General features: G+C 60.1%; 45 protein-coding genes, 7 pseudogenes and 1 other annotated feature. Of the genes and pseudogenes, 31 read left to right on the top strand and 21 right to left on the bottom strand.

Features of this window, described 5'->3' with window-relative positions:
• Positions 1–7 precede the first annotated feature (7 nt).
• From ectB to AC0L3C_RS26590, 4 genes are all read right to left on the bottom strand, one after another.
• Complete coding sequence (ectB, locus tag AC0L3C_RS26605; RefSeq protein WP_231189061.1) at positions 8–1270, bottom strand: diaminobutyrate--2-oxoglutarate transaminase; 1263 nt, start codon at positions 1268–1270, stop codon at positions 8–10.
• Positions 1271–1636: 366 nt separating this feature from the next.
• Positions 1637–1777: a hypothetical protein gene (locus tag AC0L3C_RS26600; RefSeq protein WP_231189053.1), complete on the bottom strand. Its 141-nt coding sequence runs from the start codon at positions 1775–1777 to the stop codon at positions 1637–1639.
• Positions 1778–2301: 524 nt separating this feature from the next.
• On the bottom strand, positions 2302–2691 hold the full coding sequence (locus tag AC0L3C_RS26595) for a response regulator transcription factor (RefSeq protein ID WP_473409377.1): 390 nt from the start codon (positions 2689–2691) through the stop codon (positions 2302–2304).
• Between the two features lie 84 nt (positions 2692–2775).
• Positions 2776–3405 carry a response regulator transcription factor gene (locus tag AC0L3C_RS26590; protein ID WP_088941395.1) on the bottom strand — a complete coding sequence of 210 codons (630 nt, stop codon included), beginning with the start codon at positions 3403–3405 and terminating at the stop codon, positions 2776–2778.
• Between the two features lie 1351 nt (positions 3406–4756).
• Between AC0L3C_RS26590 and AC0L3C_RS26585 the strand changes: the two genes are divergently transcribed.
• The 4 genes from AC0L3C_RS26585 to AC0L3C_RS26570 all read left to right on the top strand — a co-directional run bounded on the left by AC0L3C_RS26585 (position 4757) and on the right by AC0L3C_RS26570 (position 11870).
• On the top strand, positions 4757–4927 hold the full coding sequence (locus AC0L3C_RS26585; protein ID WP_473409376.1) for a hypothetical protein: 171 nt from the start codon (positions 4757–4759) through the stop codon (positions 4925–4927).
• A gap of 119 nt (positions 4928–5046) precedes the next feature.
• Positions 5047–5364 carry a HipA N-terminal domain-containing protein gene (locus tag AC0L3C_RS26580; protein WP_473409375.1) on the top strand — a complete coding sequence of 106 codons (318 nt, stop codon included), beginning with the start codon at positions 5047–5049 and terminating at the stop codon, positions 5362–5364.
• A gap of 120 nt (positions 5365–5484) precedes the next feature.
• Positions 5485–5793 (top strand): HipA domain-containing protein, encoded by a 309-nt coding sequence (locus AC0L3C_RS26575; protein WP_473409374.1) that lies wholly within the window; start codon positions 5485–5487, stop codon positions 5791–5793.
• 512 nt (positions 5794–6305) lie between these two features.
• The gene (locus AC0L3C_RS26570; RefSeq protein ID WP_473409373.1) at positions 6306–11870 is read left to right on the top strand and encodes a trifunctional serine/threonine-protein kinase/ATP-binding protein/sensor histidine kinase; all 5565 of its coding nucleotides are present in this window, start codon (positions 6306–6308) and stop codon (positions 11868–11870) included.
• 419 nt (positions 11871–12289) lie between these two features.
• Here AC0L3C_RS26570 and AC0L3C_RS26565 read toward each other — a convergent pair whose 3' ends face one another.
• The gene (locus AC0L3C_RS26565) at positions 12290–12916 is read right to left on the bottom strand and encodes an FMN-binding negative transcriptional regulator (RefSeq protein WP_007600152.1); all 627 of its coding nucleotides are present in this window, start codon (positions 12914–12916) and stop codon (positions 12290–12292) included.
• Between the two features lie 1107 nt (positions 12917–14023).
• Here AC0L3C_RS26565 and AC0L3C_RS26560 point away from each other — a divergent pair.
• Together AC0L3C_RS26560 and AC0L3C_RS26555 are read left to right on the top strand one after the other, a co-directional pair.
• Positions 14024–14617, top strand: coding sequence for a hypothetical protein (locus AC0L3C_RS26560; protein ID WP_473409372.1), 594 nt, complete (start codon positions 14024–14026; stop codon positions 14615–14617).
• 477 nt (positions 14618–15094) lie between these two features.
• Positions 15095–16024, top strand: a complete 930-nt coding sequence (locus AC0L3C_RS26555; protein ID WP_473409371.1) for a TauD/TfdA dioxygenase family protein — start codon at positions 15095–15097, stop codon at positions 16022–16024.
• 733 nt (positions 16025–16757) lie between these two features.
• Here AC0L3C_RS26555 and AC0L3C_RS26550 read toward each other — a convergent pair.
• From AC0L3C_RS26550 to AC0L3C_RS26535, 4 genes are all read right to left on the bottom strand, one after another.
• Positions 16758–18059: a carbohydrate porin gene (locus AC0L3C_RS26550; protein WP_473409370.1), complete on the bottom strand. Its 1302-nt coding sequence runs from the start codon at positions 18057–18059 to the stop codon at positions 16758–16760.
• A gap of 1341 nt (positions 18060–19400) precedes the next feature.
• Positions 19401–19631 carry a hypothetical protein gene (locus AC0L3C_RS26545; protein ID WP_473409369.1) on the bottom strand — a complete coding sequence of 77 codons (231 nt, stop codon included), beginning with the start codon at positions 19629–19631 and terminating at the stop codon, positions 19401–19403.
• Between the two features lie 91 nt (positions 19632–19722).
• Positions 19723–21087 (bottom strand): oxygen-independent coproporphyrinogen III oxidase, encoded by a 1365-nt coding sequence (gene hemN / locus AC0L3C_RS26540; RefSeq protein WP_473409368.1) that lies wholly within the window; start codon positions 21085–21087, stop codon positions 19723–19725.
• A 1508-nt stretch (positions 21088–22595) separates the two neighbouring features.
• On the bottom strand, positions 22596–22844 hold the full coding sequence (locus AC0L3C_RS26535; protein WP_231190940.1) for a GcrA family cell cycle regulator: 249 nt from the start codon (positions 22842–22844) through the stop codon (positions 22596–22598).
• 408 nt (positions 22845–23252) lie between these two features.
• Between AC0L3C_RS26535 and AC0L3C_RS26530 the strand changes: the two genes are divergently transcribed.
• The 4 genes and pseudogenes from AC0L3C_RS26530 (at position 23253) to AC0L3C_RS26515 (ending at position 26385) form a co-directional block, all read left to right on the top strand.
• The gene (locus AC0L3C_RS26530) at positions 23253–24491 is read left to right on the top strand and encodes a cytochrome P450 (RefSeq protein ID WP_473409367.1); all 1239 of its coding nucleotides are present in this window, start codon (positions 23253–23255) and stop codon (positions 24489–24491) included.
• Positions 24492–25216: 725 nt separating this feature from the next.
• Positions 25217–25635 (top strand): annotated as a pseudogene (locus tag AC0L3C_RS26525) (IS3 family transposase); the annotation flags it as partial.
• Positions 25514–25626 (top strand) — a sequence feature (AL1L pseudoknot). Its footprint overlaps the pseudogene before it by 113 nt.
• Positions 25636–25638: 3 nt before the next feature.
• Positions 25639–25851, top strand: a pseudogene (locus AC0L3C_RS26520) (helix-turn-helix domain-containing protein); the annotation flags it as partial.
• A 318-nt stretch (positions 25852–26169) separates the two neighbouring features.
• Positions 26170–26385 (top strand): hypothetical protein, encoded by a 216-nt coding sequence (locus tag AC0L3C_RS26515; RefSeq protein ID WP_473409366.1) that lies wholly within the window; start codon positions 26170–26172, stop codon positions 26383–26385.
• Positions 26386–26909: 524 nt separating this feature from the next.
• Here the strand turns inward: AC0L3C_RS26515 and AC0L3C_RS26510 are convergent.
• Together AC0L3C_RS26510 and AC0L3C_RS26505 are read right to left on the bottom strand one after the other, a co-directional pair.
• Positions 26910–28100: pseudogene (locus AC0L3C_RS26510) on the bottom strand (diaminopropionate ammonia-lyase).
• Positions 28101–28789: 689 nt separating this feature from the next.
• Positions 28790–29266: a LysE family translocator gene (locus tag AC0L3C_RS26505; protein ID WP_473409364.1), complete on the bottom strand. Its 477-nt coding sequence runs from the start codon at positions 29264–29266 to the stop codon at positions 28790–28792.
• A 485-nt stretch (positions 29267–29751) separates the two neighbouring features.
• Between AC0L3C_RS26505 and AC0L3C_RS26500 the strand changes: the two genes are divergently transcribed.
• Positions 29752–29970, top strand: coding sequence for a rubredoxin (locus AC0L3C_RS26500; protein WP_085357752.1), 219 nt, complete (start codon positions 29752–29754; stop codon positions 29968–29970).
• A gap of 62 nt (positions 29971–30032) precedes the next feature.
• On the top strand, positions 30033–30677 hold the full coding sequence (locus AC0L3C_RS26495; protein ID WP_473409363.1) for an FMN-binding negative transcriptional regulator: 645 nt from the start codon (positions 30033–30035) through the stop codon (positions 30675–30677).
• Positions 30678–30958: 281 nt separating this feature from the next.
• Here AC0L3C_RS26495 and pdxR read toward each other — a convergent pair whose 3' ends face one another.
• Both pdxR and AC0L3C_RS26485 read right to left on the bottom strand, forming a co-directional pair.
• Positions 30959–32491, bottom strand: coding sequence for a MocR-like pyridoxine biosynthesis transcription factor PdxR (gene pdxR, locus AC0L3C_RS26490; RefSeq protein ID WP_473409362.1), 1533 nt, complete (start codon positions 32489–32491; stop codon positions 30959–30961).
• Positions 32492–33299: 808 nt separating this feature from the next.
• The gene (locus AC0L3C_RS26485) at positions 33300–34196 is read right to left on the bottom strand and encodes a LysR substrate-binding domain-containing protein (protein WP_007600164.1); all 897 of its coding nucleotides are present in this window, start codon (positions 34194–34196) and stop codon (positions 33300–33302) included.
• Positions 34197–34306: 110 nt separating this feature from the next.
• On the opposite strand from AC0L3C_RS26485, the gene AC0L3C_RS26480 reads away from it, so the two are divergent.
• From AC0L3C_RS26480 to AC0L3C_RS26465, 4 genes and pseudogenes are all read left to right on the top strand, one after another.
• Positions 34307–35056: an SDR family NAD(P)-dependent oxidoreductase gene (locus AC0L3C_RS26480; protein WP_473409361.1), complete on the top strand. Its 750-nt coding sequence runs from the start codon at positions 34307–34309 to the stop codon at positions 35054–35056.
• Positions 35057–35080: 24 nt separating this feature from the next.
• Positions 35081–35932, top strand: coding sequence for a transketolase (locus AC0L3C_RS26475; RefSeq protein WP_473409360.1), 852 nt, complete (start codon positions 35081–35083; stop codon positions 35930–35932).
• Positions 35929–36975, top strand: coding sequence for a transketolase family protein (locus AC0L3C_RS26470; RefSeq protein ID WP_456766011.1), 1047 nt, complete (start codon positions 35929–35931; stop codon positions 36973–36975). The genes AC0L3C_RS26475 and AC0L3C_RS26470 overlap by 4 nt, the downstream gene beginning before the upstream one ends.
• Before the next feature lie 151 nt (positions 36976–37126).
• Positions 37127–37519, top strand: a pseudogene (locus AC0L3C_RS26465) (TRAP transporter substrate-binding protein); the annotation flags it as partial.
• A gap of 226 nt (positions 37520–37745) precedes the next feature.
• Here AC0L3C_RS26465 and AC0L3C_RS26460 read toward each other — a convergent pair.
• The 3 genes from AC0L3C_RS26460 to AC0L3C_RS26450 form a co-directional block, all read right to left on the bottom strand.
• Entirely contained in the window at positions 37746–38174 is a 429-nt protein-coding gene (locus AC0L3C_RS26460; RefSeq protein WP_007600175.1) for a hypothetical protein, read from the bottom strand.
• A 16-nt stretch (positions 38175–38190) separates the two neighbouring features.
• Positions 38191–38391: a hypothetical protein gene (locus tag AC0L3C_RS26455; RefSeq protein ID WP_317245100.1), complete on the bottom strand. Its 201-nt coding sequence runs from the start codon at positions 38389–38391 to the stop codon at positions 38191–38193.
• A gap of 140 nt (positions 38392–38531) precedes the next feature.
• Positions 38532–38711, bottom strand: coding sequence for a hypothetical protein (locus AC0L3C_RS26450; protein ID WP_456769713.1), 180 nt, complete (start codon positions 38709–38711; stop codon positions 38532–38534).
• Positions 38712–39193: 482 nt separating this feature from the next.
• Here AC0L3C_RS26450 and AC0L3C_RS26445 point away from each other — a divergent pair, with 482 nt between their 5' ends.
• Together AC0L3C_RS26445 and AC0L3C_RS26440 are read left to right on the top strand one after the other, a co-directional pair.
• Positions 39194–39430, top strand: coding sequence for a GntR family transcriptional regulator (locus AC0L3C_RS26445; RefSeq protein ID WP_473409404.1), 237 nt, complete (start codon positions 39194–39196; stop codon positions 39428–39430).
• A gap of 8 nt (positions 39431–39438) precedes the next feature.
• On the top strand, positions 39439–39795 hold the full coding sequence (locus AC0L3C_RS26440) for an aminotransferase class I/II-fold pyridoxal phosphate-dependent enzyme (protein ID WP_473409359.1): 357 nt from the start codon (positions 39439–39441) through the stop codon (positions 39793–39795).
• A gap of 814 nt (positions 39796–40609) precedes the next feature.
• On the opposite strand, the gene AC0L3C_RS26435 is transcribed toward AC0L3C_RS26440, so the two are convergent.
• Entirely contained in the window at positions 40610–41338 is a 729-nt protein-coding gene (locus AC0L3C_RS26435) for a TetR/AcrR family transcriptional regulator (protein ID WP_007600176.1), read from the bottom strand.
• 147 nt (positions 41339–41485) lie between these two features.
• Here AC0L3C_RS26435 and AC0L3C_RS26430 point away from each other — a divergent pair, with 147 nt between their 5' ends.
• Positions 41486–42685, top strand: a complete 1200-nt coding sequence (locus tag AC0L3C_RS26430; protein WP_007600177.1) for a cytochrome P450 — start codon at positions 41486–41488, stop codon at positions 42683–42685.
• A 249-nt stretch (positions 42686–42934) separates the two neighbouring features.
• Here AC0L3C_RS26430 and AC0L3C_RS26425 read toward each other — a convergent pair whose 3' ends face one another.
• Positions 42935–43075, bottom strand: a complete 141-nt coding sequence (locus AC0L3C_RS26425) for a hypothetical protein (protein ID WP_231189001.1) — start codon at positions 43073–43075, stop codon at positions 42935–42937.
• A gap of 288 nt (positions 43076–43363) precedes the next feature.
• On the opposite strand from AC0L3C_RS26425, the gene AC0L3C_RS26420 reads away from it, so the two are divergent.
• The 9 genes and pseudogenes from AC0L3C_RS26420 to AC0L3C_RS26380 all read left to right on the top strand — a co-directional run.
• Entirely contained in the window at positions 43364–44566 is a 1203-nt protein-coding gene (locus tag AC0L3C_RS26420; protein WP_317245096.1) for a cytochrome P450, read from the top strand.
• 94 nt (positions 44567–44660) lie between these two features.
• Positions 44661–45950, top strand: coding sequence for a cytochrome P450 (locus tag AC0L3C_RS26415; protein WP_456766007.1), 1290 nt, complete (start codon positions 44661–44663; stop codon positions 45948–45950).
• Between the two features lies 1 nt (position 45951).
• A complete protein-coding gene (locus AC0L3C_RS26410) occupies positions 45952–46260 on the top strand; it encodes a ferredoxin (RefSeq protein WP_231188988.1) in 309 nt (102 codons plus the stop codon).
• Positions 46247–47092 carry an SDR family oxidoreductase gene (locus AC0L3C_RS26405; RefSeq protein ID WP_438744284.1) on the top strand — a complete coding sequence of 282 codons (846 nt, stop codon included), beginning with the start codon at positions 46247–46249 and terminating at the stop codon, positions 47090–47092. Before AC0L3C_RS26410 ends, AC0L3C_RS26405 begins: the two co-directional genes overlap by 14 nt.
• Positions 47092–48435, top strand: a complete 1344-nt coding sequence (locus AC0L3C_RS26400) for a cytochrome P450 (protein WP_473409358.1) — start codon at positions 47092–47094, stop codon at positions 48433–48435. The genes AC0L3C_RS26405 and AC0L3C_RS26400 overlap by 1 nt, the downstream gene beginning before the upstream one ends.
• Before the next feature lie 99 nt (positions 48436–48534).
• Positions 48535–49533 (top strand): polyprenyl synthetase family protein, encoded by a 999-nt coding sequence (locus AC0L3C_RS26395; RefSeq protein WP_473409402.1) that lies wholly within the window; start codon positions 48535–48537, stop codon positions 49531–49533.
• A 299-nt stretch (positions 49534–49832) separates the two neighbouring features.
• Positions 49833–51383, top strand: coding sequence for a hypothetical protein (locus AC0L3C_RS26390; protein WP_473409357.1), 1551 nt, complete (start codon positions 49833–49835; stop codon positions 51381–51383).
• Positions 51380–52282, top strand: a complete 903-nt coding sequence (locus AC0L3C_RS26385) for a terpene synthase family protein (protein ID WP_456766004.1) — start codon at positions 51380–51382, stop codon at positions 52280–52282. The genes AC0L3C_RS26390 and AC0L3C_RS26385 overlap by 4 nt, the downstream gene beginning before the upstream one ends.
• Positions 52269–52535: pseudogene (locus AC0L3C_RS26380) on the top strand (type 2 isopentenyl-diphosphate Delta-isomerase); the annotation flags it as partial. The gene AC0L3C_RS26385 and the pseudogene AC0L3C_RS26380, both read left to right, overlap by 14 nt.
• Positions 52536–52539: 4 nt before the next feature.
• Here AC0L3C_RS26380 and AC0L3C_RS26375 read toward each other — a convergent pair.
• Positions 52540–52777: pseudogene (locus AC0L3C_RS26375) on the bottom strand (MFS transporter); the annotation flags it as partial.
• A gap of 135 nt (positions 52778–52912) precedes the next feature.
• Here AC0L3C_RS26375 and AC0L3C_RS26370 point away from each other — a divergent pair.
• A pseudogene (locus tag AC0L3C_RS26370) lies at positions 52913–53673 on the top strand (IS5 family transposase).
• 54 nt (positions 53674–53727) lie between these two features.
• On the top strand, positions 53728–55230 hold the full coding sequence (locus AC0L3C_RS26365; protein ID WP_473409356.1) for an SGNH/GDSL hydrolase family protein: 1503 nt from the start codon (positions 53728–53730) through the stop codon (positions 55228–55230).
• A gap of 190 nt (positions 55231–55420) precedes the next feature.
• Here the strand turns inward: AC0L3C_RS26365 and AC0L3C_RS26360 are convergent, their stop codons facing one another.
• Positions 55421–55642: an aldehyde dehydrogenase family protein gene (locus AC0L3C_RS26360; protein WP_473409355.1), complete on the bottom strand. Its 222-nt coding sequence runs from the start codon at positions 55640–55642 to the stop codon at positions 55421–55423.
• Positions 55643–56079: 437 nt separating this feature from the next.
• On the opposite strand from AC0L3C_RS26360, the gene AC0L3C_RS26355 reads away from it, so the two are divergent.
• Positions 56080–56667: a GNAT family N-acetyltransferase gene (locus AC0L3C_RS26355; RefSeq protein WP_473409353.1), complete on the top strand. Its 588-nt coding sequence runs from the start codon at positions 56080–56082 to the stop codon at positions 56665–56667.
• Positions 56668–57095: 428 nt separating this feature from the next.
• On the opposite strand, the gene AC0L3C_RS26350 is transcribed toward AC0L3C_RS26355, so the two are convergent.
• Positions 57096–57671: SbmA/BacA-like family transporter (locus AC0L3C_RS26350; RefSeq protein ID WP_473409352.1), on the bottom strand; the 576-nt coding region annotated here is incomplete at its 5' end.

The following is a 57671-nucleotide window of genomic DNA, read 5'->3' as shown; positions in this document are numbered from 1 at the left end:
CGGCAGGTTAGCTTGGTCGGGTCAACTTCAAGGTTTCAGTCAATGACTCCTCGAATATATCGAGTCCTTGTTCCAACGTTTCTTCGGCGATCGTAAGTGCAGGCAGGAACTTGACAACCTGATCCGTCGGTCCGCATCGCTCGATAATCAATCCCTTCACAAATGCTCTCCGTGACGTCGCCTCTGCGATCTCGCTCGTTTTGCAATCGAAGCCGCATACCATGCCGCGTCCACGAACGGCAAACTCGTTTCCGTGCTGATGCGCGATAGCATCGAGTCGACGCCGCATAAATGCACCCAAGCGTTGGATCTGTTGCGAGAACGTCTGGTTGCGCCAATACAGATCCAATGCCGCCTTGCCGGAAACGAGTGCAAGGTTGTTTCCGCGAAATGTTCCCGTATGCTCGCCTGGTTCCCATGCGTCGATCGCTTCCTTGATCAAGAGCATCGACAATGGCAAGCCGTAACCACTCAGCGATTTCGACATCACGACAATGTCTGGCGACAACGCAGCGAACTCGAAGCTGAAGAACTCACCTGTGCGACCACAGCCCATTTGGATATCGTCAACTATGAAAATAGCTCCGACCTCTTTTGCCAAAGCCTGCATTGACTGCAGCCATTCCTTGCCGGCGACGTTAATGCCTCCCTCTCCTTGCACGGTTTCGACGAGAATGGCGGCTGGAAGATCAGTACCACTGCTCTCGTCCATTAACACCTTTCGAACGTAATCCGCCGGACTGTACGAGGAGCCAAGATACCCATCATAAGGCATGAAAGTTGTGCCGGATAAGGGAATCCCGCTGGCTTTACGGTAAAAGCGGTTACCGCTCGCGGCTGTGGCTCCCAAGCTTTGGCCGTGATATCCGTTCGTGAAAGAAATGACGTTGTGACGCCCTGTGATTTTACGCGAGAGCTTTAGAGCTGCTTCAACGGCGTTAGCTCCTGTAGGCCCGGTGAATTGAAAGCGGTAGGAAAGATTCCGTTCCCGAAGAATAACAGAGCTAAAGGTCTCCATGAATTCGACTTTTGCTGGAGTGGCCATGTCCAAGCCGTGGACGACCCCGTCCGACTCCAGATAGTCGCTGATTGCTGCTTTGATCTGCTGATTGTTGTGGCCATAGTTTAGCGTTCCAGCGCCAGACAGAAAGTCTATGACCTTTCGGCCGCCCTCTGTGAACATAATTGAACCGCGCGCCCCATTGAAGACAGCAGGAAAGGAACGTGAGTACGCACGCACATTGGACTCTAGCGTTTCAATTGTCTTCATTCGGCTCCCCTGTGTACTCCAACCATGCGGTCGTCGCGTCGACCAGACAATCTGCCCGATGAAACAACGCGGGCCAACATCGTGCAGGACTGGCAGGCCATGACCGCGGGTTCCGCGCCTCTCGGCATCGTTTGGGTTGCGCGTAGCGCATCTAAAAATCAGCTCCAACGGGTTACCTGAGAACCAGGCGGAACAAAGCTACCATCTCTAGTAGCTTCGTCCCCATCCAGCGACGGCCCCCGTGTTAAGTCATCTTTCGCGAACAGGTTTACCTAGCCGCGCGGGAAGACGTTGCGCATGCGTGCGGTACCTTGCGTCAGGATACCGCGAGCCGGAAGCGACATGCTCAGGCCACGGTCTCAGGGACTAGAAGGACACGCCCGCCGCCCGACCGGTTTTGGCCTTGCGCTTGGTCGACACAATCGCCGGGCAGTCGTCGGCGTGGATGGATTCGGCAGCAAAGGCATGGCTTGAGATCGAATCTGCCAGCGGCACTTGTGTTGCCATTCCAACGGATGCGTAAGCTTCCGGTGCTTCAGTCCGAAGAGTTGCTGGGATCGAACCGAATTTAGCGGATCTGGCGGTGCAAACCGTTCGATCCGCCAACATTCGATCTGCCAACATACGTCTTTGCGGCTTCTCGGAATTCCGCAGCGAACGTCTTGACAAACTCCGTGATGTTGGCCGCGATCGCCGCCTCCTTTTCCCCCAAACTCGGCGGCCGGATCCGTGGCACTTTCGCGCCGAACTCAGCAATGAGTTGTCGCACTCAAGATCGCGCGCTCCTGCGTTAACGCGACGAGCGCTTCGGCCTCGTCGGATTACGCGATCATACGGGAGGCATGTTGTCAGGGGCCCGGACTAGCAAGTGCTTCAACCAGACGTCGAAAGTGCGACAACAGCGACAGGAGTGCGGCTACATCAAAAGGTGATGGTCGCCACTGGCGCGGGGTAAGCACGAGCAATCGCGCGTTGATCGACATCGTGAGCGCCGCGCGGGCGCGGCTTGGTCCAGATTGCTTGCCCCGCTTTCAGGCGTTTGTTCCGGGACAGTGCTCGCGGAGTACTTCATCGACGCAGGCCATCAACTCCAGAGCGGGAAACGGTTTAGCGAAAAAGCCGGTCACGCCGGCGCTCAAAGCGCGGGCTCGCGTGCGATCATCCGCGAAGGCAGTAATCAAAATGAATGGCGCAGCGTGGCCTTGGGCCCGCATCTGTTCTAAAAGTTCAAAGCCGCTCATCGTGGGCATCTGCACGTCTGCAATTACACAGGACGTGCTGTTCAATTGAGACGACTCCAGGAATTCCTCGGCCGAAGCAAACGTATGAACGATGCGGCCCTGTGATTTCAAGAGGTTGTTCAGCGCGACACGAATTGAAGGATCATCGTCGACAACGGAAATAGTGTTAGACAAGACCACCCGTCCTGGTTGGGCGAAGGCACTGGCCGAAGCATGGCGGCCAGCTGAAGGGTGCGCGTGTACGAAGAAATTGTAAAATCATACTTAGGTTTGTACTCTGAAACGGTCGGTCCCAATTCCCAGCCTCTCCGCCATTCTAATCAAATCGGCTAGTGATCGAGCACCCATCTTCTTCATCACGTGCCCCCGGTAGATTTTGACTGTAATCTCGGCAAGCCCGAGTTCCGCGGCTACCTGTTTGTTCAAGAGGCCCGTGGCGACCAGTCTCAAGACATCCTGCTCTCGTGGACTTAGAGCCTCGAACAAGGACTGCAGCTTCGTGACAACCTTGTCTATAGCTCGTCTCTTGCGATCCTGTTCGATCGCTGCGACCACTCCATCGAGCAGTTCCTGATCGCGAAACGGCTTGCCGAGAAAATCGATTGCTCCATTCTTCATCGCTTTGACGGTCATCGGAATATCGCCATGAGCGGTGATGAAAATAATGGGGATGTGAACCTTCAGTTTGGCTAATTCAATCTGGAGCTCCAGCCCGCTCAAGCCTGGCAGTCTGATATCAAGCACAAGGCAGCTGGGAACATCAGGAAGCTCGCTCTGGAGCAGTTCCTGGGCCGATCCGAAAGCAACAACGTCTAGACCGATCGAACGAAACAGGTTGACGAGCGATTCGCGCATTGAGAGGTCGTCGTCGACGACCAACACGCTCGGTCTCACCTCCGGCCCTTCGACAGTTGCGGCTTGCTTCCGCGGTTCAGAGCGCTTGGTCACGATAAAAGCCTCACTTTTGCAATCGTGGTAGAAGTTCCGTGGAGCCACGACCAAAGGTTGCTCGTGGCGGCCTTCTCAGGAGCTTTCGCGCAGTGCAAATCTCTGAGATCTTCCAGGTATGCGAACGGCCAGCCGTTTGCGTGCGTAAGACATTATCACGAAAGTCTAGCAAAAAGGGCCCGAGTGGTCGAGAACTGGCTTCCGTCTGTCCGCCGTCCCGTTGGAACGGCCCGGCGGCATTGATCAAATCAATCAGCAGCCAAGTTGAGGCGCTCGCTCTAGCTGGCGGCGGGTGCCGCTTGGCATCCCCGTTCAGGCGCATGAGGCGTCGGCAGACTCTCGTTAAGCGGCCGGATCAAAATGCTCGCCGCCTCGGTAGCTGCACGCGGGGGCGCGAGCTGAGCGAATTGGGGCGAATGTGCCTGTGCATGCGCCGATCGCGCCGGCGTTGTTGAGATCGGCATGCGGCGTAGACTATCGCACCCGCAGTAAAGAAAATGGACATCAGAACGAGTAGCAGCGGCATCAGCACATAAATTCTTTTTTGCGTCGTCAGAGCGCCTGTGAGTTGCGTCTTTTTCCGAGCTTGGGAAAGCACCTTGCATCGGCTTCGTACAACCTGACGCATGGTGCGATTCAAGTCCTTTCGGTCGTGCTTTGTAGGAAATGTAATCATCTCGAGCTGCGGGGGCGCCCACGTTCGTGCGTCCTGCCGATTGCTTCGCTGCTCGTATCCGAAGATGATGTGTGTAATTCAGATGGAGAGGGCGCATTCGCGGGATTGGCGGGCACCATAGGTGCGTATCGAGCACGCTGATTCGAAGCTTAGCTCCTCAATGCCGCAGTATAGGGCTGAAACTGGCTCGAGCGGTCCGCTTGGAGCAGCCGCCAACCGCCCACTAGCTCATCAATCTTCCGGCGCAACTCATTAAGGCGGCCCGGCGCACTCCTTTGAGAAGAAGTGTGCCGGGTTCGCCCCACATCGCCAGTACATCCGTGGTGATGGTGTCCCAGATGATGTGACCCGCGTGGCAAAACTGAGACTCGTTTAGCAGCCAAAGTAGATGGTGACTCCCTGCTACTTCACACAGGACGGGAAAGGCTTGAATCGTACGTAGGGTCACGTTGTATATGTCTTGTAGATCGATCGAGAGTTAGATCTGTCGCAGCGCGACTGGGGCGAGAAGGCGTTCCGCTGTTCTCCAGTGGCTGGGATCTCCAGTCGGAGGGTTTCGGAAGCTTCATGCGGTGTTTGGAGTCGTCCGTTGGCCTGCGTCCTGGCCCCGGGTGGTCGAGCGTGAACGAGATCGTCTTAACGGCCCACTGTCATGCTGAGATTGCGGGGTTGTTCGCCAACCCAAGGCTGGTGGCCGGCCTTGGTCAGGGCAAGGAACACGTTGTTCAGGATCGCAGCCGTCTCCGTTCGAAAGGGCTATCGAAGAAGGGCTGGCTGGAACCGAGCTTGTAAGGAGCGTCGCTGGGTTTTAGGCAGCGCACCCATCTTCGTCGAGGAGATGACGGATCAAAGTATGTGCCGATCCGAGATTGCCCACAAAGCGAACCTTGTGCTCTCCTCATCCGAAGCCGGTGAACGCGCATTGCAGGACACCATTCGTCGGCGCAATCGACTTTCAGTACGATCCGTCCTGGCTTGCCTGGGAGCATGCGCTGCCCGTGTCGCTATCTCTGCTCTGCGTGAGGGACCGCTATATCGGTGCCGCTGTCGTCGCCGTTTCCGACAATCTCCTGCCCGACAGCATGCCCATCCGCCATCGTATGGCGGAGCGAGTCCACGCTCAGGGCATCGACGCTTACGACCTACTCACTGGTGTCGGACGGGACTGCGTCGGCCCATTGCAATTCCTGCCGGACGGCATCGAACCCGGGCGCTGCCGGGGCTGTTGACGGCAGACCCGTTGACGACGAGAATCGCCCGGCTTCTCGGCGACCTTTGCATCGGCTCTCCTTGAGCTTGGTGAGGACGAGGACTTTCGGATCTCGATCGCCGGCGCCCAAGAAAAGACCGTGCTCTTGTTCTGGAAAGGGCGTTGGTACAAGCCGCTGGCGACTACAGCCACGACGCACATTCTCAAACCGCGGATTGACCGACTGCCGAACGGCCTCAATCTTTCCTACAGCGTCGAGAATGGGTTCTTCTGCCTCAAGCTGACAGCAGCTCTCGGACTTCCGAGCGCCGCCATTGCGATCGAGGAGCTTGAAGGCAACCGTGTGCTCGTGGTCGAGAGGTTCGATCGCCGCTGGACCGGCGACAACCGTCTCCTACGTTTGCCTCAAGAGGATTGCTGCCAGGCTTTGTCCGTGCCGCCGCCTTGAAATATGAATCCGAGGGCGAGCCCAGTATTCCAGCTATCTTTAACCTGCCAAAGGGAAGCGATCAACCGGAAGCAGATCAAACGAAGTTTTTGTAGCAACCAGCGGCAGAACGCACTTTCGGGCGCTCCAGCCGGGCGAGTTGTTCCTCTTCAAACTAGCCGTGCCAAACAACTTCATTGTTAGTGGCGGCATTTTCGGCCACGCGTCAATCGAGCCGCTGTCCCTGGCGTGGGAAGCCTTCGGCTTGAGCCGCTCTATCACGAAGGACTCCTTCCGCGCCGGCGCGCTAGGTAGTCCGGAGCCGCCGCCCGGGCTGGACGTGCGCGCAGGGCTGCGCTCGATCGACACGATCGGGCTCTAACATATAGCGTGCGTCCGTTATATTGTGCTTGCTGCGGGCTACTCTTTGGCGGCCTTGATCCGGACCTGCGGCGAATTTTGCGAAGTTCCTTCACAAGGGCGCCCCTTATGTGTCAGATTTTGGCTCGCGTCTTCTTAGTCTGGTCAGGCAAATGCCGCGCGACCCTCCCAGTCGAACTGTGTTCGGCTCAAATCTCGACAACGACATCCAGCCCCTGTGGAGGGACGGAGGTCGTGTGTTCTGCCGTGCGTGGCGGCAAATCAACGGCAGCAAGGCTGTCGTGCTTCTCGTGAGGCCCACCGCGGAACACCCCGCCACGATCGAGTGCCTCGCCCACGAGTATGAGCTGAGAGAGGAGCTAGATGAGGCATGGGCGGTGCGGCCTCTGGAACTCATCCGGGAGGCTGGTCGTACCATGCTGGTGCTGGAGGATCCATGCGGGGAGCCGCTGCTAAACTTAGTTGGAATCGGCATGGAGCCTCAGCGCTTCCTGCGCCTTGCTATCGGTGTCACGAGGTCCGTGGGCAAGCTTCACCGCCGCGGCTTAATCCACAAGGACCTGAAACCCGGTCACATTCTGGTCAATTGTCCTGACGAACAAGTCCGACTCACCGGGTTCGGGCTGGCGTCCCGGCTTTCCCGCGAGCGGGTGCCGCCTGAGCCTGCCGAGTTCATCGCCGGCTCGCTGCCCTACATGGCGCCCGAACAGACCGGACGAATGAATCGCTCAGTCGACTCTCGCAGTGATCTCTATTCACTTGGCGTGATATTCTACCAGATGCTGACCGGCGCGCTGCCGTTCACGGGCTCAGACCCGTTGGAGTGGATTCATTGTCATATTGCAAGAAAAGCAACACCGCCCCTCGAGAAATCGCAAAATGTCCCGGCGCCAATCTCTCACATTGTGATGAAACTCCTCGCGAAAACCGCCGAGGAACGCTACCAGACTGCCGCTGGCCTTGAACACGATCTGCAACACTGTCTGGCAGCATGGGCCAACCATGGTCGCATCGAGCCTTTTGAGCTTGGCGCAGACGACACACCTGATCGGTTGATCCTCCCCGAGAAGCTCTATGGGAGAGCCCGCGAGATCGAGACTTTGCTTGGCTCTTTCGATGGCGCGGTGAAGAGCGGCGCGCCGAGGTTGGTGCTGGTTGGCGGTTATTCCGGCATCGGTAAGTCTTCGCTTGTCCAAGAGCTACACAAAGTACTCGTGCCCTCGCGCGGGCTGTTGGCATCAGGCAAATTCGACCAAGTGAAGCGCGATGTGCCCTTTGCGACACTAGTGCAGACCCTTCAGAGCCTTGTGCGTCCTCTTCTCAGCAAAAGTGAGGGCGAACTCGCGACCTGGCGGCAAGCGTTCCGGGAGGCGCTCGCTGGGAATGGACGGCTGATCGTCGAATTGATCCCCGATCTGAGCCTGGTTATCGGGGAGCAGCCCGCGGTTGCTGAGCTTCCAGCCCGTCAAGCGCAAATCCGTTTCCAGCTCGTGCTTCGTCGCTTTATTGGCGTGTTCGCCCGGCGGACCCATCCATTGGTGCTCTTCCTCGACGATTTGCAGTGGTGTGACGCCGCAACACTCGACGTGATCGAGGATCTGCTGGCCCAGCCGGATCTGCACCTGCTGCTTATTGGAGCTTACCGCAGCAATGAAGTTGATGCAGATCATCCGCTCAAACGCAAGCTCGAGCCCATGCGGAGAGCCGGCCTAAATCTACAGGAGATCACGCTATCGCCGCTCAGCGCAGACGACGTCGCGCAGTTGGTCGCGGATACCCTTCGCTGCGGACCAAAACGCGCTGCCCCGCTTGCGACCCTGGTGCATCAGAAGACGATGGGCAATCCGTTCTTCGCCATTCAATTCTTGTCTGAACTGGCCGGAGAGCAGCTGTTGACGTTCGATCACGAGTCGGCGCGCTGGCGTTGGGATCTGCAGCGCATTAACGCAAAAGCATACACCGAGAACGTCGTCGATCTGATGCTCGGCAAGCTCATCCGGCTGCCCAAGGAAACGCAGTGCGCGCTGCAACAGCTGGCCTGTTTCGGCAACATCGCCGGGACGGCGGACCTTGCGATTGTGCTGGAAATTGCAGAGCAGCAGGTGCACGCGACCCTGTGGCCGGCAATTCGGCGGGAACTGATTGTGCGGCATGGGACAGCTTACCGCTTCGTCCACGATCGCGTTCAAGAGGCGGCCTACTTGCTGATGCCGGAATCCTCGCGCGCTCCTTCCCATCTGCGGATCGGTCGGATGCTTGCGGCACATGTTCCTGTGGACAAACGTGAAGAGGCCATCTTCGACATCGTCAGTCAGCTCAATCGAGGTGTCGCACTAATCACTTCCCATCCGGAGCTAGAGCAGCTTGCGCAGCTGAATTTGGTCGCAGGGCAGCGTGCCAGGGGGGCGGCGGCCTACGCCTCGGCACTCTCATATTTCACCGTCGGTACTGCGCTGCTCGCAGAGCACTCTTGGCAAACGCGCCATGAACTCGCGTTCGCACTCGAGACCAGCCGGGCCGAATGCGAATTCTTGGTAGGCCAGCTGGAGATTGCAGAGCGTCTCTTGTCCGCACTGTCGAAGCGCGCTTTGAACGGGCCCCAACGAGCAACGGTCGCATGTTTGCGGGTCGATCTTTACTTGACGCTAGGTCAGCACGGCCGGGCAGTGCTCATAGGTCTCGAATATCTTCGCGACGTCGGCATCGATTGGTCGCAGCGTCCGACGGACCAGGAAATGCTGGCCGAATATCAGCGGATGTGGTCACAGCTGCCCGACGCAATCGAAGATCTTGCTGATTTGCCTCGAATGACAGACCAGGCCACGCTTGCCACACTTGCCGTGTTGACGCGGATTGTTCCGCCGGCAGGCTTCACAGACGCCAATTTATCCGCTTTGGTGATCTGCCGAGCGGTCACCATCAGCCTCGAATACGGCAACACTGATGCTTCCTGCGCCCATTACGCATGGCTAGGCCGAATCTCGGCCGGACGCTTCGGTGACTACCAAGCGGCTGATAAATTTGGTCGTCTTGCTTGCGACCTGGTTGATCGCGGTGAGTTCTCTCGTTTTCGGGCTCACGTCTATTTGGCCGTCGGAGGCAACGTGATCCCGTGGACGAAGCCGCTTAGAGACGGCCGAGTTTTGATCCGGCGAGCCCTCGAAGCCGCGGTCAGTAGCGGTGATGTCATCTATGAGGCGTACAGTTCGGTCCATCTAACCTCAAGTATGATGATGGCCGGAGATCACCTGAAAGAGGTACAGAACCAGTTAGAGAAAAGCGCTGCTACGATCCGGAACAGAAAGGTACAATTTGCTGCTGAGGCGGTAGCCGCTCAGCTCGCAATCATCAGAACCATGCGCGGCCTCACGCGCTCACTCGGTTGCTTCGATGACCAACAATTTGACGAGCTAGACGTTGAACGATCGTTGGCAGGAAGTCCGGAGTCACCTAGCGAAACCGTCTACTGGATCCGCAAACTTCAGGCGCGCTTCCTATCCGGCGATTATGCTGCAGCTGTTGAGGCTCGCTCGAAGGCCGAGCCCAAACTATGGACCATACCAACAGAGCCCTTGACCGCGGAGTTTCACTTTTACGGTGCGCTGTCTCACTCGTGTTATTGCGACAGGCTGGGCGAAGGCGAACAACAGCCACACCGACATATCATTGATGCCCATTACAGGCAACTGCAGACATGGGCGACGAATTGCCCCGACAACTTCGAGAATCGGGCTGCCTTGGTCGGAGCTGAAATTGCGAGGCTGGAATGCCGGGATGCAGACGCAATGCGACTGTACGAACACTCAATCCAAACCGCAGGACGTAACGGTTTCCCCCACCACGAGGGGATCGCTTGTGAACTTGCCGCGCGCTTTTATGCTGCACGCGGTTTTGGCAGGATCTCCCGGGTTTACCTGCAGGACGCGCGGCGCGGCTACCTTCGTTGGGGAGCGGATGGTAAGGTGCGTCAACTCGAGGAGCTGCATCCACATCTCATGCATCAGCAGGCCCCTCTTGCCGTGAATGGCATGACGATCGGAGCTCCGGTTGAGCATCTTGATCTGGCGACGGTGACAAAAGTCTCGCAAGCCATTTCCGGCGAGATGGTGCTCGAGAAATTAATCGACACGCTTATGCGGACGGCCATTGAGCAGGCCGGCGCCGAACGCGGTTTGCTGATTCTGCTGCATGGAGGCCAGCCACGGATCGAGGCGGAGGCCACAACGGTAGCAAATACGCTCCTTGTAAAGGTGGATGAACACCCCGTAACCCCGATGGCTCTTCCCGAATCCGTGCTGCATTTTGTGCTACGTGTCCGCGAAAACGTCGTTCTAGAAGATGCTGTCGCCCAGCCTTCATTTGCCGAAGATCCGTATATCCGCGAGCGCAAGGCGCGTTCTATTCTTTGCCTGCCACTGATCACGCAGGGCAAGCTGATCGGCGCACTTTATCTGGAGAATAATCTCGCACCGCGCATATTCTCGGCTGCCCGAACGTCAATGCAGAAAATGCTTGCCTCTCAAGCTGCAACAGCGCTCGAAAACAGCCGGTTGTACAGCGAAGTTCAGCAACGGGAGGCGAAAATCCGGCGCTTGCTCGACGCTAACATCATCGGAATCTTTATCATTCACGAAGGGGGCGAGATCATCGAAGCAAATCAAGCCTTTCTCACGATGGTTGGATACGACCAAGAAGATCTCCTCGCAGGCCGAGTGAACGGTCTTGATCTGACGCCTCCAGAATGGCACGAGCGCACAATGGATGCTAGCGCAGAAGCAAAAAGGACCGGAGCTGTTCAGCAGTTCGAGAAAGAGTATGTTCGGAAGGATGGCAGTCGGGTGCCGGTGCTGATTGGCCTCGCCGTGTTCGATGCGCGAGAGCACCAAGCTGTTGGCTTCGTCTTAGACCTGACAGAACGAAAGAGAGCGGAAGCGGAGGCCCGTGAAAGCGAACGGCGCTATCGCGAGACTCTGATGGGCCTTGCACACGCCAATCGGATCACGACAATGGGACAGCTGGCCGCCTCGATCGCCCATGAGGTGAACCAGCCGATTGCCGCGATCAGCAGTAATGCGGGGGCGGGGCTAAATTGGCTCGGTGCTCAACCGCCAAATCTGGAAGAGGTTCGGCAGACCTTCGGTTTGATTGTCCGTGACAGTATGCGCGCAGGAAACGTGATCCGGCGGATCCGCGCTCTAATGAATAAAGCTCCTATGCAAACGGAGCTTCTTGCAATTGACGAATTGATCGTAGAGGTGCTGGCCCTAGTCCGCGCGGAACTTGCACAAAATGATGTGTGGGTGCAAACCCGACGGCCTGAGGCTTTGCCGCTCGTTCGGGCAGATCGCGTTCAGGTACGGCAGGTGATTCTCAATCTGATCACGAATGCCATCGAGGCTATGAGCGAGATCAACGAAGGCGAGCGCGAATTACTGATCACGACGCGCACAGATGGCTCGAATAATGTATTGGTCAGCTTTCGGGATACAGGTCCAGGACTCGATCCAAACAGCGCAGACCGTATGTTCGAGGCGTTCTACACCACCAAGTCAGAAGGCATGGGCATGGGGCTGGCCATTTGCCATTCCATTATTGAGGCGCATGGGGGCCGGATCTGGGCGGGCGCCAATGATCCTCGCGGGGCCTTCTTTCAGTTCAGCATACCCGTTGCGCCGGAGGGCGTCGAGCAGGCGAAACAGGTCTCTTGGACGTCTTAGGCCGAATTCGAGGTCGAGCAGGTGGTCCGGGAGCCCCGATCATTGTGACAGAGGTGAGCTGCGCGACCTTGCAAATGTGAGACATTCGCGTTTCTTGCTGCCCGTCGGGAGTGTGCGCGACCGCAGATTGTCGTGAAGTGTCAGAGAGTCTGCAATCTGACCGCAATGTCAGATTCCAGACGCTTGGAGGGCTCCTTGCAAATCTCTTGAGACTTGCACGCCATAAAAGCTGGAGTTGGCCTAGCGGCTTGGGCGTTCGCGGTGCCGCTCGCGGACGCCGCGCGTTCCTGTGCTGTGTAAAGCACCTGCCGCGAGCAGAAACCCGCCGCCCGCGCGTGGTTGTGCAGAAGGACAGCAGTCGAGGAAGTGGAGGAAGTCCACGTGACACCGGTTCGTTTACAATACCTCGATCGGGTTCGTCATCCTTTCGGAATGAGGTGAGCCGCACGACGGTCTTCCTCACGGTTGCTCTTGGATAAGCCCTCGATGACGCCGGCGCGATCCGCGGCATTGCGGTTCTGGCTCATCTTCCGTGAGCCATCTAGCCGTGTAATTTGCAATCGCAGGCCGATAATCCCCTCGAGCTCCGCTTTGATGAAATCGGCAGGTGCGTCCGAGACCGCCCAGCGGTCTTTGCTTGAGCGCTCATGTACATCGGTCAGCCGCGTGACTACCTCGCGGAGCCGATCGGAATCCTCGAAGAACTCAACTTGTCCGTAGGCATGCACAGCGACATAGTTCCACGTTGGTACGGCCTCGCCTCTCTCGTGCTTGGTCACGTACCATGAAGGGCTGATATAGGCCTCCGCCCCAGCGAAAATTGCCATCGCCTCTCCGGTTGGTGTCAGCTTCCACTGCGGATTAGCACGCGCCACGTGCGCGTAAATCGTGCCCATCGAGCCTGCGCTCTCGTCGAGTACTACGGGCAGCAACGTTCCAACAAGCCCCTCGTGAGTGGCGGTGACCAGTGTCGCTGTCCGTGCCTCGCGCATTGTTTGTTGAAGGCCGGCGATATCGAGAACTTGGAAGCAGGACGGCGTGTACATCAGTGAAGCTCCCAGACAGCCCGACGGAAGCCGGGCGTCTCATGATTTGAACTGCGGTACGCCTCATTCGGGATCACAGGAACAGCCAGGTTTGATAGTTGCATTCCACGGCCTTAGGGCAGCTAGCCCATCAAGCGTCGAAGGCGCAAATCAAAGAGCGCGGTTGCAAGCTGGTCCCGCCGTTGCCTTCGAGCCGTGCGCGTTACGGTGAAACGTGGGATAAGATGTTGCTTTCATTCTGACCGCGTTCTCGAAGCATCGACCGCTGTTTTCATCAGTCGTGAGCCGCTCAATGGCTACCCAGGTCGATTCCATCTGGCACGGTGCCTGCGGCTGCACACCTCGACCGTTGTTTAGCATGCTTCCGATGTTACCAGCCTGCCTTATTGACGACGATCTAATGGCGTTAACGCCGCATGCTGATGGCCCCGTCTAGTTCAGCATTTCGGCTCGAAAATTCAGGTTGTCGTGCGGAATTGCGGAGGTAAGAGAGAGCATCATATGCCTATGAAACACACGATGGAGCACATCAAGCGTTCGTTGCGCGTGCTCTGCGGACTTGCTGCCGTCCTCGGCGTCTCGTCCCTCCTCGGACCGAACGATGTGCGATCGGAGGCCATCATGGGCTTTGGCTCTGCAGCGACGGGCGGGCTGGGAGGCGAGATAGTTCAAGTCAGATCAACCAAGCTCTGAATTATGAGTTATGTCGGTGGTACAGCTTCGGCCAGTGCAATGACGATAGTTCGCGCGAGATCCAGGTAATCGGAACCATAGACTTTACCGGTATGGAGGGGCGAGGCGAAGGGCAGGGGTCCCAATACGGCCGTGCCTGTTCGGCACCTTACAAGCGTGAGTCCCTTCTTCTTATCGATGGAAACGACGCGCATTGCGATGGCAAGGAGAAGACGTCGGCCGCATTCGACAGGGCCGGCAAGCGCCCGCTGGAAATTGGCTCAAACAAAACGGTGATCGGCATTGGCTCGGCCGCTACAATCAAAGTGAAGGGGTGGGGTCAGCAACGTCGTTATTCGCAACCTGACCATCAGTGATATCAATGAAGGCGTGATATTTGCCGGTGATGCTATTGCAATTGCACGAGCCGACCTGGTGTGGATCGATCACAACCGATTTCACAATATCGGGCGTCAGATGATTGTCGGCGGCTTTTTCCCCACGACGAATATTACGCCTTCCTGGAACGACTTCGATGGCAGCGATGTCTATTCCTCCTATTCTAACGGGAAACACTATTGGAACCTCCTGTTTCTTGGTGTCCCGGAGACGATCACTATCGCAAATAACTATTTTCATGAGATCTCGGGGCGGGCGCCGCACATTGACGGTGCGCAGGCCATTATCCATCTCGTTAACAATTACTTCCACAACACGAATGCGCAACACAGCTGCGGAGTCTTCCATGCAGTGGTTGCTGGATCATCTGTGCAAGCACTCGTCGAGGGTAATTACTTCGACAACATTGAAACACCTTTAACGACCGGTAGTGGACATATCTTTGCCGTCTTAGGCAAAGCCACCGGGACAATGCCGAGCATCTGCCTCACCGCCCTCGGACGTCGGTGCATCGAGAACATCGCGATCCCACTGCCGCGGGTCAATGGCTTTCGCCTGGATGAAACCGTAGTTCAATCGTTTGGGTCTCTTCCAAGGTCATCTATTCCTCTTCCATTTCCAGCGGATTAAGCCGGTAGTGATCGCGGCCAGGGCAGGTCCCGGACACCTTCAGAGCCGGTGATGGCTCGTTCGCAGACGCGGCCCGTATTTGGCCGATTGCTGCAAACAGTTGGGCAGGTGCCATACTGGACGAGAACGGCACGCACGGCTCGCTGCTCAAAGTTGCACGAAGGCCGTATGGCGCGTTTCTGTTCGGGTACCGAGCGGTACAATTCCTCTCGGTGTTGCGTGCCTTTCGCCCTGGACCGGGGCGCTAGCCTCAGAGTTTTCACCTCTGGTGTATTTGCGGGTTCGGATTGCAAGAGGATTGGAGGTGCCATCGAGCTCCTGGCAAGCTGTTCGGATCATCAACCTGACGTTCACAGCTCGTGTCCGACTGGCATGGTGCTTGCTCAAGAGTACCCGCAGCGCGAGGTTCGTCATCGAAAGCGAGTGAGATGCACCCTCGTCTGCTTGAACAATCCGCAAAACTTGGAAAAAATTGCAATGAAAGAAACGGCTTCGACCGAGCGTGTCATTCCAGCGACCGACGTCGTCAAGCGCGCCGCGCGCATCGGTGTTGAAATCAGAGATATCAAACTTTCGGGTGATTTGCCGAGCCAAACCGTCGCTGCAATCAATAGCCTGCTGCTCGAACATAAAGTGATCTTCTTCCGCGATCAGCGGCATCTTGATGACGCGGAGCAGGAGCGCTTTGCCGCTTGTTTGGGAAAGCTGGTGCCGCATCCCACACTCGGTACGATCAATGGAACGACCTCGATCCTCGAGCTTGATTCCGCGCGTGGAGGTAGCCGAGCCGATGTATGGCACACCGATGGAACCTTTCTAGCGGCTTATCCCAAAGCTGCGGTGCTGCGAGCTATTGTGATCCCATCGTCCGGCGGCGATACGATTTGGTCGAATGCTGTGGCGGCCTACCTCGATCTGCCGCGGCCGCTCCAACGGCTTGCCGACGAACTCTGGACCGTTCACAGCAACGCCTTCGACTACGCCGGGACCTGCCGTGTTCGCGACATCGATCAGAAGCATTTTGATGAGGTCTTTACCAAAACAATCTATGAGACGGAGCATCCGGTGGTCCGTGTACATCCCGAGACCGGCGAGCGCGCGCTGGTGCTCGGCGATCTGGTGCAAAGGTTTATTGATATCCCAAAACGCGACAGCCAGAAGCTGTTTCAACTATTCCAGTCCTATATCACGGCGCCCGAAAATACCGTGCGCTGGACCTGGAAAGAAGGTGATGTCGCGATTTGGGACAATCGCGCAACACAGCATTATGCCCTTAACGATTACGGTGACCAGCATCGCGTCGTTCATCGTGCCACACTCGATGGTGACGCGCCCGTCAGTGTCGATGGTCGATGCAGTGTGACGCGCCTCAAGATGACGAAGCACCCGTCCACGAAAGTTGCCTAGCAGTGCGCGGCAAATTCACATAATTGCACTGGCCTTGTCGCATGTTCGCGCGAATAGATGTTTGGGAAGAGAAGTTAAGCCGAGCAGAACGCCACGCGCAATTGGATGGGAGGAGCTAACGCGCGCGCAGACCCGGGAGGCGACCTACGTGCTGAAGTAAGATGCTCAAGCTCATCTCGTCCGGCCGAAAATGATTCAGCGCCGAGTGGCGCGAGTCATCCGGCCGCGTCCGGTTGACTTTCCCACGGAAGGGGGTGCGTTTCCGCCGACCTTGCGCATCGCCTTTCGGACGACGGCACGACCGTCGGACAGACAGAGCGCGATTGCCGGAGCTGGCTGAATTTTGGCATCTGTGTCGCGGTTCCACTTACCAAATCTCGTCGCGGGAATCTCCGAGGGCACGATTTCGGCGTTGTCATGGCAGAGTAAGAGCTCGGACGCGAGTCTGACGAGCTGCAGGAGCAGCTAACGTGAAACAATGTCGCTCCGCAAGAGGATACGACTTTTGCGCGATACGGCGTCGGTCTATCGCTCGTAGACCGAATCAGCAAAGGCTCCAAGCTACCATTCCCAACAGCAGGCTACCTTGGACATGCCTAAATTCACGCGGTACCCGGCCTCGCGCCAGGAGCACAGAGATAGCAAAACGCCGCGATGACCTGCCCAAGCCGTTGAAAGGGAACGATTGTGATTTCGACTACATGCCGGTGAATTCACGCCCAGTCCTGAGCCCTTAGAAGAATACCGACGTAGATACTAACATATTCAGGGCGTGTCCGGTTTGCGGTGTGTAGGTAATGCTTGTCGGGTGATTGATGTAGGTCAGTCCTACGGTTGTATATATCCCCGGCGCCAGATGCGCCGTGTACAGTCCTGAAATAGCAGTACTGTCACGGTGCGCCAGCTGTTCTTTTGCCAGTGCAGCGTCCACCGCGACATGGCTCCAGATGGTATTGCTGACAACAAGACTCATCTGATCTGTGGGCCGGCTGTCCAATAGGCCCTTCGCATAAAGGCGAATCTCGTAGTATTGACTAGCTCTATTTAGGTCAGGCGGAGCATACATTGCAGAGAGCCCGCCATAGACTCCGCGAGATGCCGAGCCGTGGACGGCAGACTGCCAGAATTGCCTGTCCGCACCTACATAGTAGACGCTGTTGGCCTTGGTCGTCGCTTCTGTCGGATGCTGCAGGTCCGTGTAGCGGCTGTTGTTGAAGCCCGCGCCAGCCCGCAGCCAAGTCTCCATTACACCCGGAGTAGGCTTGTTCCTGTAGGAAAGCTCATCAAGCAAAAGAATGCCTGCGTCGCGCGTGCTCCAGTTCAAGCCAGTGGGATTCTCGCTTACATGCGCATATTGTCCTGCTGGACTGACCGAGCGCTGGATTGAGAGCTTGTTATATAGGCGATCATCAAGATTGTACTTCAGATTAAGAGCCGGCGTTGGCGCCCAATTGTTGCTCATGCCAGCTTGGAACAGCATTTTCGATGAGGGTCCGAACACTTTGTCTCCAGCGCCCGCAAACTCATGTTGGTTCCTGAGGTAGCCCACTTTGAGTTCGATCCTTCTGTCGAATAACGTTTGATAGTAAGAAACTGCATTGAGGCCCAGCCGATCTGGCCCAGCGCTCTGCCATGTCCAGTGTTGATGCTCGGCTCCGACCACGAACTGACCATCGGGAATTCCAAGCCGAGCGAGGTCATAAGTAACGATCATAGAGTTGACCGTACTAAATGTCGGATTCTGGCCGACATATTGCTGATTGGCGATGGTGCTTCTGGCGCCATTGCCGAGTTCATTGTCGACAAACGTGTTTAGCGTCCAGCCAGCAAATCCAATCCCGAGATCCGAAAATTGGGATCTGAGAGAAGCTGTATCCTGATCTATCGTGTCCGCAGGACCAGGAGCAGTGAAAGCGCCACCTCTTTCGCGAAGCTTCTCGAATTTTGCGAATGGGTCGATCGGCTTTTCAATTCTGCTCTTGGCCGTCTCCATGGCAACGTCGCGCTTAATTGTGGTCGAAGCTGTTTTTGGCAAGGAGCTCCTAGAAAGGCGCGCTGCTCCCTTGGGCCGCCCGCTTCGGAATGTGATGGCCGGATCCGAAATTGTTCTGCTTGTTGCCTCATCGAGCTCATCGGGGCTGGGGCTTCTTGGGCCAGAGATCTCGCGACTCGGCGCCGCCGAACTGCTGGCGAGACTAGCTATCAGACAAAGGACAATACGACCTCGTGGCTTCGCAGTTGGTCCAGACATGAAAGCAACGACGCCAGCCAGGTATGCTTGCGTGGATAGCGGCGTTATAACGCAACGATGCATGGTGAGTTTCGCGCTCATCGATTTGAATAGAGTGCACTTCCACTGACGGCCTTAGAGCGGATGTCAAATCTTGTCCCTCAATGTGGTGGGAGACGCTTGACACCAGGCGGCCTCTCTATGTCAGCGAGACCCACCTTGCGCGCTATCACCACAGCGGCGCCGCTTGGCCTACGTGTGGGTACACAGCGCAAAACAACCCAGTCGCTCGATCGCTAATCAAGGCGAGCTTCTGCTGGAGGGTGTCGAGACATTAACGGGCTGCTCGGTGTGCGCGTTCGCTAGCAAGAGATTGGTGGCCGATACACGGAGCCCAGGAACCTTGCGACAAACCCGCTGCCAAAACGAAGGAGAATAGTTTTCAACAGAGAGCAGCGGCAATAGCGGGGCTCGCAGAACAACACGCCCGATCCAAGAAACGCCGCTCGCTGCTCGGTCGATGGGATGAAGCACGGGCAGGCAGAAGGGGCTAACATCCTTGGCGGCCCGTAAACTCGCCGCCACAAACCCTCGAGTGGCTCTTAGAGGAAGATGGAGGGCACGATTGGAGACAGTTTGATACCTGGGGAGGACGAGGCAAGACATTCATCAGCTCCATTGATCGATGAAATCGCGCGGCGACTTCTTATGTGGCCCGAGCGAATTTCACCGCCACTGACTGGCATGTCTCCGTCGTCTCCATCAATTGCTAGGTTTGGTAGTTGACTGAGCGGGAGGTCGGCTGTCGCTGCGTGAATCGTAGCTAATGTGTCGCTCGACTCCACAGCCCCGGCGTTCCCGGCCGATCGGTATCGCAGCGTCGGCGGGTGAATTCTTGGCGTTTGCTTCGATCCACGTCGCGCGAAGCTCTTACAGGGAACGATCTTTTCGAAGACCGTGATCCCGCCGGATCTGGTTGTAGTTGTGGCGCTCGAATATCCTTTGCGCCGTATCACGCATGATTTCGGCTGCCACCGCCGGAGCCAAGGGTCAGATGTCCTTGTCCATCCGGACGAGCTCGATCAGGGTTTTCGATCCGGAAGTCCCTAAACGTCGAGATGTCATCATCTCGACGACATAAGATGATCAGTTCTCGATCTCCAGTTGGTTGGCGGCGTCGCGCAACCAGTCGTCGTCCCCATCGAGATCCTTGGCTACACGGCTAATGGCGGTGATGGGATGAAACTTGTCGAGATGTAGGGTCACGCTGCTTGAGCGAGGAGCGTTGTTGTCGGGGCGTCCAATTCCCGGCAGCAGTGCGTCCAGCTTGTCTTCGCGGCGCAGGTCAGGGCGACTCTCCGCCGCACAGCTTCGCACGGCGTCGCTGATCGATTTGGAGCTGGTTGTGAGTGTGCCAGATGAGCGAACGCATTCCTCAGGCTTGCTGGCGCGTGCAGCAAAACGTGATTCATTTCATCCAATCATTGCGTTGGCTGGTCTGAACAGAGGGGGCGCGAAAGTAACAATCGAATGCGGCTGCCACAGCCCGGGTGAGAAAACGATGCTCCGGCCTCACGCGGAGGAATCCCTTTTCCATTTCGACGATCCCATCCTCAGCGAGCATTGCCAAGCGTTCGCCTGAACCGAGCAAGCCGATCGGGTCAAATCCATGAGCAGCGCAAATTGCCGGCACGTCCACCTCGAAATCGCACATTAGCCGCTCAATGATCGCGGCCCGGACGCGGTCTTCAAGGCTGAGACAGTAGCCCTTTGACGTCGCCAGACGGCCGGCGTTGATTTGGCCGCTGTAGGAACCCGCTGTAACTTCGTTCTGGACGTAACCCTCGCCAAGCCGGCCGATCGCCGACGGTCCGAAGCCGATCACTTTATTGCAGGTGTCGGCGGAGTAACCGAGTGAATTCCGCCGCAGGCGACCGGCTTTCTGCGCCAGCGCGAGCTCATCGTGCGGCAAGGCGAAATGGTCGAGTCCGATCTGGCGGTAGCCCGCTGCAGTCAGTGTATTGGCCATCGCGGCTGCTTGTTCTGCACGGGCATGGCTGTCTGGCAGCGCTGCCTCGTCGATCAGGCGCTGATTCTTCTTGAAGGAAGGAACGTGCGCGTAGCCGAACACCGCAAGCCGGTCTGGTCGCATTGCCAGCGCCGTTGTCGCGGTCTGAACGCAGGACTGCACCGTCTGATTTGGCAGCCCGTAGATGAGGTCGAAGTTGACGCGCATGATTCCATGCTGCCGCAGCGCCTGGACAGCGCGCTCTGTTTGTGCCTCACTCTGGACCCGGTTGATGGCTTTTTGGACAATTGGATCGAAGCTCTGGACGCCGAGGCTCGCGCGGTTCACGCCGGCAGCCGCCAATCCTTCGCATGTGGCGAGCGTGAACGTGCGCGGGTCGATCTCAACAGCAATGGCGGCCGTGTTCGAAATCGCAAAGCATCGGCGCAGAAGCCCCATCAACCGGCGGAATTCCGTTGGCTCGATGAGGGTCGGCGTTCCACCGCCGAAGTGGACGTCGCTCACAGGCAGCGGTTGCGCAGCCTGCGCCGCGACCAAATCGATCTCCTTACGAAGAACCCCCAAAAAGTCGAGGATAGGAGAATGCCGGCGAGTGATGCTTCGAGCGAAGCCACAATACCAGCAAATCGATCGACAGAACGGAATGTGGAAATAGAGCGACACCGATTGGTCAAGCGGCAGCTGCTGCAGCCATCTCTCACAGGCGTCGCCGCCGACTGCTTTGGAGAACTGGGCTACAGTTGGATAGATGGTGTACCAAGGAAGGCGAGCATCGTAATACGTGCTTAAGATCGAGGTCTGCAAGGATTGTTATCCCATGTTTACGAAGTTTTACGTCGCAAGCGAATTGTCCTGCATCCCTTTGCTTGCCAAGGGCGATCGGGACTGTCGCTAGGCAATTGGGAGCTTGCGTGACGGCCGATCTGCGGAAGAAACGCGCTGTCGGATGACGATCCGCTCCCCTCGGACACAGAGAACAAGTTCTGCAAGCGAGATACTCGAATCAACACAGCCACGGCGGGGTCCCCAATTCGTCCGCCTTGATAATCTTTGATCTTCGGCAACGAGACACCCACCAGGGCCGTTTAAGCTGCTAGACCTCGAACTGCTCCACGATTTGACTCGTGCGAGGTTCAATGACCAACATTGATACGGTCCCGTATTCTCCGTCAACTGACAAGGTTGGTAGTTGAGTCTGCGTGGCGTATTCCCCATCGGTCCAGGAATAATGGGTCCGCTTGGCTCCGTCCCGGTATGTAGTGAAATTCGCCAATGAAGGGATTGTCGGTGGGCGTCTTCATGGATCCCTCGCAGAAGAAGTCCTTTCATGCGTCCGTTACTCGGCGGCAATATCGCTACGAGCGAAACTCTCCTATCGGCGGCTCTCGCGCAGCTGGCGTGACGAAATGAGCCGGGTAGGTGAGCGAGAACGGATGGGTGCAATTGAACAGCCGGCCGCCTCAGAGGCGCCGCCGGTTTTGCGCAGACGTCAAGGCACCTACGTTGGTGGTAGCCGTTTTCGTGTGTCTGCGCACCGCAGGAGCCGACCTTTTAAACGACGTCAGGCAATATCCCGCGAGGGCAGCTCGTCAAGCCGCTCCAACGCTAAGCATAGCGCCGCCCGACGACAGGCGATTCTATCGGAGGTTCTTTCGGGAGAACAGGCGAAGATCGAATAGTGGAGCTATCTGGTACTCACCGCTTCACCTTCTTCCGTTTCATCTCCGCCGTCAGCTCAAACCTATCGAAGCCGGCGAGGAAACTCGCGCCTTCGTCTAAACCCAGAAGGTCCGATCACAGTCGGAGGGCCACCGGGCTCACCCCCGGAAACGTCGTACCTCGATGATTTGCCGAGTGTTCAGTCCCAGTCCAGCTCTCCACACGCCTGTCGCAGATATCGAAAGTGGTTGAGGATCAAGCGGCTTCACCCGGTCTCGTGTAGTTCGTTGGGCGCGGTGTGCCGAAAGCTCCGAACACCGCGCAAACCAGGACGGCGGGCGCTTCCCCAAAACGCATACCCGGAAAACTCAATAAGCAGAACGCTCTCTTCTCTCCAATTCAGCGCATCCGGCCTCTTGAGATTGGATGACTTGATGTACGATCGAGCCCTCCTGCCGCGAACGTTCTACTGGACGCCACTGTTCGTCGGATAGGCACAAATCGCGAAACCAAATAGCCCGAATGAACCGACTACGGCGGCCTAGACCCGGGAGATCGCGGCGCCGATAGCTCTAGACGGTATTCCTGACCGCCTCAGCTAGGATTGCGTAAAGCTGCCGCTTGCTCATTTCCTGAGGCCGCGTTTTTAGCGCCTATTGCAGCAGCTTCTTTCGGACGCGATCGCGGCGGGCAGCCATCAACGTCGGCCCTCCGCTTGGGCACCGATCTAATCTTGGGTTTTGTGCTGTTGGTGGCTTGTGACCTCGAGTGAGACCCAACCGAGTCGGCCTGCCGCAAACGGCGTTGCGACTGCACTCGAGATGACCCGCGATCTGCGCGGCACTCTGTCCCTCGGACCAGAGCTGTTTCAGCTGTGCCAATTCTCTTCTATTCCAGCGCATGGAAGATACTTTGTTGCCAGTTCGGACGTCCGTCGCCTCGGCAATGTAAGTGGTCGAGTGGCAAAGGGGCTGCCTGCCCGAGAAAATGACGATAACCGGCTGGGTGCCACAGCTGCGAGTGCTTGCGGCTTGATGTTGACTACCACAAAGGGCGCGTTCGCGCGCCTCCCAATCCTGATAGGGGAGCTTCGCTCGCCTTTCCATTATTCTTCGTTGACGGGGACCAAACCAAAGTCCGTAACATGATTTCAGATTTCGGACCTCGCGCGAAGTCCAGCCATGATCATGCGTGACACATCGTTAGTGCACCGCCCAAGCTCGTCGTGTTTCGAGCGCGCTTCCCCCGAACTCTAGACAGCGCACTCAGCTGATCCAGCAAAAGTGCAAGCCAATGTCAGCGAGACAATCATGACAGCGTTATCGACAGAAAGCGCCTGCGAGAGCACTGATATCCCGCTGAGCCGCCTTGATGTAAGCGAACCCAAGCGCTTCGAGGATGATACCGTTTGGCCTTATTTCGAGCGGCTGCGAAGGGAAGATCCCGTTCATTATTGCGAAAACAGCCCATACGGACCATATTGGTCGATAACAAAATACCGCGACATCATAGCCGTGGACTCAAATCACACAACATTCTCATCAGAGCGAAGCGTCACAATAGTCGACCCGCCGGAGGAGTATTGGACCCCCAGTTTTATCAAAATGAATCCTCCTCTCCATGCTCAGCAACGTAAGACTATCAGTCCGATAGCGGAATCGGAGAACTTGGCAAATCTTGAAGGCTTGATCCGCTCGCGGGTTCAGAAGATTTTGGACGGTTTGCCGCGCAACGATACCTTCAACTGGGTCGACAGGGTCTCGATCGAGTTGACGACCCAAATGCTGGCCACGCTGTTCGATTTTCCATTTCAGGATCGGTGGTTGCTGACCTACTGGTCGGACGTAGCCGCCTTGACTCCACAAATGGGCAACCAGATCGACAGCTGGGAAAAGCGAAAGGTGGTGCTGTCGGAGTGCCTGGACTATTTTACGCGGCTTTGGAGCGAACGGGTCAATTGTGAGCCGCGCGGTGACCTGATCTCGATGATGGCGCATTCACCGGCGACCCGAAACATGGAGCCCCGCGAGTTCCTGGGCAACCTCATTCTGCTGATTGTTGGAGGTAACGATACTACGCGCAACTCAATTACCGGGGGCGTCTTGTTCATGAGTCAAAATCCATCCGAAATGCGAAAACTCCGGGATGATGCTTCGCTGGTGTCCGGCGCGGTATCCGAGATTATACGGTACCAAACCCCCATTGCACACATGCGCCGGACCGCTGTGGACGATTTCATGATAGGCCACAAGCGAATCAGGCGAGGCGACAAAGTTGTGATGTGGTACATCTCTGGCAACCGAGATGACGAGGTCATTGCGAGAGCCAACAGCTTCATCATCGATCGGGAAAATGTACGGCAACATCTCTCTTTCGGATTTGGGATTCATCGCTGCGTGGGTAGGCGCCTTGCCGAGCTGCAGCTGAAAATCCTGTGGGAGGAGATGCTGAATCGATGTTTGGAGGTAAATGTGGTCGGCGAACCGGAGCGAGTTCAATCGAATTTTGTGCACGGTTATTCCGCACTGCCGGTGCAGATCCCAGGTTAGTCTCGGCTGCGGCCGACCTTCAACACTGTCATGCCGTTCAGAGCCGGCGGTTAGGACAATGACTTTCTGGAGACCAGTTTTCTGGGTAAGTTCACCGGCGTTGCGTGACGGGCTTACGGTTGTTTCGAAGGTTGCGGGCAGGGGCCGCTATCGCGTCGAGGATTTTGGCCGGGCGGCTACGATACTCATCACGGCCTGCTGGAGCCGTGCCAGCGTTCAAAGTCTAGGGAAGCAGTCCGTCCAGTCGATGAACTGAATGACCAGAGACTGGCCATACGAGGGGGCTTACTTCATGTGAAGACGAGGACAAGCAGGCTCGAGCAGAGTAGCGCAAATCCGGCTGCGGTCAGCCCGAGGAAACTGCTGGAGACAAGATCATGACTGCCCATGAACGACCTCTGCGGCGAGGAATAGAGATCGGCAATCGCCGCTCCGCTTCCCTTTCTGGCCAATGTCGGCATTGTTATTCAAATGAGCCGCATAATTCCTGCCGGTCTCGTGGCAGAGCGCACTTTTCCAGCAAGATCGAGCGACAGTTCGCCGCGTTCTGGCGGGCATCCTCGTTAGTGCTCTCGTGGTTGCAAACGGATCGCTCCGCCAGAAGCTGAGTAGACCAGAGCATCTTGACAGCAAAACTCACTCAATCGTGCCGTCCGCGTTTGAGCGCTTGCAGGATTGAGCGCCCATCTGAACCGCCGCCGCGGATTTAGCGGAGGCTCCAAGTCTTGAGAAGGTGGAGCCATGACAAGCAAGACGACGAGAAATGTTCACCCGAGGCCCGAGCCCGAGGGGGTCGTATAGCTCTGTATCAGGCCAACGAGCACAGGTCGCGCTGGATGACGGTGACTTCCATTGCGGCCAAGATTGGCTGCACGCGCAGACCTTGCATGACTGAGTCAAGTAGGTCGAGATCGACAGTGGGCAGCGGGCCGGCGTTCCGACCGAGCTGGCCGAGAAGCCCAAGGCTCTGGAACGGAAGAACCGCGAGCTTCGCCAGCCAACGAGATCCTGCGCAAGGCAAGCGCTTATTTTGCGACGGCGGAGCTCGACCGCCGGTCCAAGCCATGATCGCATCGACGATGATCGTGCGGCGCGTGGGGTTGAGCCGATCTGCAAGATGTTGCCGATCGCCCCCTCGACCTACCGCGGAAGCAGATTATTCCCAAAGGCGGGCGACATGCCACCAGCGATGTTCAGATCTTCGGCAAAGGCGATCTCGAGGCAATAGCTCTCATTGGTAGAGCACGAAGAGATCGCGCCTCGAAAGGTGCAGGGCCAATCGATCCAACAGATTGGACGTCGCCTGGGGCGGGCTGACTCGACAGTCTCGCGTGAACTGCGGCGCAACGGCCGCCCGCGCCGAACCAGAGGGCCATGGCCGCCCATGTGAGGACCATAGCGCCCGCATGAGGCCGGCCCGGCGCTCAGGGAAATGCGAGAGCCCGGAAATCCGAGCCGTACGGGACGATTCCGTCCTCCTCGCAACGAGACGTTTCGAACGCGGCGCGATCGTTTCGAACGCAAGCGCCGCGCGAATTGCGAGGATACCAAGCCGCGTCAAACCATGAATTCACTTCTGCACGCGAGAGGCTTTTAACCGCTCGGCAAATGTGCGCTATACCGAGTGCAAAGAGGGCACTAGCCTTATCGCATTATCCCTCGAAAGGAGAGATGGAGCGTGAGCGAATTTACGGGAGAGGTTCAAGCGAACATGGGCCTGGTCTTGGATCAGGTCTGTGCGGGGCTGCCGAATGGCGGTGACCACGAGAGCCGCCTGTATGTCGCTGAGCAACTGATCCAAGCGGTACGGGCGGGAAAAACGACTCTGGGGGAGCTGACCTCTGCGGGACGTCGCGCTGTCGTCTATCTGAAGAATGCGCCGAAATCAGCCTAGCAGTCCCTTGTTGCCGGCCCGATCTGCCCTGCGTTCGCTCGCAGGCAACCGCGTACCCGACAGACCTCGTGGTGTTAGGGCACATTGACGGGTGGCATGGGCGCCGTCGGGCGCGGCATGAACGCGCTTTGGTGGTGGCCGCGTGCCGCCAATATGATCGCGAAAGCCGGTGAGAACGATCAGGAGTCCACGCATATCGACAGATTACTCGGAGAGCTGTATCGCAATTATGAAACGGCTCATAGCCGGTGTGCCGAATCAACAAGAAAACGAAGCTGTTGTATCATTCGATGAGGCGAACGCGGTTGGACTGCAAAGCGCCAAAGTCATAACGCTTGGTCTTGCGGCAAGACGGCGAAGTCATGCCTTTTGTGCCGAAAACGTGCGTACGGGCCTCGTTGGAAGCAGAAATCTGCGGCGGATTTCAATCGTAGGATCAATCGCTGGATGCCTTCGTTCTTGGCCTTCTCTTGGGCTTTCGTCCCCGTCACGAGTTCACCGAACGGGCCGCGGATCATGAGCGTCTAGGCCTCCAAGCTTCTCCTGACCACTTGCGACAGAGACTGACCCACGAGCTGTTCGTAAGCGCCAGGATCCGTCGCGCCCTCGGTATTGATGAGGAAGACCCGTGCGTCAGGTTCAAGACCAGTCAAGCGCGCGAGGTCGAATCGGCCGCAACTTTCAGCAACCCTGCCAACCAACCCCGCCACTTTCGCCTGCAACGATAGCCGGATCACCGTCCCGGGGATTGGCCAAACGGTTCATAATCCCGACGGCCTCCTCGTCATCGACAATCATAAAAGCGTCGGCTGCGCGCGAAAGGATGCGCCAAGCGACGAGCGAAGGTTCGTAGCACTCTAGCATCGCCATCACTGTCGGCTGCCCATGAGCTACCTTGACGCAATGCCCGGTTCGAGCGCTTTCAAACAGGCACGCTGCGCGCGATGGATCGACAACCGTGAAGGACGGGCGACTATCACCTAACGACACCGAAAAATGTCCAAGACCGCTGCGGCAAGTCCACCGACTCCTGACTGGACGAAGACGTGGGTCGGAGGTTCGGGCAACTGTCGTAGTGCTTCAGTCAGGAGCGCGGAGATCCCTGCATTACCAGACCAGGGATAGCCCGGCCAGGACCTGTCAGACACCGTGATTCAGCCGTTCTCTGCGGCAACTCGGGATGCTTCGGCAACGGAGTCATCGTAGTTGCCGCTGACGCGGATCATCTGCGCGCCATGTGGGACGATTGCTGCGCTACGCTGATCGCTGACGCCCGAGTGAATGAATATAGCGCAGTTCGCCCCCACGAGCTGAGCGCCGTGCGCTACGGACCTGCCATGATTGCCGTCCGTTGGCGCAGGATACCGTCATCCCCCGTGCTACGGCCTTCACCTCAGGTGCGTGAAGCTCCGAGATGTCAACAGCCCTGCCGAGGCGCGGAGTTGCTGCTTCTAAGACGAGCCGGATGACGGCATAGGAGCCGCCCAAAGCCTTGAAACTGCCAAGCCCGAGCCGGTGACCCTCGTCGTTGACTTGGACCGAGCCCACGCCAATCTCGTGGGCGAGGCCCGGCAAGGAAATCAGCGCTGTTTCCTTGTGGCCATTGCGATGTCAAGAAACCGTTCCACCTCGCACGCAGCTTCGCGACTCAGCATGTTGGCATCCGCACTATCCAAAGGCGCCCGGTGGTCAGTGCGATGGTTAGGAAGCAACATGGTTCGAGTTGGCGCCGATCTAAGCATCGCGGCGATGCGCTTGCCGAAACACTAGCGGCAATCCCAGCGATGTCACGCCTTCTCGCTAATCCGCAAGAAATGGGAGGCCGCTCTCGATGACGACCCCGACGGTGCTCAGGCTCGGGCGGGTGATGCTGATGTTTGAAGATCCGGCAGGAGGGCGTTGCGGCCATCGCTCACCCGTTCCCGGCTGCACTCCTCGTTTTGAGCACGAGGAAGGATGACGATTTCTAGGCCGTGGACACGAACTCGGTCCTCATCACGTACCCAGATCCAGCAGCACGAGAGCAAAAGGCAGCAGAGGCAAGCGCGTTGGATTGCAGTGGCGGGCCTTGCTCCCAGCCGGTTGATGCGTGCCTTCATGTTCTGCCGGCCCGGACGGCCAAAGCGCGGCCGAAGTCGAACCAGCATCGACGCTGGTCGTGATCCCGTTGCACGGTGAAGCAAGGACCTCCGATGGCAAGGCGTCCTTCGTAGCCGAATGGAGACTCTGCGCGCTATTCGAGCGCGGAAATTCGGCGGCGTGAACTCGTGCGCCGTGCGAAGAGTAGCGTTGGCCCCAGCCCGCAGATGATGGCGCCTGATGCCTGTCGCGCCTGAACGAAGAATGAGGGCCTTTTTTGCAAAGCCATCCCTCGTCTTCTGTCCCCAATAGGTCACAATCAGGTCTACGCTCGTGTTGAGTGCGAGCGAAATGAGCCCAGGACGATGAACTGCATGCTGACACTCCCAGATGGGGCGACGAGTTGCGGGATGAACACGAGAAAGCATGCGGCTGTCTTGGGGTTGAGCGCCTCTATGACGATGCCCTGGCGAAAAGCAGAATGCGCATCTGTCGTCTGCAATTCTATCGGATCGACGCTTGTCTCGCGCCACGCCTTAATCCCGAGCCAGATGAGATATAGGCCTCTGGCGATCTTTAGGAAGGTGAACGCTTCTGCGCTTGCGACAACACGGGCAGACAGACCGACGGTGCCGCCGAAAACGTGGACAAGCCCTCCGGTACCCAGGCCAACGCTCGATGCGAGCCCTTCACTTCTGCCGCCAGCAAGCGTGCGGGCCACAATATAGAAGAGACCCTGGCCCGGCGTGACCACCACAAACAATGCCACCACCAGGAACAATGCGAGTTGAACATCGCTCAACCCATTATCGTTTCAACTGGCGTTAGCGGCGCCAATCTTCTTGCATAATGGCTAGACCCGTTTCACGCCCGAGTGCAATTCCAGAAAGCTCAGGACTGCAGCGGCCGTTTGGCTCGCTACAAAGCCATTTGTAACGCCGCCGGCCGGCCGCTGGACGGTTCTGGCTCATTTGCGCTCTTGTCGGAAGACGGAATGCACAGCCGACGCCTCGCAGGCCTTTGCGCCGACGAAAGCGGCGGCGCGTGACTGAGCGACCCAAGGCTTCGCGGTCATGGTTGTCCAACAGTCGGATGACCAGTTTCGGCTGCTCGAAGAAGGAATGCACGTCTTCTCTGAGAGATATTCCTACTGCCGGGTTGACGGCCTTGACCAGAACCAGAGGACGTCAATCTGGTACAGCAAGAATGCCGCAGACTGGCTCTATGGAAGGAACCAGTTCTAGCCTACATCGGTGTCATGAATGCTCCACAGCATAGGCCACCGAGATGAGCAATGAAAGCGCTCACCTGCACTCTGAAACAGCGATCGGCGCACCGGTTTACAAGACCTGGATGTGCGCGCTCTGCGGGGTTGTTTACAGCGAGCGGGAGGGATGGCCGGACGAGGGCATTCCGCCGGGCACTCGCTGGGAAGACGTCCCCGACGAGTGGATCTGCCCCGATTGCGGCGCAGACAAGAGTGAATTCCAGATGACTGAGGTCTGAACGAAATCCCGTTGATGCTGCGAGCAGCGTGCGCGGCATTCATCAATTGCCAGGGAGCTAGCATGTACGTCCCCCCACATTTCGCCGAGTTGCGCCCTGAGGCGCTTCACGATCTCATCAACAAAAATCCTCTCGGCATCCTCTTTACTAACGGGAGGAGCGGGCTCGACGCAAATCACCTGCCTTTCGAGTTGCATGCGAAGGAAGGGCAGCAGGGCGTGCTTCATTCACATGTGGCTCGCGCAAATCCCATTTGGCAGGATATCGCGACGGGAAACGAGGTGCTGATCGTATTCCGCGCCGGGGATGCCTACATCGCGCCGAACTGGTATCCGAGCAAGGTCGAGTTCAAGAAGCAGGTCCCGTCCTGGAACTATATGGTGGCTCATGTGTACGGACGCGTGACAATCCGCGACGATGAGCGTTACGTTCGTGGCATGGTCGCGCGGCTGACGCGCATCCATGAGGCGAAGCAGGCCGATCCTTGGAAGATGACTGACAGCCCCAAGGACTACATCGATATGATGCTCAAGATGATCGTCGGAATCGAGATCGAGATCACACGACTCGTTGGCAAGTCGAAGCTTAGTCAGAATAAAGAGGTCCGGGACATTCTCGGTGCAGGGAACGCGCTCAAGGCCCAGGGCAAGGATGTGATCGGCGATGCAATGCTGGCCGCCGCTGTGGCCAAAGCGGAGCAGGCCTGACTCATATCCGACGGAGCGACATGCTCGGAGAAATCGTGGCGCAACGACCTACTTGTGATCCTCGGGTATGACGGGGCCAAACCCATCGGCGGCCCTGCGCAAGCATGGATAATCTCATTCGCCCTACGATCGTCTGCCGCTGGCGAAAGCTGTAGTTGGACTCAAAAACTGGAGATCAGTGCGCGTTCTTCCCGGCGCGCTGCGGAGCACCCAACCCAATGTTCAAGTTCGCGGCGAGCGCCGATTGCCGCGAAAGAGACCTGAGCGCGGCCATCCAGATATTATCTGGCAGTTTCCATCCGTGGGCGCTTGGACAGTGTGGCTTTTCTGTTCGCGCGGACCGATGCCTCAAGGAGACCTTTCAGGCGGACTGCGGCCGCCTGCAATTCCGCGACGGAAAAGCCGCCGAAGCCGAGCATTAGACCGAACCGAGCAGGCGCATTTTGGTACATGGGCGAGATCGGTCGCACAACCAGCCCGGCCTTATGTGCTTGCTCGGCAAGCTTGACGTCGTCGAGGCCGGCAGGAAGCCAAAGCACCAGGTGCATACCTTGGTCGCTGGGTTGGAGCGCTGTCCAGGACGGCAGCTCCGTCTCAATGGCGGAGATCAGGGCCACGCGCCGTTCTGCGTAAGCGCCCCGGATGCGCCGTATGTGAGCTTCGAAATAGCCCTCGCGCATATATTGCGCGAGCACATATTGATCGGCTGTCGGAGAATGGCGGTCAATAAGAGCACGGGCGCCCGCGAACGCATCCACCAGCGGAAGGGGAACGATGGCGTATCCGATCCGCATGGATGAAAACAGCACTTTGCTCATCGTCCCGAGATAGACGACACGTGTAGGATCGAGTCCCTGCAGGGACGGAAATGGATGTCCCGCGTAGCGAAGTTCGCTGTCGTAATCGTCCTCGACAATCCAGGCATTGTTTTGACGGGCCCAGGACAGCAGAGCCGTGCGTCTCCCCATGCTCATCGGCATGCCGAGCGGATATTGATGCGATGGCGTAACGAACGCGACCCGAGCCTTCGGGCATCGGACGAGACCTTCGTGGACGTCGATGCCCTGCGCGTCGACGGGAATGCGAGAGGTCTGGACGTTGAAGTTTCCGAGAACCGCGACAATACCGGGATAGGCGGGGTCTTCCGCCCATACTGCGTCTCCGTCCGCAAGAAGAACGGTTGCAGCCAGAAAAAGACCCTGCTGCGTACCCGCCGTGATCACGACCTGGCCGGCCTCGCATTTCACTCCACGGGCTTTACGAACGTAGTCAGTAATCGCGAGCCGCAAATCAGGCAATCCTTTCGGGTCGATGTATCCCGACGGGGCAGCCACGCGCAGCGCTCGGACGCGATTACCGAGACGGCGCCACTTGTCATCCGGGGCGACCGCGCCTGCCGGATGAGCGATTGCAAATGGCGCCGTCCCTTGCGGCCGAAGAGCTTGCGCGACCTCTGCAAGACGGGCGACGTTCTCCCGCAACACAGGGCCGATCCGCGGCGGCGCAATGAATGCCTGCGGTGGGCTGACGAGTTCGCGACCGCCGTTGACGTTGGCGACGATCGTGCCGCCTCTGGCGCGCGCCTCGAGGTAGCCTTCCGCATGTAGCTGACCGAACGCCTCGATGACCGTACCCCTCGCGAGTTGGAGCGATGCCGCGAGGGCGCGGGTGGACGGCAGCCGTTCGCCCGGCTTCAACATCCCGTTTGATATCGCCTCGCGAAGTGCCTGTGTAAGTTGTTGTCCGACCCGGCCTGCGGCCTTGTCGAGAGAGCCCAGCCAGGGAATTGCGATGATGTTTCGGCGCCTTGCCATTGCCGTTCTGGTCTACCTGTCCGCTCGTACTTTGAAGTCCAGAATAGACCAACTCTGTGAGTCATTGAAAGAAATCGTCACATACCGCTCTACCGCTCGGTTTCGACATCCCAACCCGCCGAGCAGCGATGGCCTTGCGGGTCAACGACCATTTCCCCACGACGTAGGTAGCTCGGCCCGAGGCCGTGGAAGATCGCCTCGTTGAATCGACGGGCTGAGCATCTTCGTTGTTGAGAGGCTATCCAGTTTCGAAGCCCGTCGAGAGTGTGAAATCCATCGGCCGCGTAGCAGCGGACGTCCGGAAGGAAAGCCTGCATCAATTCGGCGAGCGCATGTCCCGGATCGAGGTCCAAGCACCCTGCTGGCCCTCAGCTCTGCCAGGGCCTCCGGGGTCCCGACCGCTCGATGAGGCGCGAGCTGCAAAGTGAGCTTCACTGTTGCATCGCTTGCGGAGAAGATGCGCTCGCCGTCGCCTCCTGCGATCAGAATCCGCGGGCTTTCGATCGGCCTCGCGCCTGCTGGCGGCGAGCGCCTCTTGCAAGGGTTTGCGGGCGCGCGCGAGCCGTGACGTGCGGGAAGTGATCTCAATGCGTGTCTATATGTTGAAGGCGGCTGCGGCGCTCAGGCGCTACATCGATGATCGCCTTGTACAGATGGATCGGCGAGCATCAGCGATAGCTCCCTACCAGACCAATGAAGAATGCATGATCTGAGGTTCTCCGCAGGCGCGGACGCCCCCGCGGCGAGGGTTGCTGTTCGGCGCCAAGCAGAGGTTTGCCCTGAACCAAGCTCCAGCCAGACCTGCAGTTCATTGCGAGGAGCGGGCGTCTTCACCGTCGAGCTGAGCCAGCAGCCAGTCTGCAAACGCTCGTACGGCCGATCTTTGTCGGCTGGCGCGCGGATAGATGAGACGGTGACCGACGTAACTGATATCGGTCGCACGTCCCGCCAATGGGGCAACCAATCGCCCATTGGCCAGTTCAAGCTGGGCCAGGAGGGTTGATTCCAACGCCACTCCCAATCCCTCCGCAGCGGTCGCAATTGCAAGAAAGCTCCGATCGAACCTCATGCCGTGGAGCGCGGGGGCTTCCAATCCGTTGGCAGCGAACCATTGATGCCACTGCACCTGCTTCACGTCTGAGCGGATGAGCGTCTGATCGAGGAGATCAGCGGCCTTCCTTATCGATTTTGCGAGCGAGGGAGAGCAGAGCGGCGTGACCGTCTCCTCTGGTAGTGGAACAATCTCGACGCCTTCCGCGCGCGGCGGACCGTAGACGATGTCGATATCGAAATCATCGTTGCTGAAGCGCGCATAATCCGTGCTTGCGGCCAGTCGAACCTCGAGCTTCGGGTAAGCAGCGAGAAACTGCGCAAGCCGTGGCGCCAGCCATTGCGCAGCAAAACTTGGGGCGGAATGGACGCGCACCAGTTGTGGGCCGCGGGCGGCGACTTCTTCAAGCCCGCGGCGGAGCTGATCGAACGCCGCCCCGGTGTGACGCATCAGATTTTCGCCGGCTGGCGTGAGCCGCACAGATCGCGCGCTGCGCTCGAACAGAACGGTCCGAAGCGTGGCCTCCAGCTTGCGAATCGCGTGACTGACGGCGCTCGGCGTCAGGTGAAGCTCATTCGCCGCATCGCGAAACGATCCGGTCCGGGCTGCGGCTTCAAAGGCACGAATTGAGGATATCGGGATCTTCGAGAGCATTCGATAAGTGAACCAGATTCATCGATCCGTGACAACTGCGCGTTTGTAGGGCCGGCCTCCGCAGGTCATTCCTAAATCCAGCAAGGAAGAACAATTTGCGGGAGGAATTGATGCTGCTCAGCGGTAAGACGGCAATCATTTCGGGCGCGGCCTCGCCGCGGGGCATCGGGCTCGCAACCGCCCGGCGGTTCGCCGCCGAGGGCGCTCGGGTGGCCATTCTGGATATCGACGCGGGCGCCGCGGCGGAAGCTGCGGCATCGCTTGGAAAGTCCCACATTGGACTGGCGTGCAACGTCGCCGACAAATCGTTCTGCGAACAGGCAGTCACCCGTGTGATCGAAACCTTCGCAGGCATCGATATCCTGATCAACAATGCCGGGATCACCCAGCCCGTCAAGTTCCTGGACATTTCGCCGGCCGATTGGAATCGAATTCAGGACGTCAATCTCAAGGGTATCCTGTTTCTGTCCCAGGCGCTGATCCCGCATATGCGCGCACGGAAGTCCGGGTCGATCGCGTGCATGTCGTCCGTCTCGGCCCAGCGCGGTGGTGGAATTTTTGGCGGGCCACACTACTCGGCTGCGAAAGCAGGGGTCCTTGGCCTCGCCAAGGCGATGGCGCGGGAGTTCGGCCCTGACGGGATTCGCGTCAACTGCGTTACGCCCGGCCTGATCGGCACGGATATTACGGCAGGCAAGCTGAACGATGAAATGAGAGCGAAAATTCTGGAAGGCATTCCGCTCAATCGCCTCGGCACGGCAGAAGATGTCGCCGGTATCTACACCTTCCTGGCCTCGGACCTATCTGCCTACGTCACGGGTGCCGTGATCGACGTCAACGGCGGCATGCTTATCCACTGAGCCAGCGAGATAAGGTCCAGATCGATGGAAACGCCCACCAATGCGCTTATCAACGCGCCCAAGCTAGCGGACCGCGCCTACAACATCCGCCGCAATGCGCTGCGCATGGGCGAAGTCCAGGGGCAGGGTTACATCGCGCAGGCGCTCGACATCTCCGATGTTCTCGCCGTGGCCTATTTCCACGCCATGCGTTACCGGCCTGAAGACCCGTCATGGGAGGGCCGGGACCGCTTTCTGCTCTCCAACGGACATTATGCCATCGCACTCTACGCAGCTTTGATCGAGGCGGGAATTGTCCCGGAGGAAGAACTCGAAACCTATGGCAGCGACGAGAGCCGCCTGCCGATGTCGGGCATGGCCTCCTACACGCCCGGAATGGAAATGTCGGGCGGATCGCTCGGACTTGGGCTGAGCATTGCCCTCGGCATGAGCCTAGGACTCAAGCGCAAGAGATCCGAGGCACAGGTATACACGTTGTTTTCCGATGGCGAACTCGACGAAGGCTCCGTCTGGGAAGCGATCCAGTCGGCAGGCCACTACAAGCTCGACAATCTGATCGGCATCGTCGACGTCAACAATCAGCAGGCGGATGGTCCTTCCACGCAGGTTATGGCCTTCGAGCCGCTGGTCGACAAGCTTCAGGCCTTCGGCTGGTTCGTGCAGCGGATCGACGGCAACGATCTCGATGCCGTACTTACCGCGTTCGACGCCGCCAAGTCCCATCCCGAGCCCAAGCCGAGGATGATCGTCGCCGACACTCTGATGGGGAAGGGCGTTCCTTTCCTGGAGCAGCGCGAGAAGAATCATTTCATCCGCGTCGAGCAGCACGAATGGCAGCTCGCGCTTGCCGCGCTGGAAGCTGGGAGGCAGGCATGAGGACCATCAGATCGGCACCGCAGCCGCGCAAGCCGCGCCTGACCACCTCCGCCATGATCGCATCGATCGCTTCTGAAAGACAGAAGACGAAACCGGCGCCCTTTGGACATGCGCTCGTCGAGCTCGCCCGCAGCCGCCCTGAGGTTGTCGGCATGACGGCCGATCTGGGCAAATACACCGATCTGCACATCTTCGCGAAGGAATTTCCGGACCGTTATTATCAGATGGGCATGGCCGAGCAGCTTCTGTTCGGCGCTGCGTCGGGCCTTGCCGCCGAAGGCTTCATGCCGTTCGCGACCACTTACGCCGTGTTCGCATCGCGACGGGCTTACGACTTCATACACCAGACGATCGCGGAGGAAGATCGCAACGTGAAGATCGTCTGCGCGCTGCCGGGGCTGACCTCGGGCTATGGCCCGAGCCATCAGGCCGCAGAAGATGTCGCCCTGTTTCGCGCGATGCCGAATATGACGGTCATCGATCCCTGCGATGCTCACGAAATCGAGCAGCTGGTGCCCGCCATCGCGGCCCATCACGGGCCTGTCTACACCCGCCTGCTGCGCGGCCAGGTGCCGCTCGTGCTGGACGAATATGATTACAAATTCGAGCTCGGCAGGGCCAAGCTGATTCGTGACGGGAAGGACGCCCTGGTCATCTCATCCGGCATCATGACCATGCGTGCGCTCGAGGCGGCGCAAACCTTGAAGGGCGACAGCATCGACACTGCGGTGCTGCATGTTCCAACCATCAAGCCGCTCGACACTGAGACGATCTTGCGTGAAGCCGGCAAATCGGGCCGTCTTGTCGTCGTTGCCGAGAACCACACGTCGATTGGCGGCCTTGGCGAGGCAATTGCCGCGGTTCTAATGCGTTCAGGCGTTCATCCGCGTTTCCGCCAGATCGCATTGCCGGACGAATTTCTTGACGCTGGCGCACTTCCGACACTGCACGACCGCTACGGGATTTCTACCGCAGAGGTCGCAAGGCAGATCAAGCAGTGGCTTGCACCGGCGCTAAGCGCCAATCCAGCCAAGTCCTTGTGAGGAGCTACACCCGTCGCATGTTGCGGCGGCGAGCGATGACTCTTGCCTACATGCCGGCGGTCGAGAGCGGTGAACCAAGAGACGCGAAAGCTGCACGCCAGCGCAGGCTGATGCTGTCGGCACCAACGTCAACGCAGGATCAGGAGGAAACATGATTGTCTCGAAGCCCGGAAGGATGAGCCGCCGTACGCTATTGATGGCAGCCACGGCCGTACCTCTCTGCGGGATTCTTACTCGTCCGGCTTCCGCAGCCGAGTTCGTTTACAAGTTTGCGACCGGGCAGGATCCGACCCACCCCGTGAATATCAGGGCCCAAGAGGCGATCGACCGATCCGCGAAGCGACGAGCGGCGGGCTGGAGATCAGGCTGTTTCCGGCCAATCAGCTCGGCTCCGACACCGAACTCCTGACCAGGTACGCAGCGGCGTGAGTTCTTCAACCAACCGTCCTCGATCCTGCAACCCTGGTGCCGAGCGCGGGCATGCACCGTCTTCGCATTCGCCGATTACGACAGCGTGTGGAAGGCGATGGACGGCAAACTCGGCACCTAAGGAATTCCGGTCATTGCCCGTCACGACGACATGCTTCCTTTTGCGAGCTTTATTGTCCCGAGGATGCGCTTTGGGTCTCCCCTTTCGCGGATGAGAACCAGCCCGTCGTCGTCAAGACACTCAAGCGGACCGCGGCGATCGGCAGCTATCGCCGAGCTGTCGGCTGGACCCATGAGACGCGGGGGCGGCGCGGCATCGACAGGAGCTATCTACTTTTTGGTCAATGAGTTGGGCTGCCGCCGCGCCCTGCCCACTTAAGATGCATGCGTTCGCGGGCTTCGCGGCGACGCTGGCGCCGTTCGCGTCGGCGCTTCGCTCGCTCTGCCGGCAGCGGCAAGGATGGCACTGGTGGCCCGGCCGTTTCGACTGGCACCTTCTCGACCGGTTCGTGTTCGGTCCGGCGCGCCTCCATGGATTCGAGCACGGCTCGTCCCTTCACAGTAATCCTCCAGCCGCCGTTTTGACGCTCGACGAGGCCGTCCGAAAAAATGTCGAGCTCGGGTACGCGCGTTGCCATCCGCTTGGTGCGCTCGGCCCATTCCGGGCCGCTGGTCGCCAGGATGGCCATGTCGCGCTTGAGGTCCGCCATCACGGCGAATCCATCCGGATAACTCACCAGGATCTTCAAGACCGTGACCTGGAAATTCACTGCGCACCTCGCCTGATCAACGCCACATCCTCGGCGCTTGTGTCAGGGCTTTCCGGCCAATCTGCCGCAGCTCGTCCGGTGTCGTTTCGCCGGTCTTTGCGGTTTCGAGGATCTTGCAGGCCACATGGGTGCGAGCGCCCGTCTCGTCGCGGGCTAGCTTTTCGCAGACCTCGTCAAGTACCGCTCGCAATAGAGCGGTTGTAGCTTGTTCAAACATGGGTGCGCCCCCTTGGAAAGCCCGATCCTACCGCAAGTCTTTCCATTTTGGGATTCACGAATGTGAACTAATGAACTCTGCCGCACTGCACACGACCTGCGCCTGCGCCCCTCCTGAAATCCTGCTCGAAACTGCGCCTCTCAAATCGGCCAGGCCGAGTTGCGGCTCACCTGCCACTCACCGTGGGGCGAGGACAACGATACTCCGAGAAGCCGAACCGGCTTTGGAGCAGGCATCTCGTTTTGAAGCAGCGCGATCGAGAAGTGTTCGGGCTCGCTGTGGTTCGACTTCGCGATCGGCATGGACCTGCTGCGCGTGATGATGTCAAAATCGTTGACTTGAGCCTTCAGCGTGACTTTCCGGGCCCGCGCGGTCCTTGTCCTCCCAGTGCCGCCAGACCTTCTCGATCAGCGGGCCCAACTCGGTGGCCATTGCGTCGAAAGCGCTAAAGATCGGTTGAGGACGTATTCTCCGCACCAACCGACTTCCGGATCCGGTTCGCGCGGACCTCGCGGTGATCGATGCCCCTCGATATCCGGTAGTATTACGCGCCGGCCTTGCCGAAATTGGCTTGCAGAGTCGAGCGACTGATTGCGGACGTCGAGGCAGTGTACCGCCCGATAGCATTCATCTTGGCGCAAGTCGCCGGACCGATGCCGTGGGATTTGCTGACAGGGAGTGCCTCCACGAAGCCGGGGCTCATCTCCGGCGTGATGACGTACTGGCCGTTTGCCGCGCCAGGCTTTCTGCAGATACGCGCCGGCCGCGGAAACTCGCGTCCGAGGGGGCGCGCTAGCTCGCCCTGGTCAGTGCTCTGGAGCGGGAGATCGCTGACGGTCGGCTGTCCGATGGCGACTGCCTTCCGCCGCACCTTGACCTGGCACGAGAGCTCGGCCTGTCCGTCGGCACCGTCAGCAAAGCCTATCAGAAGGCCGAACAACGCGGTATCAGCGGACATGTCGGGCAGGGAACCTTCGTCCGGCGTCATTCGCCGCGCAGGCCGAGGCGGCCACGGCATGACATGAACCGGTCAATTTAGCGCTGAGCGTGCCCGGCCACGGAAGCGAAACGCAGGTCCTGTCCGCGTTGTTTGGCGAGGTGGTGCGCGAACCTGATCTTGCACTGTTGTTGGGCTACCATCCTCACGCTGGCCTTTCCCAGGGACGTGAAATCATCGCAGCCTCGCTCTCTGACAAGGCCTTTACGGTCGCGCCGGCACAGCTGATTCTGTGCAACGGCGCCCAGCACGCGATCGATGTCGCCCTGCGCTTCGTGGCAAAACCCGGCGACAGTGTCTTGGTGGGTGCTTTCACTTATCCCTGCTTCAAAGCCATCGCCGCGCCAGCCACCTTAATTTGGTGCCCGTGGACATGGATGAGGACCGAATCGACCCTGAGGCGCTGAAAAAGCCTGCCGGGCGTCCCGAGCGCGAGTGCTCTATTGCCTGCCGACGTTGCAGAGCCCCACGGCTCGCACGCTGAGTCTTGACCGCGGGGGCGCATCGGTGAATTCGCCGAGGAGCTCGATCTCGCCATCATAGAGGATGACGTTTACCGCTTTTTCTTCCCCGAGCGTCCTGTGCCGATCGCCTCATTGGTGCCGGCCCTCTCCTTCTAAATCACGTCCTACTCCAAATACCGTGCGCCAGCCTTCAGGCTCGGGACAGTGACAGTCCCGCCGGCCTACATCGCTCAAACTCAGCTCCTCCTGCACGCCTGTGCCTGGTTTGTTGCTCAGGTGTTAGGCGAGACTGTGGTGCGGTTGATTGAGAGCGGAAAGCTGGAAGAACTTCTGCGTGAGCGGCGGCGTCAGGCGCACGAACGTTACGGGGTGCTCCTAGACTTTTTCCCAATGCCGCAAACTTCAGTTCTCAGCCTTCTACGGATAGTTGCAGTTGCCGCAAGAGTGGTCCGCAGATCGGTTTACGGCCGCTGCGCCAGGACGAGGCATACTTGTCCCCCCCCCCGCATCGCCTCAGCGGTGGGAAAGGGGGATCCTGGCGCCATTCGCATCTGTTTTGGCGCCCCCAGCGATCCTAAAGAACTGTCCGATATATTTCAGATACTTCGGGACATTATGGCTCGCCGGCCAGTAAACGTCGCTTCTCACGCGTAGGTGTCCGTCTTCGTTTCGGTACGCGTGGCGAATCCCTTCGCACGACAGCCCCTTTTCTTGGCTGCGACGATAGATCGGCTGCCATCAAGCCGGTGCTGCCGAACTAAAGAAGATCACCGATGGAAATTCTCGGCCAGGTCTCGGTCTGCCGAGCGGCTTTAATCTTCGCCGACCAAGCGTCGATGAGACTGTCGAGGACCAATCGTCCGTTGCCACGAGTATCCGGCCATTTCATCGTTGGTGTTCCCAGTGGCAGCGAGATCACCCCATGCGCCGCCGATAGCAGGGCGGTCGCGAGGCGCTCCGTCAGCCTTGGCGTCGCCTCCACCCCTAATTCGGAAAGATACTCCGCCATCGAGGTCACAAATAGCCCGTAGCCCTTTCGTGCGATCTCAGTTTCACCGAAATAAACCCCGTCGGGAAAACGCCTGTCCTCGACTGTGCCGGCCATCGAATAGAGCGATCGAAAATGATCGGGGTTGTTCACCCAATACTCGATATAGGCCTCCATGACACGCCGCAGCCGGACCTCACCGCTGGAATGAAGCGCGCGGACTTGGTCGAGCCGATCCGCCATTTCCTCGAGATTCCTCTCCTTCACTGCCAGCAGCAGCAGGATCTTGGTCGGAAAGTATTTGAGAACCGTACCCTTCGAGTAACCGAGCGCATCGGCGATCTTCTGGATCGAAACGGTTTCGAGTGTGCCGCTCGCGAACTCCTTTCGCGCTGTTTCCAGGATTCGAGCCTGCAACGCGCGCTTGTCAGCTTCTTGGCGTGCGCGCTTCTGAAAGCGTCGCATCCCCTTGGAGTTTCCTGATCTCTCGGCCGACATCCAATCTCCGCCCGGTCTGTCCTGGTCTGTCCTGCAGCTACATGGCTGTTATCACGAGCAAAAAACGCCACTCCATTCCTAGCTTGCCATCCTCTGCAATAAATGACTATAGTCAATTAAATAGAAGCGACCAAACGGAGGCAAACAGTGGCAACTTCGGCACGCGAGTATGCCTGCAGCGATTTCGATCCGTTCGACTGGGACACTCGCATCGACCCCTATCCGGCCTATGCCGAGCTTCGTGCGAAGGCACCCGTCGTCAGGCTCGAGAAATACGGCATCTTCGCCGTGCCGCGTTTTGCGGAGATCAAGGCGGTCTTTGCTGACCATGTGAACTTCAGCAATGGCGGTGGTGCTGGCATCGTCAATTATTTCAAGGAAAAGCCGTGGCGTCCGCCGAGCATCGTCCTCGAAGCTGACCCACCGCTACATACACGCACCCGAAAGGTGCTAGCTCGGATCATGTCGCCGGGTGCCATGCGGGGCCTCGAGAACGGTTTCAAGGCCAAGGCCGCCGCGCTGGTCGACGAACTCATTGAAAAGAGATCATTCGACGCCGTCCGCGATCTTGCCGAAATATTTCCGGTGACTGTATTTCCGGATGCCCTGGGCATCGACAATGAGGGCCGCGAAAATTTTCTGACCTACGGCGCAATGGTGTTTGCCGGCATGGGGCCGGAGAACGATTATTTCCGAACTCTGATGGCCAAGGCACCTGAGGTTTTGCCTTGGGTTGCCGCGAAATGCCAACGGGACGCCTTGGCTCCCGGCAGTTTTGGCGCACAGGTCTACGAGGCCGCCGATAGCGGCGAAATTACCCATGACGAAGCGCCTCTGCTCGTCCGGTCCTTTCTTTCGGCGGGACTGGATACGACTATCAGTGCAACAGGCATGGCCCTCTTTAGTTTGGTCCGTCATCCGGAGCAGTGGGCCATTCTGGCCGCCAATCCTTCGCTGGCGCGCGGCGCGTTCGATGAGAGCCTGCGCTATGATTCCGCCGCACCTTACGTCTTTCGGACCACACCGCATGAAACCGAGATCGCAGGGGTGCCGATCGGTAAGCACGAGAAAGTATTGCTGCTGATTGGTTCTGCAAATCGCGACGAAACGCGGTGGGAGCAGCCCGACCAGTTCGACATCACCCGGCGCGTCTCGGGCCATATCGGCTTCGGCACCGGGATCCATGGCTGCGTGGGGCAAATGGTCGCGCGGCTCGAAGGCGAAGCCGTTCTGGCCGCCTTGGCGGCGAGCGTCGCATCAATCGAGATAACGGGCGAGCCGGTATACCGCGACAGCAGTGGATTGCGGGCCCTCAGCTCACTGCCGGTACGCGTTACGACGAAATAGCGCCAGCCCGGGCTCTTTGCGGCGGCTGTCATTGCCCGCCAGGACGGCTGGCGGACCTGCTTCCTTTGCGAGCTTATTGCCCGAAAGGTGTTGTCGTGCAAGCGCCGCTGCTTCTTCGACGTAGTTGCTATAGTTCAGCACGCCTTTCGCATGGAAGTTCGTTGAGCCGAGAAGGGATCTTGTTCTTGAAAAGGAGCTCCCAAGGGCCCGAAGGATCAACGATCGCCTTGATAACGTTTGCATCGAGAATCAACGCGGGCCCTCTATCAGCCTTGCGAAATACGCCATCGTCATCGTGGCGAACCCCAGGCAGGTCACCAGATCAATGCCGGCGGCGAGCAGCGCATCGCGCTGCAAGTCCGTGCTCTCGCCGTCGGAGTCCGACGACACGCATGTAGCCAACCAACATAGGCGGATACGCATCGGAAATAGGTTTCCGTATTGCAGCGCGTGGCGGCAGAGTTTTCCGCATATTTTTTGCGCCACCAAGCGTTTAGTTTAGGACGCTACTACAAGATTCGGTAGTTGGCTAAAGCCACTTTGAGGCCCTAGGTTCCGGCCGCCGTCCCCGCCGATCATCATCATCGACGAACAGAAGCGAACGCAAGCGCACGTGAAGCCCGCACCGTCTGCCGGTCACCTTCCGCCCTTCCATCGCGTAGAGACTGAAGTGTCACCATGTCCGAACAACCCTTGCCGACGCTGCCGATGTGGCGCGTCGATCACATCGAGCCCTCGCCCAAGATGTTGGCGCTACGCGCCAACGGTCCGATCCACCGCGTGCGCTTCCCGTCCGGGCACGAAGGCTGGTGGGTGACAGGCTACGACGAGGCCAAGGCGGTGCTGTCCGACGCGGCGTTCCGGCCCGCGGGAATGCCGCCGGCGGCATTCACCCCGGATTCGGTAATTCTCGGTTCGCCGGGGTGGCTGGTCTCGCACGAGGGGGGCGAGCATGCCCGGTTGCGCACGATCGTGGCGCCAGCCTTCAACGACCGCAGGGTGAAGCTGCTCGCGCAGCAGGTCGAGGCGATCGCCGCGCAGTTGTTCGAGACGCTGGCGGCCCAGCCCCAGCCCGCCGACCTGCGGCGCCACCTCTCCTTTCCGCTTCCCGCCATGGTCATCAGCGCGCTGATGGGCGTGCTCTACGAGGATCACGCGTTTTTCGCCGGCCTGTCCGACGAGGTAATGACGCACCAGCATGAAAGCGGCCCGCGCAGCGCGTCGCGCCTGGCTTGGGAAGAACTGCGCGCCTACATTCGCAGCAAGATGCGGGACAAGCGCCAGGATCCGGGCGACAACCTGCTGACGGACCTGCTCGCGGCGGTCGACCAGGGCAAGGCGACCGAGGAAGAGGCGATCGGTCTGGCCGCGGGCATGCTGGTGGCGGGGCACGAGAGCACCGTCGCGCAGATCGAATTCGGCCTGCTGGCCATGTTCCGCCATCCGCAACAGCGCGAACGCCTGGTCGGCGATCCATCCCTGGTGGACACGGCGGTGGAGGAAATCCTACGCATGTACCCGGCGGGCGTGGGCTGGGACGGCATCATGCGCTATCCGAGGACCGACGTGACCATCGCGGGCGTGCATATTCCCGCGGAGAGCAAGGTGCTGGTCGGACTGCCTGCGACGTCGTTCGATCCGCGCCATTTCGACGACCCGCAAATCTTCGATATCGGGCGCGCCGAAAACCCGCACCTGGCGTTCTCCTACGGTCCGCACTACTGCCTCGGCATGGCGCTGGCCAGGCTGGAACTCAAAGTGGTGTTCGGTTCGATCTTCCAGCACTTTCCCGCGCTGCGCCTGGCCGTGGCGCCGGAAGAACTGAAGTTGCGCAAGGAGATCATCACTGGCGGGTTCGAAGAGTTGCCGGTGCTCTGGTGATGCGCGGACACCGCCGGGAATCGCGATCTTCTCCGCAATTTGCCGGCGCGCCTGGCGCGCGCCGTTCCGATCAGCAAGCCAACAGTTAACCAAGATGGACGTGCAAGAAACCACGGCAGCATGCCGGGACGCCTTCGCCGAACTGGCGTCGCCAGCGTGCATCCACGACCCGTATCCGTTCATGCGGTGGTTGCGCGAGCACGATCCGGTGCATCGCGCGGCGTCGGGCCTCTTTCTGTTGAGCCGCCACGGCGACATCTACTGGGCGCTCAAGGCCACGGGCGATGCGTTTCGGGGACCGGCGCCGGGCGAACTGGCGCGCTATTTCCCGCGTGCAGCGACCAGCCTGTCGCTCAATCTGCTGGCGTCCACGCTGGCGATGAAGGACCCACCGACGCATACGCGTCTGCGCCGGCTGATCTCGCGCGATTTCACCATGCGCCAGATCGACGACCTGCGGCCGAGCATCGCGCGCATCGTCGCAGCGCGCCTGGACGGCATGGCGCCCGCACTGGAGCGCGGGGAGACGGTGGACCTGCATCGGGAATTCGCGCTGGCCTTGCCCATGCTAATCTTCGCCGAACTGTTCGGCATGCCCCAAGACGACATGTTCGGGCTCGCCGCCGGCATCGGCGCCATTCTGGAAGGCCTAAGCCCGCACGCCAGCGATCCCCAGCTTGCCGCGGCGGACGCGGCCAGCGCCAGGGTGCAGGCCTACTTCGGCGACCTCATAGAGCGCAGGCGCACCGATCCCCGCCACGACATCGTGTCGATGCTGGTCGGCGCACACGAGGACGATGCCGACACGCTGTCGGATGCGGAGTTGATCAGCATGCTGTGGGGCATGCTGCTGGGCGGCTTCGCCACCACTGCCGCGACCATCGACCATGCGGTCCTGGCGATGCTGGCGTATCCCGAACAGCGGCACTGGCTGCAGGGAGACGCCGTGGGGGTGAAGGCATTCGTCGAAGAGGTCCTGCGCTGCGACGCGCCCGCCATGTTCAGCTCCATTCCGCGTATCGCCCAGCGCGACATCGAACTAGGCGGCGTGGTGATCCCGAAGAACGCGGACGTGCGCGTGCTGATCGCGGCCGGCAATCGCGACCCGGACGCCTTCGCCGACCCCGACCGCTTCGATCCCGCGCGGTTCTACGGCACCAGTCCTGGCATGTCGACCGACGGGAAGATCATGCTGAGCTTCGGCCACGGCATCCACTTCTGCCTCGGTGCGCAACTGGCCCGGGTGCAGTTGGCCGAGAGCCTGCAGCGGATCCAGGCGCGCTTCCCCACGCTGGCATTGGCCGAGCAGCCGAGCCGGGAGCCCTCCGCGTTCCTTAGGACGTTCCGCGCGTTGCCGGTGCGGCTGCATGAGCACGGGGACTGAGATGCGCGTCGTGGTCGACCAGGATATGTGCGGAACCACCGGGCAGTGCGTGTTGACGCTGCCGGGCACCTTTCGCCAGCGCGAACCGGACGGCGTGGCCGAAGTGTGCGTGGCGACGGTCCCGCAGGCGCTGCACGCCGCCGTGCGGCTCGCGGCCAGCCAATGCCCGGTCGCCGCCATTAGGGTCATCGAAAGCGACGCTGGCGATGACGAGCGCGCCACCGCCGACCCTGCGCCTTCTCCGGCCGAGGCCGAGCGGCATGCCGCGAAAGACCAACGCAATCGACGAGGACACGATGGGACGGTTTGAAGGCAAGGTGGCCGTGGTAACCGGCGCCGGCGCCGGTATCGGCAAGGCATGCGCCCTCGCTATCGCGCGCGAGGGCGGCAGAGTGGTGGTGGCCGACATTGACGGCGCGGCGGCCATCGCCTGCACCGCGCAGATCGCGGCCGAAGCGGGCCACGCGCTGGCCCTGGCGATGGACATCGCCGATGCGCAGGCGGTGGCAGCGCTGTTCGAGACGGCGGAGCGGCACTTCGGTGGGGTCGACCTGCTGGTGAACAACGCGAGCGCCATGCATCTGACCCCGCGCGACCGCGCGATCCTCGACCTGGATCTGGCGGTCTGGGACCAGACCATGGCGACCAATCTGCGCGGCACCCTGCTCTGCTGCCGGCAGGCAATCCCACCGATGATCGCCCGCGGCGGTGGCGCGATCGTCAACATGTCGTCATGCCAGGGGCTCAGCGGTGACACCGCGCAGACGTCCTACGCCGCGTCGAAGGCGGCGATGAACATGCTGTCGGCCTCGCTCGCCACCCAGTACGGTCATGCGCGGATCCGCTGCAACGCGGTTGCGCCGGGTCTCATCATGACCGAGCGTCTCCTCGCCAAGCTGGACGAGGGCATGCAACGGCATCTGCGCCGGCATCAGCTCCTGCCGCGCGTCGGCCGTCCCGAGGACGTGGCCGCGCTGGTGGCGTTCCTGCTTTCCGAGGATGCTGCGTTCATCACCGGCCAGGTCGTGTGCATTGACGGCGGCATGCTGGCGCATGTGCCGACGTACGCCGACGGTGGCAACAGCCGCGCCGCGCGGCCTGCCGGCAACACCGCCGAAGCGGCTGCGGCGCCGCGCTGCTGATGGACATGCTGCTCAACCCGCTGGCGCGTCGGCACCGGCTGCGGTACGACATCCCGATCGTGCCCGGCGCTTTCCCCCTGGTCGGGCATCTTCCCGCCATCGTCTGCGACCTGCCGCGCCTGCTGCGGCGCGCGGAACGGATGCTGGGCAGCCACTTCTGGCTGGATTTCGGCCCTGCCGGACACCTGATGACCTGCGTGGATCCGGACGCGTTCGCGCTGCTCCGGCACAAGGACGTGTCCTCGGTGCTGATCGAAGAGATCGCGCCCGAATTACTTGGCGGAACGTTGGTCGCCCAGGACGGCGGCGCGCACCGGCAGGCGCGCGATGCGATCAAGGCGGCGTTCCTGCCCAAAGGGCTGACTCAGGCCGGCATCGGCGACCTGTTCGCGCCCGTCATCTGGGCGCGGGTGCAGGCGTGGCGTGACCGCGGCGACGTAACCATCCTGCGCGAAACCGGCGACCTGATGCTCAAACTCATCTTCAGCCTCATGGGTATCCCCGCGCAGGACTTGCCAGGATGGCATCGCAAGTACCGGCAACTGCTGCAGTTGATCGTCGCGCCCCCGGTCGACCTGCCCGGGCTGCCCTTGCGGCGGGGCCGCGCCGCCCGCGACTGGATCGACGCGCAGTTGCGTCAGTTCGTCCGCGACGCGCGCGCGCATGCCGCGCGCACCGGGTTGATCAACGACATGGTAAGCGCCTTCGATCGCAGCGACGATGCGCTCTCCGATGACGTCCTGGTCGCCAATATCCGCTTGCTGCTGCTTGCCGGTCACGACACCACCGCCTCGACGATGGCCTGGATGGTGATCGAGCTGGCGCGGCAGCCTGTGCTGTGGGACGCCCTGGTCGAGGAGGCGCAACGCGTGGGCGCGGTGCCGACCCGGCACGCGGACCTGGCGCAGTGTCCGGTCGCTGAGGCCCTGTTCCGCGAGACGCTGCGCGTGCATCCGACGACCACGCTCCTGCCGCGTCGGGCGCTGCAGGAATTGCAACTCGGCCAACGGCGCATTCCCGCGGGCACCCATCTGTGCATCCCGCTGCTGCATTTCTCGACCTCGGCGCTGCTGCACGAGGCGCCTGATCAGTTCCGCCTGGCGCGGTGGCTGCAACGCACGGAGCCGATCCGGCCGGTGGACATGCTGCAGTTCGGTACCGGCCCACACGTCTGCATCGGCTACCACTTGGTGTGGCTCGAACTGGTGCAGTTCTGCATCGCTTTGGCGCTGACCATGCACAAGGCCGGGGTGCGGCCGCGGTTGCTGAGCGGCGTCGAAAAAGGCCGGCGTTATTACCCGACCGCACATCCGTCCATGAAAATCCGCATCGGATTCTCATGAGCTGGCATCGCTTGCGCCTGTGTGGCGAGGCAGCGACGCCGGCAACACCGCGGCGGCCCGCTGTGGCCGTCTCCTGTCAGGTACAAGGACATGAACAGCATGCAGACCGGTTCCACGCTAAACGACGACCGAACTGGCGTTTCCGCGCTCGGCGGATTGGGCGCGCAGGCGCGCGGCGCTTCCGGCAGGCTGATGCCTGAGATCTGGATGCAGGACGGCGCAAAGCGGGTCGAACAAGCGCTCGCGCGTCGTCTCTGCGTCGAAGACAAGGGTGAGACCGAGCTGATCGCGGCAATGCGCTACGCCACCTTGCATGGCGGGAAGCGCACCCGCGCCTTGCTCTGTCTGGCTGCCGGCACACTGGCCGACACGCCGGCGCACATGCTCGACGACGTCGGCGCCGCGATCGAGATGATGCACGCCTGTACCCTGGTCCACGACGACCTGCCCGCGATGGACAACGACGTGCTTCGCCGCGGCCTTCCGACCGTGCATGTCAAGTTCGGCGAAGCCACCGCGATCCTGGTCGGCGACGCGCTGCAGGCGCACGCCTTCCTGACCCTGGCGAGCCTGGATGCGCCGGGCGACAATCCTATCGCGCTCGTGCGCGAACTGGCGCAGGCGGTGTCCGCCGAGGGTGCCGCAGGCGGGCAGGCCATCGATCTGTCGCTGGTCGGAAAGCACGTCGAGCTGGACAGGATCGTCGCGATGCACCGGATGAAGAGCGGAGCGCTAGTGCGCGCGTCCGTTCGCATGGGCGCGCTATGCGCCATCGCGGAGGATGCCGCGCACGCTGCGCTGTACTGTGCGCTCGATCGCTACAGCGCCTGTTTCGGCCTGGCGTTGCAGGTGGTCGATGACATTCTCGATGCGACGGCGGATACCGCGGCGCTGGGCAAGACCCCCGGCAAGGACGCGGCGGCGCAGAAGCCGACCTGCGCGTCGATCATGGGGCTGCAGGCTGCGCGCCAGTTCGCGCTCGATCTGTTGCGCGACGCCGGAGAGGCCATCATCCCGCTGGGGCCGCGTGCGGAACGGTTGGGGCAGATGCTGCAGCGGGCCAACGCGCACCTGTTCAAGCACGCGCCATGCGCATGAGCGCGCCCGTGCGCATGGAGTCGCCCTTGTGCCGCTGCGATCAGCCGGCGGTAGCGGTGCATGCTGCACCGTGTCCGAGTCCGCGGCGCCCATCGCAGCGGTTGCCCTGCACGGCCGCGGCGCGCTGCGGCCAAGCCTATGCGGCGGACCGGCGCCAGCGTCGTTGGCGCGTCGCCGCGCCAGAGCAGTGCGGCCGTCCGGCGCTGCCCATCGGCCGGGCCGCGACGGACCTGCGGCGACGTGCGCGGCGTCTGCCCGATCCTGGTTCTCGTCAACCGTCTGCAGAAGGAACATCCCGCGTGAACGCGCAGTCCGAACAGATCCTTTCCGAATTGCGCCACCTGCTGAGCGAGATGAGCGACGGCGGCAGCGTCGGTCCGTCCGTCTACGACACGGCGCGAGCTCTGCAATTCCACGGCAACGTCACCGGTCGGCAGGACGCCTACGCGTGGCTCATCTCGCAGCAACAGGCCGATGGCGGATGGGGAAGCGCGGACTTCCCGCTGTTCCGTCATGCGCCCACGTGGGCGGCGTTGCTGGCATTGCAACGTGCCGATCCTCTTCCCGGCGCTGCCGACGCGGTCCAGGCTGCAACCCGGTTCCTCGAACGCCAGCCCGATCCCTACGCGCATGCGGTGCCGGAAGACGCGCCGATCGGCGCGGAGCTGATCTTGCCGCAATTTTGCGGCGAGGCCGCATCCTTGCTGGGCGGCGTGGCGTTTCCGCGCCACCCGGCGCTGTTGCCGTTGCGGCAAGCGTGCCTGGTCAAGCTGGCGGCGGTGGCGACGTTGCCGAGCGGCCATCCGTTGCTGCACTCCTGGGAAGCCTGGGGGACCTCGCCGACCACCGCATGCCCGGACGACGACGGCAGCATCGGCATCAGTCCGGCGGCCACCGCCGCGTGGCGTGCGCACGTCCTGACACAGGGGAGCACGCCGCAGGTCGGGCGCGCGGACGCGTATCTGAAGGCGGCATCGAAGGCGACGCGCAGCGGCATCGAAGGTGTCGTTCCCAACGTCTGGCCGATCAATGTGTTCGAACCATGCTGGTCGCTGTACACCCTGCATCTGGCCGGGTTGTTCGCGCATCCCGCGCTCACTGAGGTGATGCGCGTGATCGTCGCGCAGCTCGATGCCCGCCTTAGCGTGCGCGGTCTCGGCCCGGCCTTGCACTTCGCGGCCGATGCGGATGACACCGCCATTGCGTTGTGTGTCCTGCGCCTTGCAGGCCGCGACACGGCGGTCGATGCGTTGCGCCAATTCGAAAGCGGCGAGCTGTTTGTCACCTTCCCCGGCGAGCGCAATGCCTCGATGTCGACCAACATCCATGCCCTGCATGCGTTGCGACTGTTTGGAAAGCCTACCGCCGCCGCCAGCGCCTATGTCGAAGCCAATCGCAACCCGGACGGTGTATGGGACAACGAAAAATGGCACGTTTCATGGCTGTATCCCACCGCGCATGCCATCGCTGCGCTGGCGCAAGGCAACCCCCAGTGGCGCGACGAGCGCGCGCTGGCGGCGCTGCTGCGCGCGCAGCGCGACGACGGCGGCTGGGGCGCCGGTCGCGCGTCCACATTCGAGGAAACCGCCTATGCGCTGTTCGCGTTGCACGTGATGGACGGGAACGAAGAGCCGACAGGGCGCCGGCGCATCGCGCAGGCGGTGGCGCGTGCGCTGGAGTGGATGCTCGCCCGCCATGCGGCGCATCCATTGCCGCAGACGCCGCTGTGGATCGGCAAAGAACTATATTGCCCCACGCGGGTCGTGCGCGTGGCTGAACTCGCCGGGTTGTGGCTGGCACTTCATTGGGGGCGGCGCGCCCTGGCCAAGGGAGCAGGAGCGGCGCCATGATCCAGACCCAACGCGCGCTGCAGCAGGTGCTGGAGTGGGGGCATTCCCTGACCGGGTTCGCCGATGAGCATGCCGTGGAAGCAGTCAGGGGCGGCCAGTACATCCTGCAGCGCATCCATCCGAGCCTGCGCGACGCCAGCGCCCGCACCGGCCGCGATCCGCAGGACGAAACGCTGATCGTGGCGTTCTATCGCGAACTGGCGCTGCTGTTCTGGCTCGACGATTGCAACGACGTTGGCCTGATCGCGCCGGAGCAGCTCGCCGCGGTGGAGCAGGCGCTGGGGCAGGGCCTGCCGTGCGCGCTCCCCGGATTCGAGGGCTGCGCGGTGCTGCGCGCCTCGCTGGCCGCACTCGCCTACGATCGTCGCGACTATGCTCAGCTTCTCGACGATACCCGGCGCTACTGCGCAGCGCTGCGCGACGGACCCGCGCAGGCGGCAGGGGCGGAACGCTGGTCCTACGCCGAGTACCTGCACAATGGCGTCGATTCGATCGCCTACGCGAATGTGTTCTGTTGCCTGTCATTGCTGTGGGGGTTGGACATGGCGACCTTGCGCGAGCGTCCGGCATTTCGCCAGGTCCTGCGGCTCATCTCCGCGATAGGGCGTCTGCAGAACGATCTGCATGGACGCGACAAGGACAGGACGGCGGGCGAGGCCGACAACGCGGCGATCCTGCTGCTGCAGCGCTATCCGGCTATGCCTGTGATGGAGTTCCTCAAGGACGAGCTGGCCGGCCATACGCGCATGCTGCACCGCCTGATGGCGGAAGAATGCTTTCCCGCGCCGTGGGGAGCGTTGATCGAGGCCATGGCCGACATCTGCGCGCAGTACTATCAGACCTCGACCAGCCGCTATCGCAGCGACGCCGCGGGGGCAGGCCAGCGTGCGCCGGGCTGAACGCGCGGGAGGCGGAGGCGAGCGCCCGCTCCCCTCGGTCAGATCGGACGCAACGCCGTCGCCCGATGGAGCGAGCATGAGCGACACCGCCATGAGCCCGTGCAAGGACGACTATCTGGACGTCGTGCTGGATCGGCGAACGGCACCGGCCCCGATCGCCGACGGCTGGAAGTATATAGGTTTCGAACACTGCGCATGCGACTTGGACCTGACGCAGATCGAGCGCTGCGCCTGGCTGGTGGGCAAGATCATGGCGCGAAGCGGCGTCCATAGCGATCACCGAGAAACCCGGTACGCAACGATCCCAGATCATGCCGACGAAGGTCGCGGAGATGAACACCGCATTCTGGGCGAGGGTCCAAACCTGGTCTTCAGCATCACGCTCAGCACGGTACCGGCAATGTAGATGAAAAACATTCCGATGCCGATCAGCAGCATGAGGCGGCCATGGAATGGCCCGACCAGCAGTCGATCAAGACGAGTGCCTGCGTTCACGGATTCGAGTTTGACGCTCTCCCTTGATGCGGACCGCCTTCTTCGAACGTCTGCCGCTTGTCTTCTGTTAGGGTCTGTACCTAATTAACTGCTTCTGATTCGCTCTTGCCAAGTTGATTCGGCATGGGGGCTTCGATGCGCAAAGGACTGTTCTGGCTCAACGACAAGCAGTGGGCTCAGATAGACCGCAGCAGCCAATGAACCAGACCGCGCCGGCGCGCGAAGACGATCGACGCATCATCAGCGGTATCGTTCACATGCTCCAGTGCGGCGCACGCTCGCGCGATTGCCCGCCCGACTATGGCCCTTACACGACAATCTACAATCGGTTCAATCGCTGGGCTAAGCGCGGACATTGGCAGGCTATCTTTGAAGCGCTCGCCCGCTGCGGCAAGGACGGCCTGACTTTGTCGATCGACTCCACCTCGATCAAAGCGCATCGCTCCGCGAGCGGCGGAAAAGGGGGGAGCATGAACAGGCCGTCGGCCGCTCACGCGGCGGGCGGAGCACGAAAATCCACGCGCTGAGCGACCCCGATTGCAAACCTTGCGCATTTCATCTCACTCCGGGACAAGACGCAGATCTTGCCGCAGGGCCGGCCCTTTTGAAACTCGCGGCGCCCATGTCTTCCCTCATTGGGGACAAAGGCTACGATGGCGACGGCTTTCGCACCGAAATCGTCAATCGCGGCGCGAAACTCGTCATTCCGAACAAGTCCAACAGGGTGCCCCTCCACAGCTTCAGCAAACGCGCCTATAAAGGACGCAAACGTTATCGAGCGCTGCTTCTGCCGGCTCAAGGATTTCAGGCGTGTCTCTACTCGCTACGACGAACTTGCTAGAAACTTCTTGGCCGCCGTCCACCTCGCCGCCGTCGTCGCCTATTGGATCGATTGAGTCTGAACCCTAGTCTCTGTCGCGGCAGTTCTTCGTCTTGTGCGGTCCAAGAGCATGTCAAACAAACTAAGAAAATTGCGTATCTTTACCGACAGAGGTCCCCTGATTGCGCTAACGATCGCTGGGGGGATGGTGGTCGGCGTTGTCGGCCCGACGTCGGCGCAGTTCTTCAATTTCGGTGGATATCAGCAACGGCCGCAGCCGCAACGCGGTGGCGGATTCGGCGGCGGCTGGTTTGGTAACGACATGTTTGAGCCGTCTGCTCCCCAGCCTCGTTGGGACCGGCGGCAAACCTTGCCGCCCGCGCGCGAGGATTTTTCGAGGGCGCCCGCGGCCGGAAAGCGCGATACTGTACCGGAGCGCCATGTTCTTGTGCTCGGTGATGCCATGGCGGACTGGCTCGCCTATGGTCTTGAAGACGCCTATGCCGAACAGCCTGACATGGGCGTGATCCGCAGACATAAGACCGTCTCAGGCCTTATCAAATATCAGCCGAAGGGCAATCCGGCCGATTGGGCCGCCGCTGCCAAAGGCATTCTCGCGACCGAAAAAGCGGACGTCATCGTCGTCATGCTCGGACTCGATGACCGAGTCGGGATGCGCGAGCCGCCGGCTGAGAAATCCGATATCAAGCCATCGGACAAAAACGCAGACAAGAAGGAAGCCAGAGGCAAACCGGGCGTCAAGCCGGAGGGCGGTACGAACGTCGACGCGAAGCCGGATGGCAGACTGGTCGATACGGAATTGTCGCCAAATGACGCCGCCGACGCGCCGGCTATCGAGCCGGAGAGTAGCACGCGCTCGCCGAACGGCCTCTATGAGTATCGCGAGAAACGCTGGATCGAGCTCTACAAAAACAAGATCGAACAGATGATCGGCGTGCTCAAATCTAAGGGGGTGCCGGTGCTGTGGGTTGGCCTGCCGGTGGTACGTGGCCCTAAGGCAACAGCCGACACCCTGTTTCTGGATTCGCTCTATCGCGAGGCGGCCGGCAAGGCCGGCATCACTTATGTCGATGTCTGGGACAGCTTTGTCGATGAAGCCGGCCATTTTATGCAGCGCGGTCCCGACTTCGAAGGCCAGATCCGTCAGCTGCGCTCCTCCGATGGCGTGTATTTCACCAAGCCCGGCGCCCGCAAGCTTGCGCATTATGTCGAACGCGAAATCAACCGGTTGTTGGCTACTCGTTCCGCGCCGATCGCGCTGCCGACGGAACCGGCAAAGCCCGACGTCAATGCGCTGCCGGGTCAACCGGACCTGCGCCCGCTCGCCGGACCGATCCTTCCCTTGGTGGCCCCCTCTTTCGGCGCCGATCAATTGCTCGGCGGTCCAGGGGCGCCGATGGCAATGGATGCGCTAGCAGCGCGTGTCTTGGTCAAAGGTGAGCCCTTGTCGGCACCGGCCGGTCGCGCCGACGATTTTGTCTGGCCGCGCCGCGAAGTCGGACGCGAACAGTCTGAGGATACTCCAATGGCTTCGGCTTCGCCCGATGATCGCATCCCGGTATCTGCGCCGGCGCCAATGCTAAAGCAGAAAAAGAATCGCAGCCAAAGGTGAGGCGCTGACGTTTTGGCCCGGAGGTTTCGCTCAGTGGGGCCGCTTCGGGGACAATCGCATCGGTTTGCGCCGGAGCCTGTGGGCGTGGCAAACGCAGTTCGCACCTGGAGCAACACTGTTCAGCCGCTTCTGGTTGGCCGTGTCGCGATACCAGTCGAACGGCTGCTCGTGCGTGGCGATCATCACGCTCTTAGTGTTGAAGTGGTTGTCGAAGGTTTCGGTGCGTATTCGCGGACGGTGGCGGAATAGCCGAGGCCCCCCAAGGCGAGGCGGGGTCGAGCCGGTGATGATCGTTGACCCAGACGACGCCGGCCGACGAAGGGGCAACTCGATGCGCGCGGGCGACGTCACGGGTGATCGCTGCGGCAAGGCCGAAGGGGAAGTCGTTGGCAATCCTTAGGGCGAATGCCAAGCACCTACCTGGGTTGGCAGGTTCCAAATTATACTGCGGTGCTTAGACTCGTCGAGCGAATGCAACTCGCAACATTTGGCGAAACAAGATCACCTTGTAACTCAAATCGTCTTTTCGCTGCTTTCGGAAGGCTGGCAGAGTTGTCGACGCCGATAAAACGGACCCTTCCTTCGGAAAGCGCTGGATCCAGATGACGCTCTCATGGCGAAAAGCACAAGTCCTCGCCAGATCCAGATCCAGCCCCAAGGGTCAGGGCCTCCAGCGAGGAACCTCCGTCCGAAGCGGCCGTCGAAGGCGGTCTTCTGAGGCAGGATGAGAGCGGGAGACGGAAACTAAAGGGATCCGATGAATGTTCGGGGGCACATCCATTCCGCTCACGTCCAAGGTATCGGTCCTGTGCTCCAACCTTCAACTCTGTGATCGAAAAGCGGTGCATCATGACAAGAGAGCCGGGCGTCACCTCGGCGAACGCAAGTATTCGGGCAAGAATCGTCTGGACGATTGTCCTCGGCTTTGCCGCCGATCCTTTGATGCGTTGGACTTGGCCGGACCCTGGGCAATATCTTGGCAGCATGGCTCAGTTCATCAAGGCCTGTGGCGGACGAGCATTCGAGCATGGCACAGCATACGTCACGGGAGAGACTCGCGCCGCGGCCCTGTGGCTGCCTCCGGGCGTGCAGCAGGATGAGGATGCGCTGGACGCAATCATGGCGCTGTCCCTGCGCCCGGAAATCAGCGAACATATGGCACACCTGCGCCAGGGAATGGCCGAACATCATCCCTCCGAGCCACATTGGTATTTGCCCCTGATCGCTGTCGATCCGAACTGGGCCGGACAAGGGCTTGGCACATTGCTGATGAAGTACGCTCTTCAACGCTGTGATGAGCAGGGCCTCGCTGCCTACCTCGAAAGTTCGAATCCTGAAAACATTCCCTTTTACCAACGCCACGGGTTCAAGATTATTGGAGAGATACAGCACGGTTGCTCACCTCCACTTACGCCGATGTTGCGAAAGACGCGGTGAGCGGAATTCGGAGACGCTTCGCATGCTGCGGCTCCCGAACCGTCCTTGGAGACGCCGAACTGAGGCGCATTGCCTCATCCGGATTGTTACTGGACAACTTATCGCCGGTGATTGGGTGGCTGCCATCGAATTGGTCCGGTGGCGTCAGCATGGGCGCGCGGCGGCAGGTGTGTCGGCCGAAAGGGATCGTTGCCGGTCGGCCACCCGGGCGGAAAAGAGGCGCACCCTCGATGCGATATGCGCGACGCCGGCTGGCATCGCAAGCATGCGGTGCCAGCAATTCGGGCACGCGCAACAGTTGGACCGAGGCCGGTCGAGACACCGCGAGAGCACAAGCGTGGATATGGGGCTACGATCAAGGACGCGATGACCGCAGTGTGGGGGCGTCGGATCGGGTGTGCGGCAAGCGGCTCAAGGGCCGGGTTTCGTCAACTCCTGCAGCTACGCCAATCATGAGGCCGCTCCTTTTGTGTCTCGATCGACGGCAGTGGCCCACCATGGATCTTTGCCTCAAAGCTCCGTAGCCGCTGATAGATCGAGATCAGTTCGACGATCGTGCTCCAGGAGTTGACGAGATACTGAAACGAGGTTCGTACTTGCGTGAACGCGTTGAGGATCTGGTTCATCGCGCCGAGGGTGATCTTGCCCGCGATGATTGTGGGCGCAAGCAGCAGATAAGGAAAGATGACGTCAGTCTGGAGATAGACGATCCGGCCGATATTGAAGTACATGAAGTTCAGATAGAGCCGGAAGTAATTCCTGCGAATGTCTCTAAACAGCACGCTCAATGTCGGCGCATTGGCACGCGCCGTATCATCCTCGCCGAGCACGAGCTCCTTGCGATAGGCCGCTTCGACCCGCTGGTTGAAAAATTCAATTCCGGGCAGGCGGATGCCGATAAGCGCGAGAACGCCGGTGCCCAGGATTGACCAGATCACCGCGGCGAACACCAGCGGATAGGGAATCGAGCCGAACAGAGGCAACTCCGTGACGTTGCTGGACAG

Source organism: Bradyrhizobium sp. WSM4872, assembly GCF_055811715.1.
The sequence above is the reverse complement of the archived record's forward strand: the minus strand, read 5'-3'. Positions and strand labels throughout refer to the sequence as shown.

What these genes read in the sequence shown, in the direction of transcription:
- ectB (WP_231189061.1), bottom strand. Translation starts at nt 1,270, where the DNA reads ATGAAGACAATTGAAACGCTAGAGTCCAATGTGCGTGCGTACTCACGT.
- AC0L3C_RS26600 (WP_231189053.1), bottom strand. Translation starts at nt 1,777, where the DNA reads ATGGCAACACAAGTGCCGCTGGCAGATTCGATCTCAAGCCATGCCTTT.
- AC0L3C_RS26570 (WP_473409373.1), top strand. Translation starts at nt 6,306, where the DNA reads ATGCCGCGCGACCCTCCCAGTCGAACTGTGTTCGGCTCAAATCTCGAC.
- AC0L3C_RS26565 (WP_007600152.1), bottom strand. Translation starts at nt 12,916, where the DNA reads ATGTACACGCCGTCCTGCTTCCAAGTTCTCGATATCGCCGGCCTTCAA.
- AC0L3C_RS26555 (WP_473409371.1), top strand. Translation starts at nt 15,095, where the DNA reads ATGAAAGAAACGGCTTCGACCGAGCGTGTCATTCCAGCGACCGACGTC.
- AC0L3C_RS26535 (WP_231190940.1), bottom strand. Translation starts at nt 22,844, where the DNA reads ATGCGCTGGAATAGAAGAGAATTGGCACAGCTGAAACAGCTCTGGTCC.
- AC0L3C_RS26530 (WP_473409367.1), top strand. Translation starts at nt 23,253, where the DNA reads ATGACAGCGTTATCGACAGAAAGCGCCTGCGAGAGCACTGATATCCCG.
- AC0L3C_RS26500 (WP_085357752.1), top strand. Translation starts at nt 29,752, where the DNA reads ATGAGCAATGAAAGCGCTCACCTGCACTCTGAAACAGCGATCGGCGCA.
- AC0L3C_RS26495 (WP_473409363.1), top strand. Translation starts at nt 30,033, where the DNA reads ATGTACGTCCCCCCACATTTCGCCGAGTTGCGCCCTGAGGCGCTTCAC.
- pdxR (WP_473409362.1), bottom strand. Translation starts at nt 32,491, where the DNA reads ATGGCAAGGCGCCGAAACATCATCGCAATTCCCTGGCTGGGCTCTCTC.
- AC0L3C_RS26485 (WP_007600164.1), bottom strand. Translation starts at nt 34,196, where the DNA reads ATGCTCTCGAAGATCCCGATATCCTCAATTCGTGCCTTTGAAGCCGCA.
- AC0L3C_RS26480 (WP_473409361.1), top strand. Translation starts at nt 34,307, where the DNA reads ATGCTGCTCAGCGGTAAGACGGCAATCATTTCGGGCGCGGCCTCGCCG.
- AC0L3C_RS26475 (WP_473409360.1), top strand. Translation starts at nt 35,081, where the DNA reads ATGGAAACGCCCACCAATGCGCTTATCAACGCGCCCAAGCTAGCGGAC.
- AC0L3C_RS26470 (WP_456766011.1), top strand. Translation starts at nt 35,929, where the DNA reads ATGAGGACCATCAGATCGGCACCGCAGCCGCGCAAGCCGCGCCTGACC.
- AC0L3C_RS26455 (WP_317245100.1), bottom strand. Translation starts at nt 38,391, where the DNA reads ATGTTTGAACAAGCTACAACCGCTCTATTGCGAGCGGTACTTGACGAG.
- AC0L3C_RS26435 (WP_007600176.1), bottom strand. Translation starts at nt 41,338, where the DNA reads ATGTCGGCCGAGAGATCAGGAAACTCCAAGGGGATGCGACGCTTTCAG.
- AC0L3C_RS26420 (WP_317245096.1), top strand. Translation starts at nt 43,364, where the DNA reads ATGTCCGAACAACCCTTGCCGACGCTGCCGATGTGGCGCGTCGATCAC.
- AC0L3C_RS26415 (WP_456766007.1), top strand. Translation starts at nt 44,661, where the DNA reads ATGGACGTGCAAGAAACCACGGCAGCATGCCGGGACGCCTTCGCCGAA.
- AC0L3C_RS26410 (WP_231188988.1), top strand. Translation starts at nt 45,952, where the DNA reads ATGCGCGTCGTGGTCGACCAGGATATGTGCGGAACCACCGGGCAGTGC.
- AC0L3C_RS26405 (WP_438744284.1), top strand. Translation starts at nt 46,247, where the DNA reads ATGGGACGGTTTGAAGGCAAGGTGGCCGTGGTAACCGGCGCCGGCGCC.
- AC0L3C_RS26400 (WP_473409358.1), top strand. Translation starts at nt 47,092, where the DNA reads ATGGACATGCTGCTCAACCCGCTGGCGCGTCGGCACCGGCTGCGGTAC.
- AC0L3C_RS26395 (WP_473409402.1), top strand. Translation starts at nt 48,535, where the DNA reads ATGCAGACCGGTTCCACGCTAAACGACGACCGAACTGGCGTTTCCGCG.
- AC0L3C_RS26385 (WP_456766004.1), top strand. Translation starts at nt 51,380, where the DNA reads ATGATCCAGACCCAACGCGCGCTGCAGCAGGTGCTGGAGTGGGGGCAT.
- AC0L3C_RS26365 (WP_473409356.1), top strand. Translation starts at nt 53,728, where the DNA reads ATGTCAAACAAACTAAGAAAATTGCGTATCTTTACCGACAGAGGTCCC.
- AC0L3C_RS26355 (WP_473409353.1), top strand. Translation starts at nt 56,080, where the DNA reads ATGACAAGAGAGCCGGGCGTCACCTCGGCGAACGCAAGTATTCGGGCA.